The organism is Nitrospirillum pindoramense, assembly GCF_007827955.1.
Classification (GTDB): domain Bacteria; phylum Pseudomonadota; class Alphaproteobacteria; order Azospirillales; family Azospirillaceae; genus Nitrospirillum; species Nitrospirillum amazonense_B.
The window spans coordinates 401,708-459,378 of the sequence record NZ_VITR01000001.1 but is presented as its reverse complement, the minus strand read 5'-3'; the positions used below and the strand labels follow the sequence as shown (position 1 = coordinate 459,378).

Sequence of the window (57,671 nt, the reverse complement as noted above, 5' to 3'; positions counted from 1 at the left end):
TGGGACAGCGTGGTGATCGACGGGGTGGGGTCCGGCTGGGCGCTGGCGGATTTCAAACGCCAGTTCCCCAATCCCCACAACCGGCCAAAGCTGGTCTACGTCTCCCACAATCATGAGGAGTCGCTGCGGGCCCAGCTGGCGCAGAATCAGTCCAACCCGCTGAAGCACCAGGCCATGCGCTTCGACGCCGCCAAGGTGACGCATCTGGAACGCGCCATCGTGAAAGAGGCGGACCTGGTCACCGCCATCACCCCGGACGACGCGGACCTCTACCGCGAACGCTGGCCGGACAAATCCATCGCGGTGCTGACGCCCGGCTATCGCGCGACGGAGCGCGAGAAAAAGCCCATCAGCCGCGACCTGCCCCGTCGCGCCGTCATCGTCGGCAGCTTCGACTGGATCGCCAAGCGCATGAACCTCGAAGAGTTCATCAGCGTGGCCGATGCCATTTTCGCCGCCAACGGCGTGGAGCTGGAGGTGGTTGGCAGCGGCGACGCCACCTTCCTGGCCAGCATGCGCAAGCGGGTTCTGGCCACCCGCTTCACCGGCACGGTGGACGACGTGCGCCGCCACATGGACGCCGCCCGCATCGCCCTGGTGCCGGAGCGCAACGGCGGCGGCTTCAAGCTGAAGGTGCTGGACTATGTCTTCAACCGCCTGCCCATCCTGGCCCTCAAGGGCTCGGTGGCGGGCGTGCCGCTGGAGCAGGAGGAGAGCATCCTGCTGTATCCGGGGCACGAGGATCTGGCCATGGGCGTGGTGCAGTCCATCGACGACCTGGACCGCCTGAACAACCTGCAGAACGCCGCCTATCGTGCCTGCCGCGACAGCTTCCATTGGACCAGCAGGGGGCCGCAGTTGCTGACGGCCATCGGCGCGGCATGACGACCTGGACCGAATGGGCGGGATACGGCGCCATTCCCCACGACAGCGCCGCGCGGCGGCATCCGCTGGGGGTGGTGGACTGGGTGTTGCTGGTGGGCTTCCTGCTGGGCATCTACACCGGCTTCGCCATCCAGATCACCCCCACCGTCCCCTTCCCCGCCGCCATTTCCGGCATCACCGGCGTCATCCTGCTCTGGCGCCGCCGGCATGGCATCTCGGCCGCCGGCCTGGCCGCCTTCCTGGGCGTGACCCTGCTGCTGCTGGCCTCCATCCTCTACGCGCCGGGCCTGGACCTGTTGTCCAAGCGCACCACCGGCCTGTTGCAGATGGTCTATTCGCTGGCCATCTCCTACGCCCTGTTCCTGACGGTGGTGGAGGCGGGGGCAGCGGCCTTTTCCCGCCTCATGCTGGTGTTCATCCTGACCATCATCGTCGGCACCCTGCTGGAAACCTATGCCGGGCTGGCAGCCATCAGCGACGCCGTGCGGCAGAAAATCTACACCTCCGGTGTCTATGACGCCGACCTGCGGGATGAACTGCTGTATGGCAAGGTGCGGCCCAAGCTGTTCACGTCGGAACCGTCGGCCGTCACCTTCTCCTACACCCTGTTTTCCTTCTGCTGGCTGCTGACCAGCAGCTGGCGCCACAAGCGCCTGGGCTATCTCGCCATGATGACGGCCGCCATGATGGCCATGCCCGGCCCCACCCTGCTGCTGATGCTGTTGCTGCTGGGCCTGCACGAGATGGTGCCCAAGGGCGACGATGGGCCGGCCCCGCTGCTCAGCGTGCGCCTGATCAAGATCGGCGCCGTCGCCGCCCTGGCCCTGATCGCCTTCGCCATCATCGCCAGCTCGGTCTACGCGGCGCGGCTGGACAATATCGCCAACGGCGATGACGAGAGCTTCTTCTATCGCGTGATCGGCCCCTTCCTGGTGACGCTGGAGGTGGTGAAGCATCATCCCATCCTGGGCATCGGGCTGACGGGCGAGCAGATGATCGCCGACACCATCGCCACGGTGTTCCTCAAGTCCGGCTCGTTCTCCCCGCTCTGGAACATTCCCGAGCCCAACGAGGTCATGACGAATTACTTCTGGCTGCACTGGGTCTATCTCGGCCTCTGCGGCGGCGCGGTGGTGATGCTGGCCATCAGCGGCTGGCTGCGCAGCCTGGGGGTGCATGCCCTGACGCTCTGCTGGCTGGGCTGGACCATCCTGGGCCAGGCCTCCGGCGCCTATGTCAGCCCCAAGACCTGGACCGTGCTGATGTTGATCGCCGCCTGCAGCGTGCTGCATGCCGAGGCCCATAAGCGCAAGACGGCGCCCGCCCCCATCCCGGCGCCACCGCCGCTCCGGCCCTATCCGCCCGGCGCCCTGGTGGCCATCGGCGGCAACGGCCCGCCCCGATACCGGCCCTGAGAGACTTTCGGCCAAGAACCCCACAACCGGCCCCGCCACCACAGCCACCAAGCCCTGAGGCAGAGTGATGACCCTTGCGACCCAGTGGACGGCCCCTGAAATCGGCGCATGGGCGCCGCAGCCCGCTTGGTATCTGGATAGGGGGATGGGGGCGCCCGGGCGGGGCATGGCGCGGGCCGATTGGGTCCTGCTGGTGATTTTCCTGCTGGGCATCTACACCGGCTTTTCCATCCAGATCACCGCCAGCATCCCCTTTCCGGCGGCCATCGCCGGCATCTCCGGGCTCATGCTGCTCTGGCGCCGGCGGCACAGCATCTCCCCCACCGGCCTGGCTGCCTTCCTGGGCGTGACCCTGCTGCTGCTGGCCTCCATCCTCTACGCGCCGGGCCTGGACCTGCTGTCCAAGCGCACCACCGGCCTGTTGCAGATGATGTACTCGCTGGTCATTTCCTACGCGCTGTTCCTGACGGTGGTGGAGGCGGGCGCCGCAGCCTTCTCCCGCCTCATGCTGGTGTTCATCATCACCATCGTCATCGGCACCCTGCTGGAAAGCTATGCCGGCCTGAACCGCATCAGCGACGCCGTGCGCCTGGCCATCTACCACCAGGGCATCTATGAGTCCGACATCCGGGATGAGCTGCTGTACGGCAAGGTGCGGCCCAAGCTGTTCACCACCGAGCCGTCGGCCGTCACCTTCGCCTATACCCTGTTCGCCTTTTCCTGGCTGCTGACCAGCGACTGGAAGCACAAGCGCCTGGGCTACCTGGCCATGACGGGTGCCGCCATGGTGGCCATGCCCGGCCCCACCCTGCTGCTGCTGGTGCTGCTGCTGGCGTTGTATGAGTTGGGGCCCAGTGACGACCCCGGCCAGTCCGCCGCCATGCGCATCATCAAGCTGGGGGTGGTGGGCATCCTGGCCATCGCCGCCTTCGCCATCCTGGGCAGCACCGTCTACGCCAACCGCCTGCATGAGATCGCCTCGGGCAACGATGAGAGCTTCTTCTATCGCGTCATCGGCCCCTTCCTGGTGGCCGTGGACGTGGTGAAGCACCATCCCATCCTGGGCGTGGGCCTGACGGGGGAACAGCTGGTCAGCGACAACATCGCCGACGTCTTCCTGCGCTCCGGCGCGTTCAGCCCGCTGTGGAACATCCCCGAGCCCAACGAGGTGCTGATCAACTATTTCTTCCTGCACTGGGTTTATCTGGGCCTGTGCGGCGGGATCATCATGATCCTGGCCATCAGCGGCTGGCTGCGCGCGTTGGGCGTGCCCGCGGTGCCGATGTGCTGGCTGTCCTGGGCGGTGCTGGGCCAGGCGTCCGGCGCCTATGTCAGCCCCAAGACCTGGACCGTTCTGTTTCTGATCGGCGCCTGCAGCGTGCTGCACGCCCGGGCCAAGCGCGCGGGCGCGGCCACCGTCCCCGCCCCGCTGGAGCCCGCGATATTGCCGGCGGCGGCCCTGCCGCCCGCCCCGCCCGCCATCCCGCCCTTGGCGGCCATGCACTGACGCGACCGGAGGAGGCGCATCCTATGGACACTTGGCCAATCGCCCCCGTCCCCACCAGCCCGGACTTTCCGGGGGGCGCGCCCGCCGCTGGGGCGCCAACCTCCAGGACAGGTACCTCCCTGCCGCCGTTCGAGATCGCCAGCGGCATCATTGACGTGCCGCCCAGCCCATCGGAACTGCGGGCCGCGGTCGCCACGATGGCCGATGAGGTGTCCTGGATACTGCGGCGACAGGCTGGGCCAATTACGGTTGAAGATCGGCTGTGGGCCTCAGGATTGCGAGTATAGGGGGACAACACTCATGCGGCAGCAATGCACAGAATGTTTCAGCAAGAACCACCTACCGGCAATTTTCACCGAGGTGCCTCCCCCGCCGCATGCCTCCGTCGTTAGGCCGACGATTGCAACGTACTTTGCGGGCGCGTCGATGAATCTGGCACGCAGTATATGCCTGCCACCGCATGATGGAGCTTGATCGCGCTCATCTGGAACGTTGCATTCCGGGATTTCACTTAGGTTGTGTATCTTAATGTTCTTATTCTTGATAATCTGATTTATCACCTCATCCGGATCATGGCCATTTATGGAGACATAGACTTCTCCTGTGTCATACTCAAGGTATGCGTAAGCCAACGCTGAGGCCGCCTGATCAGCATCCTCCACAAAGACCCCTGTGAAATCGGCCGTTATTATATAATATAGAAATATTATTGTCAGAAAAGACAATACGCCAGTAAATATGGCCGCTATTTTAATTATTCTCCCTAGCATTTTATTCATTTCTGCATGGCCGGCATATTGGAGATCGCGAACGAGTCCGCACAGCATTCGTCGGCGGGCTTGCAGGTGCCACAGCCTTTCTGATGAAACAACTCGTGGCGAAGCACAAACTGCATGGTTCTTCTGGCATCAGTCTTTCCCAACCCCGGTATTATAGCCGGGGCCGCTGCCGACATATAAATTTCTGTCGTGTTGGTGGCCGGGTTAGTTAGTCCACCGGGAACAAATCCGTTCGTCAGGCCACCTGCTAATCGCCGAGCGACCTCCATTGACACTGCGGGCAACGGTTCTCCCATATGTTCCGCGTACGCTGCGAAGATTGGGCGGAAAATAAATCTGTGATTTCGGATGCTATCTTCTACTTCTTCTTTCGAAAGGGCTCCAGACCTCAGCATCGCCGCCAACTCTTCCTCAAATAATTTCTTGGCGGCCGATGGGCTGAGAATTCCTTTTTCATCAACGAAAAATTGACCGCATTTTTTCTGCATGCCTTGCGAACCCCTGTCTTCCGGCATGGCAGACGGTTTATTCGGCACATCGCGCCGCGCTGATGCTGGCTGTTCAGCCTTGACGGGCTCCTGCGATGTCTCGCCGTCATCCGTCCAGCGCCCATGATCATCCCGCGCCTGGTCAGGGCTGTACTTCGCCAAGTTGTCGTTGGCCCGCGCCAACCGGACGGCGGCGTCCCAATCCAATTCAGGCAGGCGTAGATGCACGGCGCGGATCATGGCTTGGGCCAGATCACCGCGGTTCAGCGCGTCAGCGATCTTGGCCAGGGCCGGCAGCGCGGCGGCAGCGGGTTCCCCACCGGCATAGGCGCGCTTGAGCAACACCGCCACCTCGGCCGCCGGGCGGGCCTGGAAGCCGCCGACGCCCTTGGCCAGCAGGGACACGCCGGCCAGGGCCAAGCCCTCGGTTGTGCAACTCAGGCCCAGGCCACCCGGGCCGTTGCTCACGCGGTATCGACGCTGCCAGCCATCCATGATCGCTCTCCCTGTTGTTGGAAGAGCAACATATGTTCTTTATTTGTTCCTGTCAACCTGCGCGCGAGTGCCAGCGACATCGTCGCCGGGAGCACCCCTCGCTTCCGGGAGCGCTACTCCTGCGCCAGCTCGGCGGCGATATTGGCCAGGGTGCCGGGGGACTCCTGCCGGGGCAGGAACAGGAAGTTGTTCACATAGTCGGCGAATTGGCTGCGGGCCAGGCCAGGGCGATAGTCCTGGATGTCCTCCGGCCGCTGCATCGTGGCCACGTCGAAATTGTCCAGGGTGCGCAGCTTGTTGTGATGCAGGAAATACCCCTGGTAATCGATGGCGTCGAAGAAGCGGGCGATACGGTCGATGGAGCCGCGGGAATGCCGCTCCTCGATCTCCACCAGGATGCGGGGATGGCACCGGGTGATGGTTTCCCGGCCACCCTCCAGCACCGCTTCCTCGTGCCCCTCCACGTCGATCTTGATGAAGGCGACGTCACCGGAATAGACGGCGTCGAGGGGGGCGGAGGTCACCTTCAATTCACGCTGCGCCGGCTGGTCGGCCAGGGCGGTGGGCGACAGGGTCGACAGCCCCGTCTCGGGCTGTCCCGCCACGACGGGAATATGCAGCTGGGCCATGCCGGACGATTGCGACAGGGCGGTGGGGTAGACCACGACGTCGTCGCCGAACTTGGCCGACAGACGCGCCGCCAGCCAGGGCACGGGCTCGAAGGCGTAGACCCGGCGGGCATGGGGCCGCATGAAATGGATGTAGCAGCCCTCGTTGGCCCCCACGTCGATGGCGTCGCGCCCAGGCTCGCACAGGTGGCGCACCAGGCGGGTTTCGGCTTCACCGAAATGCTCGAAGTACTTGTGTTCAAGCCACAGCATCATCGGCGTGGGACAGACGGTGCGAACCAGTTGCTTCGCCCCGCGCCTCAGCGCACCGGGGATCATTCAGCCACCTCCTTGGCGAAGGCCGTCGGCGCCGGCTGGGGCCGGGAGACGAGGGAGCGCAGGACGCTGGTCATGGCCTCACGGCTGGGCCGCATCAGCAGGAAGGCCAGCCCGGCGGTGAGCATCCCCACCGCCGCAGCCACCGCCAGCGCCACCAGCGGGGCCGCCAGCAGGCTTTCGGGCATCACCCCGTTGCGCAGGAGCCAGACGACGCCGGCGACCGCCAGCGACGCCCAGACGGAGGGCAGGATGCGCCGGTACAGGTCGCCCTGTGTGACCGGCCCCTGCCCGGCGGCCAGGTAGAAACAGACCGGCAGGCGCAAGACCAGGCCGACGGCGGCATAGGCCCCCGCGACCCCGACAGCGCCGAAGGGGACGCCGGCGATGAAGGACGCGACGGCCAAGGCCACGTCGATGGCGGTGGAGCGCAGCAGGTCGCGCGACCGCCCCTGGGGCAGGTAGATCAGACCGGCGGTCATCAGCGTGGGCTGAACCGCGGCCACCAGGGCGAAGCAGGTGATCAGGGGGGACATCGCCTCCCACTTCGGGCCGAACAGCAGGTTGGTCACCCAGTCGGACGCGACGGCGGCACCGGCGGCGGCCGGCATGGTGACCATCGCCACCCGCTCGATCAAGACGCCGAACGCCCGGCGGAAGCGCTGCGGCTCATCCACCAGGCGGCTCAAGGCCGGCATGGCGACGGAGTAGAGCGGCGCGTTGATGCTGTTGATGGGCACCAGCACCAGACGCGCCGCGCGCTCATAAAGGCCCAGGGTGGCGGCGCCGAACAGGCGGCCCACCAGGATCTGGTCGATGCTGCGCGCCAGGGTGGAGAGGATGCCGCACCCCGATACCGACAGGCCGAAGCCCAGCAACTCGGGAATGCCCGACGTGCGGCGCGGCAGCGATGGCCGCCATCGGCACAACGCCCAGCAGCCGGCCATGACCAGGAAGGGGGCGGCCAGGCGCTGCGCCACCAGGGCCCAATGGCCCCACCCCTGGAAGGCCAGGACCACGGCCACGACGAAGGCCAAAAGCTCGCTGCCGGTTTCCGCGATGGCGATGGCGGAAAAGCGCATCTGCCGGCGCAGCAGGGCCCAATGCTGCACCGTGGCGCCGCTCATGACGAAGCCCAAGGCCAGCCAGCGGGTGACGGGCTCCAGATCCGGTTGGCCGTAGAAGCGGGCGATGGCGGGGGCGCCCAAGGCCAGGCAGGCGGCGATGAGGCAACCGGCACCCGTGTTGATCCAGAACAGGGCGCTGACCTGTTCGTGGGTGATGTCCGTCTTTTGCATCGTGGCGGCGGACAGGCCCAGCTCCTTCACGATTTCGAACAGGGCGGTCATGGCCCCGACCATGGCGATAAGGCCGAACTCAGCCGGGGCCAGCACCCGCGCCAACACGATGACGGAGCCGAACTGGGCCACCAGCTTCACCACCTGCGCGCCCATCATCACGGTTCCGCCGCGGGTCGCCCGGCGGCCGATGTCACCGATCAGGTGGGCGGTATTCAGATCGCCGTTCCGATCACGCATTAACACCTCTCACCGGCGGCGCGGACGCGGGCGCCGCCGTTTTTGGGGCCACCGTGGTTAGGATGGAACCGCCACCGGCCGGACGAGGGCAATCGCCTGGCCGGCGGCGGTGGGGACGGCCCGGCCGCCGGGGAGAGCCGGCTGCCGGACCCGTCACCGTCAGGCGTGGACAACCGGCGCGCCCCGGACGGAGGCGATGTTTTCCACATACCAGCGATAGGTCTGGGCAAGGCCCACGTCGATCGATGTTGGGGCCCGCCAACCCAAGGCTTCCAGCCGGCTGTTGTCCATGATCTTGCGCGGCGTCCCGTCAGGCTTGCTGCGGTCGTGCACGATCTCGCCCTGGAAACCCACGACCCGGCAAATCCGTTCCGCAAGCTCGGCGATGGAGACCTCCTGGCTGCTGCCCAGGTTCAGCGGCTCCTCCCCCGAATAATGCTTCATGACGAAGACCATGCCGTCGGCGGCGTCATCCACGTACAGAAGCTCCCGCAAAGGAGTGCCGCTGCCCCAGATTTCCAGCGCCTTCGCCCCTTCCTGTTTGGCCTTGTGCGCCTTCACCATCAGGGCCGGCACGACATGGCTGGCCATCAGGTCGAAGTTGTCACCGGGGCCGTACAGGTTGGTCGGCATGACCGATGTGAAGTCGCAGCCGTACTGGCGCCGATATGCCTGGCACAGCTTGATGCCCGCGATCTTGGCGATGGCGTACCATTGGTTGGTCGGCTCCAGCGGGCCGGTCAGCAGCGCCTCCTCCGGAATGGGCTGGGGAGCCATCCGCGGATAGATGCAGGAGGAGCCGAGGAACAAAAGCTTTTCGACGCCCGAACGGTGGGCGCTGTCGATGACGTTCGCCTCGATCATCAGGTTGTCGTAAATGAACTCCGCCGGCCGGGTGTCGTTGGCGTGTATGCCACCGACATGGGCCGCCGCCAGGAAGACGGCATCCGGGCGCAGGTCCTTCATCCACCGGTCGACTTGGGCGCTGTTGCGCAGATCGCAGTGGTGGCGGCCGACGGTCAGGATCTCACACCCCTCCCGCTCCAGCCGCCGCACCAGGGCGGAGCCGACCAGGCCGCGGTGGCCCGCGACCCAGACGCGCTTATTGCGCAGCTCGTAAGGGGGCTTGTGCATCGTGCTGTCCTTCCCACTGCTTGACGGGGGTGCGATCCAGAAGGGCGCGGTCGGCATTCACCATCTCGTAGACCAGTTCCTCGAAGGCGATGCGGTGCTGCCAGCCCAGGACCGTCTTGGCCTTGGTGGGGTCGCCCAGCAGGAAGTCGACCTCGGCCGGCCGGTAATAGGCGGGGTCGACCGCGACCAGCACCTTGCCGGTGCGGCGGCAATACCCGCGCTCGTTCACGCCCTCACCCCGCCACACCAGCGGGCGGCCGATGCAATGGAAGGCCAGTTCCACGAACTCCCGCACCGAATGCGCCTCGCCGGTGGCCAGCACGTAGTCGTCGGGCTTGTCCTGCTGCAGCATCAGCCACATGCCCTCGACATAGTCGCGGGCGTGGCCCCAGTCGCGCCGGGCCTCCAGGTTGCCGAGGTAGAGGCAGTTCTGCAGGCCGCGTTCGATGGCCGCCACGGCGCGGCTGATCTTGCGGGTGACGAAGGTCTCGCCGCGCTCCGGCGATTCATGGTTGAACAGGATGCCGTTGGAGGCGTGCATGTTGTACGCCTCACGGTAGTTCACCGTGATCCAGTAGCCGTACATCTTGGCCACCGCGTAAGGGCTGCGCGGGTGGAACGGCGTGGTTTCCGACAGCGGATCGCTGCTGATGCCGCCGTACAGTTCGGAGGTGGAGGCCTGATAGAAGCGGACATCGTCCTGCATCTTCAGCGACCGCACCGCCTCCAGCAGGCGCAGCGTGCCGGTGGCGTCCACGTTGGCGGTGTACTCCGGCATCTCGAAGCTGACCGCCACATGGCTCATGGCGGCCAGGTTGTAGATTTCGGTCGGCCGCGTCTCGGCGATCAGGCGGGTCAGCGCCAGGCTGTCCGTCATGTCGCCATAGTGAAGCGAGAACTCAAAACCGCCCTCGTGGCGATCCCGGTAGATGTGATCCAGCCGGTCGGTGTTGATGGAGGAGGAACGGCGCTTCAGGCCATGGACCACATAGCCCCGGGCCAGGAGGAACGAGGCCAGGTAAGACCCGTCCTGGCCGGTGATGCCGGTGATCAACGCGGTTCTATTCGACATAGCTGCTCCGTTCATCAATGGGTTGGTCGCTGTTTCCAGCAAAGTTCTTGGGGATTGTTTCCGGATTGTTGTTTGAGGCGCTTCTTTCCATTTATTCTAGGCGCCCCTTGTCCTGGCGGTTGACGTGTTCAGGGGAAGAGCACGGCACGGGCGACGCGGTCCCAGGTGTAGGTTTCCAGGACGTGGTTCTGGCCACGGGCGCCCATGACGGCCAGGCGTTGCGGTTCCGAAACGGCCTGGACGATCAGATCCGCCAATTCCTGGGGATCGGCGCGGGCGGCCAGGAAGCCGTAGCGGCCTTCGCCGGTGATTTCCGGCAGGCCGTTGCGCCGCAATCCCAGGACGGGGGTGCGGGAGATCAGCGCCTCCAGATACACTTGGCCCCACGGGTCGTTCAGCATGGGCTGCACCAGCAGGGACGAGCGGCGGTACAGCTCCTGCAACTCCGCCCAGGGCAAGGCGGACCGGAACTCGATGGCGGGATGCTCGGGCACCCGGTCGCGGACGGACGGATCGGCCACGATGGTCAGGCTGAGATCCGGCCGGCGCAGAACCGCCTGCTGGAAGGCTTCGATCACCAGCTCGCCGCCCTTTTCCCGGAACAGGTGCTTGCAGACGAACAGCAACTTGGGCTTGGCGTAATCCTTGGGGCCGATATAGGGCTTGATGTCGCCCATGCCCGACCCGACGGCCGTGACGCGGGCCGCTGGCACACCGTAATGGCTGATGATGTGGTCGCGGACGTAGCGGCCGAAGGTGAAGATGTGGTCGACGCAGTGCAGCGACCGCCGTTCCAGGTCCTCATACGCCGCTAGGGCGCGCGGGCTGTAGCCGGCGATATCGGGGCGGTGTTCCGCCGCCAGCGCCCAGGTATGGTCGCAATAGAGGTAGTGGTGGACGCGGTGCGCGCGATCGAACATGGGGTCGGCCGTGGCCTGGGCCTCCACCGCCGGCAGGTCCAGCGCGCCGGTGTGGATGATGTGGCGCGTTCCCCGTTCCGCCGCCTTGGCGGCCAACTGGCGGGCCAGATGCTGCCGGGCGGGGGCGGCGCGGTACAACTGCTCCGACGTCATCAGCTTGCCGTAGCCGGCCATGACGTGGCGGGCGGCCAAGCCCATCTTGAAGGTCTTGGACAGATGGGGGTGGAAGCCCTCCACCGTCACGCCCAGCTTCTCCAACGCCACGCCCAGGTTGCGGGGCGCGCCCGACCAGGTCCGGGGATGGGTCGGGTCACCGAAGACGGAAGTAATGGCCACCCGGTCGAACCGGCGTTCGGCCTGCTGCCCCTCGCCCGCGGGCAAGGCCTCTTCTTCCGGAAACCCACCGAAGACCGGCGGCGGTTGCACGGGGCGCCCGGACGGATGCGATTGGGGTGAAGGAGTGCGCTCGGCCACGGCCTGGGTCTCTTCCGTCGGTTGATCCGGTGGCGGACCGCCGCCCTTGGGGCAAGCGAAGCCGCTGATGTGGTGGTTGAAATCAAACAGGACCGCCGTCGACCCGCCAGTGACCAACCTGTGACCGGCGCGGCTTTACCTGGCCCATTTCAGTCACAGGGGCTAGCACCACGAAAAAAGGCATACGCCCTTTAATGATCAGGCGGCCCTGTTTTGTCACAGCACGGAAAATCGGCGCCGGTTCATGATGAATTACTTCGCAACGGCCGCAAATGGGGACATCCGTGCTGTCAAGAATTCCCAGCGCAGCGCTCATGGACAATAGTCCAGCTGCCAGCGCCACCGTTTCATCCACCGATGTCCCCCTCTCACCGCCAGACGGCCGCGATGGGGGGGCGGAGCCTGCGGGCGACTGGCCCGTTGGCGACTGGATGGCGGAACGTATCGGCTCCCGACGGGGATCGGCGGACGCCGGCAAGGTCGGCGTGGTGTTCCTGACCCAGGACATCACCGACGTCAGCACCATCAAGCGCGTGCGGGAGTTCCTGGACAATGGCCTGCCCGTCCTGGTCCTGGGTTTCGAACGGGCGCGGTACAATAGCGGTTACCGCCCGCCCTGGCCGCATGTGCTGCTCGGTCGCACCGTGGACGGCAAGTATGCCCACCGGCTGCAAGCCTTGGCGGGCGCCTTGCGCGTCATCTTCCGCAACCGCGCGCGCCTGACCGACGCCACCGTCCTTTACGCGCGCAACATCGACCAATTGCTGCTGGCGCTGGTGATGAAGTGGTTCATCAGTCGCAAGGCCGAGCTGGTTTACGAGGTGCTGGACATCCAGCCCATGTTCGTGGCCCACGGCCTGCGCTCCCTGGCCCTGCGCCTGGTGGAACGGCTGTGCCTGACGCAGGTGAAGCTGCTGGTCCTGTCCTCACCCGGCTTCCACCGCCACTATTACGCGCCGACGCAGAAGTTCCGCGGACCGTGGCTGCTGGTGGAAAACAAGCTGCCCCGGCCGGGCTTGCCGGAGCGGCCGTCGCCCCTGCCCGCCAGCCCCGCCCCGGCATCCACCGGCACGCGGCCGCTGATGCCGCCGGACCGCCCCTGGGTCATCGGCTATTTCGGGCTGATCCGGGGGGAGCAGACGGTGGACCTGATGCGCCGCCTGGCGCAGCGCCTGCCCGACCGGCTGCAAATCCGCTTCCGGGGCGTGCTGACCACCGTAGACGAGAAGAGCTTCTTCAAGACCTTGGAGGCCTGCCCCAACATCCTGTACGGCGGGCGCTACGACCACCCCGGCGAATTGGCGGACATGTACGCAGGCGTCGATTTCGCCTGGGCGCTGGATCTGGAGAACACGGAGCACAACTCACGCTGGCTGCTGCCCAACCGGTTCTATGAGGCTGGTTATTTCGGCGTGCCCTGCCTGAGTGTCCGGGGCTTCGAGGTCGACCGACTGGTGACGCGCCATGACGTGGGCTGGGGCTTCGACCAGCCCCTGGAAGAGACCATGGTGCGCTTCTTCCAGGATCTCACGCCCGAGGATTATGAGCGCAAGCGGCAGCGCCTGCTGTCCCTGCCCGATGAGACCTTCGTCGCCGGTGAGGAGATCCGGGCTCTGTGCCGTTTTTTCGCCCGGCGGGCCGGGGCCCCGCGGGAACAGCCCCCGCTTGAAGGCGGGATGCGCCCCAGCCCCGCGTCCTGACATTCGCCATCGGCCATGTCGCCGGGGACCCACCAGAAGCCCCCCCGGAGTTGTCGGGGAGAAGACTGTGAAGGGATAAAGGCAATGAGTGACACTGTGGTGGTGACCGGCGGCGCCGGTTTCATCGGCAGCCATGCCTGCAAGGCGTTGGCCAAGGCGGGGTTGAGCCCCGTCACCTATGACAATTTGAGCCGGGGTCCGCGCGAGGCCGTGCTGTACGGCCCGCTGGAGGTTGGCGACATCGGCGACGGCGCGCGCTTGGCCGCCGTGCTGCGCGACTACCAACCCTGCGCCGTCATGCACTTCGCCGCCTACGCCCATGTGGGCGAGTCCGTCGGTGACCCGCTGCTCTATTATCGCAACAACGTCGCGGGCTCCATCGCCCTGCTGGAGGCCATGCGCGACGCCGGCGTCGCCAACCTGGTGTTTTCCAGCACCTGCGCCGTCTATGGCGTGCCCCAGCGCGTGCCCATCACCGAGGGGCACCCCCAGGCGCCCATCAACCCCTATGGCGCCAGCAAGCAGATGATGGAACGCATCATCGCCGACTGCGAGCCCGCCTGGGGCCTGCGTGCGGTCATCCTGCGCTATTTCAACGCCGCGGGGGCCGATGCCGACGGCGACCTGGGCGAGAACCATGATCCGGAGCCGCACCTGATCCCCAACGTGCTGGACGCGGCGTTGGGCCGTAAGGATGGGCTGACCGTCAACGGCGCCGACTACCCTACGCCGGACGGCACCTGCGTCCGCGACTACATCCATGTCAGCGATCTGGCCGACGCCCACGTCCTGGCGCTGAAGCACCTGCTGGACGATGGGCCGTCCATGGCCCTGAACCTGGGCAACGGCAACGGCTATTCCGTGCGCGAGGTCATGGAGGCGGCGGAACGGGTGACCGGCCTGCCCATCCCCTGGCATGTCGGGCCCCGCCGGCCCGGCGACCCGCCCGCCCTGGTGGGTGACGCGACGCAAGCGCGACGCATCCTGGGCTGGACGCCGGAGCGCGGCAGCCTGGACATCCAGATCGCCGACGCCTGGCGCCGGCGCCTGCGGGAATTGCAAGCCCCCCAGGAAGCGGCCATGGCCTCCGTCCGCAAGACGGCCTGACCGCTTCAGGGAGGGAACGCTTCCAGGGAAGTGGTAAAGGGGGCGGGAAACCGCCCCCCCGGCCCTTAGCGTACGGCGCGCACGGCGTCGATGAACTGGGGCACGGTGTCCAGCGTCAGGCCGGCTAGGTTGGCGCGGCCGGAGCCCACCATGTAGACGGCGTGTTCGCGGCGCAGCGTGGCCACCTGGTCCGGCGACAGCGGCAGCAGGGAGAACATGCCGCGATGGTGGCCAAGCGGCGCCAGCCAGGGGTCACCGGCCGCCAAGGCCTGGCGCACCCGGTTGATGCGGGAGCGCATGCCGTCCAGTTCCGCCCGCCAGTCGGCGGTCAGGGCGGCATCGTCCAGGATGACGCGCACCAGAGCAGCGCCATGATCGGGCGGCATGGACCAGTTCACCCGGGCCAGCAGCAGGATGTTGGACCGCATCAGCTCGGTACGCGCCGGCGTGCCGCCCTTGGCGTACAGGGCGCCGACGCGCTCCCGGTACAGGCCGAAGTTCTTGTCGCAGGAATAAGCCAGCAAGGCGTCCGGGGCGGCATCCAGCACCAGGCGGGCGCCGGCGGCATCCTCCTCCAAACCATCGCCCAGACCCTGATACGCCAGGTCGATGAGGGGGATCAGGCCCCGTTGGGCCACCACCTCGGCCACCGCCCGCCACTGGGAACGGTCCAGGTCGGCGCCGACGGGATTGTGGCAGCAGCCGTGCAGCAACACCACGTCGCCGGCGGCCGCGCCCTGCAGCGCGGCCATCATCTCATCAAACAGGACGGTCTGCGTCGCCTGATCATAATAGCGATATGTCGCCACCGTCAGGCCGGCGGCGGTCATGATGGGCGCGTGGTTGGGCCAGGTGGGCGTGCCCAGCCAGACCTTGGCGCCCGGCCCCTTGGCGTTTTTCCGGGCGGCGTTGATCAGCTCCGCCGCCAGGCGCAGGGCGCCGGTGCCACCGGGGGTCTGCACCCCGACGAAGGTATCGGCCGGCACGGCCCTGCCGAACACGATGGGCTGCAGCAGTTCGGCATACCGGATGTCGCCTTCCGGACCCAGATAGCTCTTGCTGCTTTGGGTTTCCAGCAAGCGGGCCTCCGCGGCCTTCACGGCGCGCATCACCGGCGTCGCCCCGCTATCGTCACGGTAGACACCAACGCCCAGATCCAGCTTGTGGGGCCGGGGATCGTCTCGGTGCAAGGCGATCAGGGACAGCAGCGTGTCGGCGGGCTGCGGCGCCAGCGCGTCGAAAAGCGTCGGGGCGGACATGAAGCGAAAACTCCCTTATGGGCGGAGCGGGACGCCCGATGGCGGCACCGCTATTGTTGCTGAATGATTTTATGCGAGATCCATGACAATGTCCTTTCATTGCCACAGGCGCTGGCACGATTATAGGAACCGTATTTCACGAGGTGGTGTGGGATGAAAGAGATTGATCAGTTTGACGATATCGATCATCGCATCCTGCGGGCCCTGCAGCGCGACGCCAGCCTGAGCCACGCCGCCCTGGCGGAGCAGGTCGGCGCGTCCCCCGCCTCGTGCTGGCGGCGCATCAAGGCGCTGGAAGCGGCCGGCATCCTGGGCCCGGCCGTGCGCCTCGTGGACGCGGCCAAGGTGGGCCGCGGCGTCAGCGTCATGTGCCAACTGCGCATGAAAAGCCATGCTACCAAGGACCGCCAGGAGTTCGAGGCCTTCATCCAGACGCGCGGCGAGATCATGGACTGCCACAGCATGTCCGGCGAATGGGACTATCTGATGCGGGTGGTGGTGGCCGACGTCGCCAGCTACGAACGCTTCCTGATGCGGGAGTTGCTGGCCCACCCGGCCGTGGCCGCCGCGGCATCGCATTTCGCCCTCAGCCAGGTGAAATACACCACCGCCCTGCCGATCTGATCAGCCTGTTTCAGGCGGAGCGGTTCAGCCGCGAAACCTTTGCAGCGGCACGCGGTTGAGGCCGCGCGATTGAAAGGTTCTCGCGAGGCGGCGGGTGTACACTGGTGCCCACCTGGGCGCCACGGCCTGAAACGCCGCCCTTATTCATTTGACAAGCGTGTCGGATGATCCGTTATATCGTTTCAAATGAAACGATCTGGTGGAGGCAATCGCCATGACCTTGGATACTGGCCCCCTGGAAACCATGAGCGGGTTCGGCAACGGCTTTGCGACGGAGGCGGTGCCCGGCGCCCTGCCGGTGGGCCGCAATTCTCCCCAGAAAGCCCCCTTTGGCCTGTACGCCGAGCAGTTGTCGGGCAGCGCCTTCACGGCCCCCCGGGCGGAGAACCGCCGGTCCTGGCTGTACCGCTTGCGCCCCACCGCCAGCCATGCGCCCTTTCAGCCATACGTGCGATCCAGCCTGCTGCGCTCCGGCCCGTTTGATGAGGTGCCGCCCACCCCGAACCGCCTGCGCTGGGATCCGTTGCCCCTGCCCGACGCCCCCACCGACTTCATCGACGGCCTGGTGACCTATGGCGGAAACGGCGACGCGGGCGCCAGCAGCGGCATCGCCATCCATCTCTACGCCGCCAATCAGCCCATGGCATCCAGGGTGTTTTATAACGCGGACGGCGAGCTGTTGATCGTGCCGCAGATGGGCCGCCTGCGCCTGGAGACGGAGTTGGGCCGCATGGAGGTGGCGCCCGGGGAGATCGCGGTGGTGCCGCGCGGCGTGCGCTTCCGCGTCCTGCTGCCGGACGGCCGCGCCCGGGGCTATGTCTGCGAGAATTACGGCGCCCCCTTCAAGCTGCCCGACCTCGGGCCCATCGGCGCCAACGGCCTGGCCAACCCGCGCGATTTCCAGACCCCCGTCGCCTGGTTCGAGGACGTGGATGAGCGGACGGAAGTGGTGCAGAAGTTCCAGGGCCGCCTATGGACCACCACCCTGGACCACAGCCCCCTGGACGTGGTGGCCTGGCACGGCAACCTGGCGCCCTACACGTACGATCTGGCGCGGTTCAACACCATCAACACCGTATCTTACGACCATCCGGACCCGTCCATCTTCACCGTGCTGACGGCGCCGTCGGAAATGGCCGGCACGGCCAATTGCGATTTCGTCATCTTCCCACCCCGCTGGATGGTGGCGGAGGACACGTTCCGCCCGCCGTGGTTCCACCGCAACGTCATGAATGAATTCATGGGCCTGATCCACGGCCAGTACGATGCCAAGGCCGGTGGCTTCGCCCCCGGCGGCGCCTCGCTGCACAACTGCATGAGCGGCCACGGCCCCGACCGCACCAGCTATGAGCGGGCGGTGGCGGCGGACCTGAAGCCCCACAAGATCGAGAACACCATGGCCTTCATGTTCGAAAGCCGCTGGGTCATCCGCCCCACCCGCTTCGCCATCGAAACGCCGCTCATGCAGCTGGACTATGATGACTGCTGGGCGGGCTTCACCAAGGCCGACCTACCGAAATGACCCCTCCCTTGATCGATGAAACGCACAACCCGGCCCTGACCAGCTGGGTCGCCAGCGCCAACGGCCATGCCGACTTTCCCATCCAGAACCTGCCCCTGGGCGTGTTCAGCACCCTGAATGAGGCGCCGCGCGGCGGCGTCGCCATCGGCGACCAGATCCTGGACTTGGCGAGGGCCGGCCGCTCCGGCCTGCTCACCGGGGCGGCGCTGGACGCCGCCATCGCCGCCAGCGGGCCGACGCTGAACCCGTTGCTGGCCTTGGGCGCGAAACCCCGCCGGGCCCTGCGCCGCCGCCTGTCGCAGCTGCTGGCCGGCGGCAGCGACGAGAGAGGCGTTGTGGAAAGCTTGCTTTACCCGGCGACGGACTGCACCCTGCACCTGCCGGCGCGCATCGGCGGGTACACCGATTTCTATGCCGGCATCCATCACGCGCTGAACGTCGGCAGGCAGTTCCGCCCCGACAACCCGCTGCTGCCCAACTACAAGCACGTGCCCATCGGCTATCACGGCCGCGCCTCCAGCGTCCGCGTGACCGGAACGGAGGTGCGTCGCCCCAACGGCCAGCGCAAGGCCCCCGACGCGGACGCGCCGACCTTCGGCCCCAGCCAGCGCCTGGACCTGGAGCTGGAGCTGGGCATCTGGATCGGGCCGGGCAATGAGCTTGGCAGCCCCATCGGCATTGGTGAAGCGGACAGCCACATCGCGGGCTTGTGCCTGCTGAACGATTGGTCGGCCCGCGACCTGCAGGCGTGGGAATACCAACCGCTGGGCCCCTTCCTGGCCAAGAACTTCCTGACCACCGTGTCGCCCTGGATCGTGACGGCGGAGGCGCTGGCGCCCTTCCGCACGCGCCAGCCGGCCCGCGCGGCGGACGATCCCCGGCCCCTGCCCTATCTATGGGATGAGGCGGATCAGGAGCACGGCGCCTATGGCATCGAGCTGTCGGTGCAGATCCGTACGCCCCGGATGCGCGAGGCGGGACTGCCCCCGCACCGCCTGGGCACCGGCCCCGCCACCAACCTGTATTGGACGGCGGCGCAGTTGGTGGCGCACCACACCTGCAACGGCTGCGACCTGAACCCCGGCGACCTGCTGGGCACGGGCACCATTTCCACCCCCGACGATAGCGGCGTAGGCAGCCTGTTGGAATTGACGCGCGGCGGTAAAGCGCCCATCACCCTGCCAACCGGGGAGACGCGGACCTTCCTGGCCGATGGCGATGAGCTTATCTTGGCCGGCCGCGCGGTGGCCGAGGGCTATGTCGCCATCGGCTTCGGCGACTGCCGAGGCCAGGTGACGCCCGCCCCAGCCCTGTAATAACGAAGGAAGGGAAGACCATCATGACCCAGCAAAAGGTCATCATCACCGGCGGCGCCGGGGTCCTGGGCGGGGCGGTGGCCAAGGCCTTCCTGGCGGCGGGCCACCGCGTCACCGTGGTCGACCATGCGCCGGCACCGGCCGCCGCGACCGACGGCGTGCTGCACCTGGGCGGCGTGGACCTGACGGACGAGGCCGCCGCCCGCACCGCCTTCCTCCAGGCCAAGGTGGCCATGGGCGGGGCCGACGTGGTGGTGAACGTGGCCGGCGGCTTCCGCTGGCAGACGGTGGCGGAGGGCGACCCCGCCACCTGGGAAAAGCTGTTCGCCCTCAACGCCCGCACCTGCCTGAACATGTGCCGGGCCGCCATCGTGCCGGAGTCTGAGGGCGGGCTGGCCAGCGGCGGCGCCATCGTCAATGTGGGGGCCGCCGCGGCGGAAAAGGCCGGCGCCGGCATGGGCGCCTATGCCGCGTCCAAGGCCGCCGTGGCCCGGCTGACCGAAAGCCTGGCCGCCGAACTGGGCGGGCGCATCCGCGTCAACGCCGTGCTGCCCCTGGTCATGGACACGCCGCAAAACCGGGCGGACATGCCAACCGTCGATCCCAAGACCTGGACCGCCACGGCGGCGGTGGCCGACGCCATCGTCTTCCTGGCCAGCCGGGCCGCCCGCGCCATCAACGGCGCGCTGATCCCCGTCACCGCCCCCACCGCCGACTGAAGAGGCCCATCATGGTCAAGCGCCTGGACCCCACCGATCTCCCCCCCCTGCCCGGCTGGACCGTGACGCCGGAGGGCGACGCCATCACCCGCCGCTGCGTGTTCACCGACTTCACCGCCGCCTTCGGCTTCATGACCCAGGTGGCCCTGCTGGCGGAGAAGGCGGACCACCACCCGGAATGGTCCAACGTCTACAACCGTGTGGACATCCGCCTGACCACGCACGACGCCGGCGGCCTGTCACAGCGCGACGTGGACCTGGCCCGCGCCATCAACCGTCTGCTGCCGGTTCTCTGAGCGGACCGACACCATCAATATCGCCGTGCCTGCGCACGGTCAGCCTCATCGCGCTTGCGCGCGGTCAGCGTCATCGCGCTTGCGCGCGGGGGCTAAGGCCGATTAGAGGTGATTGCCTCCGCCACCCCAATTCCCCCGTGTGCCGCCGGTGAAAGTCCTTATCGCCGACACCGTCCACCCCGCCGATCCCGGCCGCATCGTCGAGGCGGACCTGATGGCCGCCGGCGCCACGGACATCGTCCGTTTGGGGCCTGGGGAACTGCTGGCCGACGCCGTGGCGCGGACGGCGCCGGACCTGGTGATCGTGGACATGGCCCGTCCCGACCGCGACGGGCTGGACGACATCCGCGCCATTTCCCGCCACGATCCCCGCCCCATCGTCATGTTCGTCGACCAGGACGACCCCGCCTTCATGGAGGCGGCGATCGAGGCCGGCGTCAGTTCCTACAACGTTGTCGGCGCCTCGCTGCCCGTGCTGAAGCCAGTGGTTCAGGCGGCGGTGGCCATGTTCCGCCGCTATCGCCAGGTGGAGACCAGCCTGCACAAGGCCGAGACGTCCTTGCGTGAGCGCGAAGTGGTGGACCAGGCCAAGGCCCTGCTGATGCGCCAACGCGGCATGGCGGAGCCGGACGCCTATCGCTGGCTGCGCCGCCAAGCCATGGAGCAGAGCCGCAAGCTGGCCGCCGTGGCCGCCGACATCGTGGCCGCCGCTGAACAGAACAAGGGAGGCGGGTCATGACCCTTCCACGCTCCGTCCGCATCGGCCTGCTGCGCCTCACCGACAGCGCCCCCGTCATCCACGCCCAGGCCGCCGGCCTGTTCGCGGCCGAGGGCCTGGACGTCACCCTGTCGGTGGAGCCCAGCTGGGCCAACCTGGCGGACAAGCTGTCTTACGGCCTGCTGGATGCCGCCGTGATGCTGCCACCCCTGGTGCTGGCCATGGCGCTGGGCCTGCGGCCGGCGGCGGCCCGCCTGATCATCCCCATGAGCCTCAGCCAGCATGGCGATGCCGTGACGCTGTCCAATGAATTGGCCGGTGCGATCCTTGAAGGGGGGCGCCCCACGGCCACCGAAGCCGGCCGCCGCCTGGCCACCCTGCTGCGGGGCCGCCCCCGCGTCACCTTGGCGGTGGTCCATGCCTGGTCCGCCCATGCCCTGCTGTTCAAAAGCTGGCTGCACGCCGCCGGCATCGACCCCCAGGCCGACGTGGATTGGGCCATCGTGCCCCCGGCCGACAGCGTGGCCGCCATCGAGGCCGGGCGCATCGACGGCTTCTGCGCCGGCGCCCCTTGGGGAGCGGTGGCGGCGGCGGCCGGCGTGGGCCGCACCGTGGCCCTGTCGTCGGACATCATGCCCGGCCACCCGGAAAAGTGCCTGGCGGTGCGCGAGGCCTGGGCGGAGGAACAGCCCCAGGCCTTGCATGGCGTCCTGCGCGCCCTGCTGCGCGCCGCCACCGACTGCGCCGCCCCCGCCAACACCCCCCTCCTCGCCGCCACCCTGGCCCAGCCCGCCTTCCTGAACCTACCGCCCGAGATCATCGCCGCCTCCCTCCCCGGCGGGATGCGCGACGGTCTGGGCCAGGACACCGACGCCTGCGTCTTCGGCGCGGCCACCCGTCCCACCCTGGAGCAGGCCCGCTGGTTCCTGGACCAGATGGCCCGCTGGCGCGACCTGCCGGTCAGCGGCGCGGAGGCGGAAGCGCTGGCGGCGCGCATCTACCGGCCGGATTTGTATGAGGGGGCAGCGGGTATCGTTCGGCCATGACCAATTGCTCTGGGCGTTGATGCCCCGCGCACTTTGTCATCAACGAATAAATGTCTTCAGCGCCAACAAGAAACGGCCGCGCCCACGTGGGCGCGGCCTTGAAGTATGGGGATCGGGCGGAAGAAATTCAGGCGGCGTGGACCGGCTGTTCCACCACATGCCAGGGACCGCTCAGGTCGGTGCGGTACTCGTAGCGGATGACGCCGGAGGCGTAGTTGGGTTCCAGCACCAAGATGGCCTTGTAGTTCTGCGGGATGACCGGGCCGATGCCGCCCTGCGGCGGCCAGTGGATTTCCGGCCAGCCGTTCAGGTCGATGCGGATCTTGGAGCCTGGGCCGGTCACGGTCTCATAGATCAGGGTGCCGGTGACGTGAGAAGCCACGTGCAGCGGCGGGTTGGTCGCCTGGGTTACCAGAGAGTAGCCCGTCACCTCGCGCTTGGGCGTGTAGACCGTCAGATTAAGCGTATCCGTCGGGGCGCCAGGCGCGCCGCCCGAATGCAGCGTCAGGTGGAAAAGGCCAGCCAGTTGCTTGACGTCGGTGGTGCTCATGATTGGGTTTCCCTTAGAGTTTTCGGGTCGCTTGGTGGATCGCCGGGCTCTGGGTCGCCACAGCGATGTGCAACCATAGGTGCGAAAAACTAAGCGGATCAATCGAATGAGTTTAAACCGTATAAGTTGTGATTCTCATAAATCACCACTATCGGGTAGTGGCTCGCCCTAATCCCGCACCAGCGATAGGATCAGCAGGACCAGCAGCGCCAGGGCAGTCAGCTTCCAGAAGCGCACCGGGTCGCGGTCGTAGAGGGAGCGGCGGCGGGTGGGGCGCGGTGCAGGGTGGGCGGCGCCGGCCTCCAGCTCCAGCGCGAATTCCAGCACGTCACCGTGGCGGTCGGCCGGATTGGCGGCCACGGCCTTCATGACCGACAGGTCCAGCCAGGTGGGCAGGTCCGGCCGGCGCTGCTGCAAGGGCACAGGCGCGCCGAAGCGCGGGCGCTGGAAGGGTTCGATCTCGCCGTAGGGGTAGGCGCCGGTGAACAGGTGATAGACGGTGACGCCCAGGGCGTAGAGATCGGTGCGCTCATCCCCCGGCTCACCGGCCAGCAGTTCCGGCGCCATGTAGCTGGGCGTGCCCGGGATCTGCTCGGCCGGGAAGTCCTCCATCCCCGGCAAACGCACCACACCCAGGTCGATGAGGCGCAGACCCCCGGCGCCGTCGATGATGACGTTGTCCGGCTTGATGTCCCGGTGGATGATGCCGGCGCGATGCAGGGCCGCCACCGCCTTGGCCAGCTTCACCGCCAGGGGCACGCCCTCCGCCACGCCCACCCGTGGCGGCGCCAACAAGCGCTGAGCCAAGGTCTGGCCCGGGTAATAGGGCATGACGGTATATAGCCGCGTCTGCCGGCCGGGCGGCACCTCCACCACCTCCCCCAGCCAGGGGCTGCGCACCCGCGCCGCCACCCAGCCTTCGCGCACGAAGGCCAGGCGGTAGACGGCGTCGTCCGCCACCGTTGGCTTGGGGAACTTCAGCACCAAGGGCGCCTCCTTCCCCGCCGGTTCCGTCAGGAACAGGGCGCTGTAGCGGCCATCGGACAGCAGGCGGCCGACGCGATAACCGTCGACGACATCGCCCGGCTTGGGCAGGGGCAGGATGGGCAGCTCCGCCGTCAGGTCGGCCAGTTCATCCCGGTCGGCGGGTGGCAGGGCCACCACGTCGATGACCAGGGCGGTGGCGTTGTCATGGCTACCGGCCGACAGGGCGGCCGCCACCATCTGCTGACTGGCCGCCTCCGGCGTCGGCTCCGCCGCCGCCAGGCGGGCGAGGTCGCGGGACGACAGCACGCCGTGGACACCGTCGGTCAGCAGCACCAGGCGGTCGCCCTCGCGCAGGGGCTCGGCGGTATAGTCGGCGCGCAGCGCGTCCTCCAGCCCGATGGCTCGGCGCAGGATGTGGCGTTGGTCCGGGCCGCTGTGTACATGGTCCTCGGTCAGCAGGCTGAAACGGCCGTCGCGCAGGCGGTACAGGCGGGTGTCACCCACATGCAGGATATGGGCGCGGCGGTCGCGCAGGATGACGGCGGTCAGGGTGGTCGCCATGCCCGTGCGCTCTGGATCCGTGCGACCTTGGGCATGGATCCAGCGGTTGATGGCCTCCGCCGCGTGCGCGGCCGCCCGCCGAACGCCCAAGGTCTGGCGTTCGCCCAGATAGAAATCGATGAAGGCGCGCACCGCCAGCTCCGCCGCCACGCGGCCGCCGGGCGCCCCCGACACGCCATCGGCGATGGCGGCCACCGCCCCGTGGCGGGCGCGCTGGGTGGCGGTGCCCAGGCACACGCCCACATAGTCCTCATTGCGCGAGCGGCGGCCGGTTTCGCTGCACCACCCCGCGCGCAGGTCGATCTGCCCCGCCCCCATCTGCGTCCCACCTCCGTTTATTGCCTATAATTTGATCATATGCGCGGCCCGCTTAGCGATTGCGCACAAAATAGGCAAAGATGCCACGCACCGCCCCGCCAAAACCCCAGGTTTTCCGCGAGGGCGAAGCTGGCACGGCGGTTGCGAAGAAGATTACACGAGCAGGGGGCCAAAAGGTTCTTTTCTGCATCGGGGCGGCCCCAACGGCGGGGTGGCCCCGCCTCCGGGATGATGCAATGGCGCGCATCCCATGTGGTCTGATCGGCGGGTCAACGGCGGCCTGTCAGCGTCCGGTTCCACCGGGCCCTACCCCACCCACAGGCCAATTTCGGCCTGACCCCGATCCACCACCCCCCTTCTGGTGATAGGCGGCGCCTGACCCCATGGCAGCCCCGTCGCCAAAGGCCCGCAGCCCTGCCCGGAGGCGCACCCGATGAACAAGAGTTTCCTGAAGGCTGGACATCTGCCGACCCTGTTCGCGGCGTTTCTCTATTTCGACATGAGCTTCATGGCCTGGGTCATCCTGGGCCCGCTGGGCGTGCTGATCGCCAAGGATTTGGGCCTGTCGCCGGCGCAGAAGGGCCTGATGGTGGCGGTTCCCGTCCTGGCGGGCGCCTTCTTCCGCGTCATCAACGGCATCCTGGTGGATCACCTGGGGCCCAAGCGCACCGGCCTCCTGGCGCAGGTGGTGGTGATCGCCGGGCTGATCGCCGTCTGGTATTTCGGGGTGCACAGCTTCAACGCCACCCTGCTGACCGGCACCATCCTGGGCGTGGCCGGCGCCAGCTTCGCCGTGGCCCTGCCGCTGGCCTCGCGCTGGTATCCACCGGAGCACCAGGGCACCGCCCTGGGCCTGGCGGGTGCGGGCAACTCCGGCACCGTGTTCGCCTCCCTCTTCGCGCCGGCCCTGGCCGTCGCCTATGGCTGGAACAACGTGCTAGGTCTGCTGGCCATCCCGCTGGCGCTGACCCTGGCGCTTTACCTGGTGCTGGCCAAGGACAGCCCGGAATGCCCGCCGGCCAAGTCGCTGGCGGAATACCTGGCGGTGCTGAAGATCGGCGACGCCTGGTGGTTCATGTTCTTCTACAGCGTCACCTTCGGCGGCTTCGTCGGCCTCGCCTCCTCCCTCACCATCTACTTCAATGACCAGTATGGGCTGAGCCCCATCACCGCCGGCTACTTCACCGCGGCCTGCGTCTTCGCCGGGTCCCTGGTGCGCCCCATCGGCGGCGCCGTGGCCGACCGCATCGGCGGCGTGCGTTCGCTGACCGTCATGTACACCATCGCCGCCAGCGCCCTGGTGGTGGTCAGCTTCGCCCTGCCGCAGGCCTGGATGGCCCTGGCCGTCTTCGTCGTGGCCATGCTGGCCCTGGGCATGGGCAACGGCGCCGTGTTCCAGCTGGTGCCGCAGCGTTTCCGCCGCGAAATCGGCGTCATGACCGGCCTGGTCGGCATGATGGGCGGCGTGGGCGGCTTCTACCTGGCCTCCAGCCTTGGCTACTCCAAGCAGCTGACCGGCGGCTACCAGGCGGGCTTCCTGCTGTTCGCCCTGCTGGCCCTGGCCGCCCTGGTCGGCCTGACCGGGGTGAAGCGCCGCTGGCGCACCACCTGGGGCTCCGCCGCCCTGGGCGCGGCCCGCGTCTGACCCCCACGCACCAGACTTAGCGATTAAGGGAAGGGTTCCCCCATGGACACGCATATGCCCCCGCGCCAGAAGCTGGTGGTTGTCGGCAACGGTATGGCCGGCATGCGGACGGTGGACGAACTGCTGAAGCGCAACCCGCTGAAGTACGACATCACGGTCTTCGGTGCCGAACCGCACGTGAACTACGACCGCATCATGCTGTCGTCCGTGCTGGCCGGCGAAAAGGACCTGGAGCAGATCGTCATCAACCCCCGCTCCTGGTATGAGGAGAATGGGATCGAGCTGATCGCCGGAGACGCGGTGACGGCCATCGACACCCAGGCCCGCACCGTGACCTCCGCCAGCGGCCGGGTGGTGGCCTATGACAAGGTCTTGCTGGCCACGGGGTCCCGGCCCATCGCCCCGCCGGTGCCGGGCCTGGACCTGCCCGGCGTCTGCGCCTTCCGCGACATCGCCGACGTCAACACCATGATCGCGGCGTCGCAGACGCATAAGCGCGCCATCGTCATCGGTGGCGGCCTGCTGGGGCTGGAGGCCGCCAACGGCCTGCTGCGCCGGGGCATGCAGGTGGCCGTCGTCCACCTGATGGGCACCATCATGGAACGCCAGCTGGACAAGGCGGCGGCCGAGCTGCTGCAGCGCGAGCTGGACGAACGCGGCATGAACTTCTTCACCAACGGCCAGACCGAGGAGATCTTCGGCGAGGGCCGGGTGCAGGGCGTGCGCCTGGCCGATGGACGGGAGATCCCGGGCGACCTGGTGGTGCTGGCCATCGGCATCCGCCCCAACATCGACCTGGCGCGGGCCGCTGGCCTGGCCATCAACCGCGGCATCGAGGTGGGCGACGACATGCGCACCTCCATCCCCGACATCTTCGCCGTGGGCGAGTGCGTGGAGCATCGCGGCAAGACCTATGGCCTGGTCGCCCCGCTGTGGGACATGGCCAAGGTCTGCGCCGACCATCTGGCGCGCGAGGACGCCACCAGCGACTACGTCCCCGCCGCCATGGCCACCCGGCTGAAGGTGACGGGCATCGACGTCTTCTCCGCCGGTGACTTCATCGGCGACGAGACGACGGAGGAGGTGGTCTTCCGCGACGCCGCCCGCAACACCTACAAGCGCCTGGTGCTGCGCGACGACCGCCTTGTGGGCGCCGTGCTGTACGGCGACGCCCAGGACGGCGGCTGGTATTTCCAGCTGCTGCGCGAGGACAAGCCGCTGGGCGAGCTGCGCGACACCCTGATCTTCGGCCAGGCCTTCGCCAGCCTGGCGGCCGGCGCGCCCGCCGCCGACCCCACCGCCGCCGTGGCGGCCCTGCCCGATGAGGCCGAGATCTGCGGCTGCAACGGCGTGTGCAAGGGCAAGATCATGGGCGCCATCGCGGAGCATGGCCTGACCACGCTGGAGGGGGTGCGGGCCCGCACCAAGGCGTCCGCCTCCTGCGGCAGTTGCACACCCCAGGTGGAACAGTTGCTGGCCCTGTCGCTGGGCGACAGCTACGCCAAGCCCACGGGGGAGAAGCCGCTGTGCAAATGCACGACCCACAGCCACGACCAGGTGCGCCGCGCCATCGTGGATCAGGGGCTGCGCACCATGCCGGCGGTCATGTCCGCCCTGGGCTGGTCCACGCCCGACGGCTGCCATGTCTGCCGCCCGGCGCTAAACTTCTACCTGCTGGTGGCCTGGCCCGGTGAGTACCAGGACGACCAGCAGTCCCGCTTCGTGAACGAGCGCAACCACGCCAACATCCAGAAGGACGGCACCTATTCCGTGGTGCCGCGCATGTGGGGCGGCCTGACCACGGCGGATGAGCTGCGCGCCATCGCCGACGTGGTGGACAAGTACGCCATCCCCACCGTGAAGGTGACGGGCGGCCAGCGCATCGACCTCTTGGGCGTGACGCGCGAGCAGCTGCCCCATGTGTGGAAGGATCTGAACGACGCCGGCATGGTCTCCGGCCACGCCTACGGCAAGGCGCTGCGCACGGTGAAGACCTGCGTGGGGTCGGAATGGTGCCGCTTCGGCACGCAGGACAGCACCGGCATGGGCGTGAAGCTGGAGCGCATGACCTGGGGGTCCTGGCACGCGCACAAGGTGAAGCTGGCCGTGTCAGGCTGCCCGCGCAACTGCGCCGAGGCCACCATCAAGGACTTCGGCGTCGTGGCGGTGGACAGCGGCTGGGAACTGCATGTCGGCGGCAACGGCGGCATCCACGTCCGCGCCACCGACCTGTTGTGCAAGGTGACGACGGAGGATGAGGTGCTGGAATACTGCGGCGCCTACCTGCAGCTCTACCGCGAGGAATCCCGCTATCTGGAGCGCACGGCGCCCTGGATCGAGCGCGTGGGCCTGGCCCATGTGAAGCAGCGCATCGTGGACGACGCGGCGGGCCGCAAGGCGCTCTATGCCAAGTTCCTGTACGCCCAGAAATTCAGCCAGGACGACCCGTGGGCCGAGCGCGCGCCCGGCAAGGCGGCCGCCGCCCCCTTCCGCACCCTGGCGACGGTGGAGTGATGAGCATGGATAGCGTTGGTATCGAGGGCCGTTGGGTCGAGGTGGGTGCCATGGACGACATCCCCCGCCAGGGTGCGCGCGTGGTCGCCACCCCCCGGGGCGATGTCGCCGTCTTCCGCACCCTGGACGACGCCGTCTTCGCCGTGGACGACCGCTGCCCGCACAAGGGCGGCCCCCTGTCGCAGGGCACGGTGCACGGCCATGCCGTCACCTGCCCCCTGCACAACTGGGTGATCGACCTGGAGACGGGCGAGGCCTGCGCCCCCGACGAGGGCTGCGTCACCCGCATCCCCGTGCGGGTGCAGGACGGTCGTATCCTGCTGGCCATGGTGGCGTGATGCCGGAGGGGATGGCACGGGACGCTGAAGCCGGTGCCCTTGCCGGCACCGTCCGCTCCACCTGCCCCTATTGCGGCGTGGGCTGCGGCGTCGTGGCCCAGGCCGATGGCCGGGTGGTGGGCGACACCAGCCACCCGGCCAACCGGGGCCGCCTCTGCTCCAAGGGGTCCACCCTGGCGGAGACGCTGAAGGATGGCGAACGGCTGACCCGCCCCCTGATCGACGGCCGGGCGGCGGACTGGACCCAGGCCCTGGACCTGGTGGCTCAGAGCTTCAAGGCCACGATCGCGGAGCATGGGCCCGACAGCGTCGCCTTCTACGTCAGCGGCCAATGCCTGACAGAGGATTATTACGTCGCCAACAAGCTGATGAAGGGCTTCATCGGCAGCGGCAACATCGACACCAATTCGCGGCTGTGCATGGCCTCCTCCGTCGCCGGTCACAATCGCGCCTTTGGCGCCGACGTGGTGCCGGGAACGTATGAGGATCTGGAACTGGCGGACCTGGTGGTGCTGGTGGGCAGTAATTCCGCCTGGTGCCACCCGGTGCTGCACCAGCGCCTGCTTGCGGCCAAGGCCAAGCGCCCCCTGCGCATCGTCGCCATCGACCCGCGCCGCACCGCCACCTGCGAGGATGCCGACCTGCATCTGGCCGTGCGCCCCGGCGCCGACGTCGCCCTGTTCAACGGCTTGCTGGCCCATCTGGCCGACCAGGATGCGCTGGATCACACCTGGATGGCGGCGCATGCGGAAGGGTTCGAGCCCGCCCTCGCCGCCGCCCGCCGGACGTCCGATCAGACCGCCGCCCTCACCGGCCTGGACCCGGCGGACCTGGCCCGCTTCTACCACTGGTTCGCGTCCACCACGCGCGTCGTCACCGTCTATTCCCAGGGGGTGAACCAATCGTCCGTGGGCACCGACAAGGTCAACGCCATCATCAATTGCCATCTGGCGACGGGGCGCATCGGCAAGCCCGGCTGCGGCCCCTTCTCCATCACCGGGCAGCCCAATGCCATGGGCGGGCGCGAGGTGGGCGGCCTGGCCAACCAGCTGGCGGCCCACATGCGCTTCGACCAGCCGGAGGCCATCGACCGGGTCCGCCGCTTCTGGCGGGCGCCCAACCTGGCGACCAAGCCGGGGCTGAAGGCCGTGGAGATGTTCGACGCCGTGCTGGACGGCCGCATCAAGGCCCTGTGGATCATCGCCACCAACCCCGCCGACAGCCTGCCCCGCGCCGATAGGGTGCGGGAGGCATTGCGCGCCTGCCCCTTCGTCGTCGTGTCCGACTGCTGGCCCAACGACACCACGGCCCTGGCCGACGTGGTGTTGCCGGCAGCGGGTTGGGGGGAGCGGGACGGCACGGTCACCAACTCCGAACGGGTCATCAGCCGCCAGCGCCCGTTCCGCGCGGCCCCGGGCGAGGCGCGGGCCGACTGGCGGGTGCTGGCCGCCCTGGGCCAGCGCATGGGCTGGAAGGACGCCTTTTCCTGGACCAGCCCAGCAGCGGTGTTCCGCGAGCATGCCGCCCTGTCCGGCTTCGAGAACGCCGGCAGCCGCCCCTTCGACATCAGCGGCCTGGCCATGCTGACCGACGGACAGTACGACACGCTGGCGCCGGTGCGCTGGCCCGTGCGCTGGGCGGGGGATGAGGGCGGGCGTCTGTTCGGCCAGGGCGGCTTCGCCACGCCCAGCGGCCGGGGCCGCCTGGTGCCCACCCCCTGGCGCCCGCCCGCCAGCCGCACCGACGACGCCTATCCCCTGGTGCTGAACACCGGCCGCATCCGCGACCAGTGGCACACCATGACCCGCACCGGCCGCGTGCCCCGCCTGCTGGCCCACACGGGGGAGCCGCGCGCCGCCCTGTCCCCCAGCGACGCCGCGCGCCTGGGCGTCACCGACGGCGATCTGGTGCGCATCGAAAGCGTCCACGCCAGCACGGTGGTGCGCGCCACCGTCGACGCCGGCCAGCGGGTGGGGGAGCTGTTCCTGCCCATGCATTGGACGGATGAGTTTTGCTCCGCCGGCCCCGCCGGCCGCCTGGTGAGCGCCGCCCTCGACCCCGTCTCCGGCCAGCCGGAACTGAAGCTGACGCCGGTGCGGGCGGAAGCGGTGCAAGTGGCCTGGCGCGGCCTGCTGCTGCATCGCAACGCCGTGCGGCCCCAGGGGGTGGTCTATTGGTCGCGCGTGCCGCTCAGCAACGGCCACGCCTTTGAACTGGTGGGGTCGGACGCCCTGCCGGACGGGGCGGCCCTGACCCGCTTCGTCGAGGGCCTGCTGCACCCGCCGACGGGTGCGGAGTGGCTGCAACTGACCGATGCCGGGCGCGGCCTGCTGCGCGTCGCCATCCTGGTGGACGGCCGTTTGGAGGCCTGCTTGTTCCTGGCCGCCGGCGACGGCGCCCAATTGCCGTCCCGCGACGTGCTGGCGGCCCTGTTGGGTGACCGGGTGCCAGACGCGGCCCGGCCCAGCCTGCTGTCCGGCCGCGCCCCCGGCGGTTTGGGGGCCACGGGCGTCAAGCCCGCCGGCCGCACCGTCTGCGCCTGCTTCTCCGTCGGCCTGGTCACCATCCGGGACACCATCGTCGCCAACCGCCTGACCTCGGCGGAGGAGATCGGCGCCTGCCTGAAGGCCGGCACCAACTGCGGGTCCTGCATCCCCGAACTGAAGGAGATCCTGCGTGATGTCCATGCCTCAGCCTAACGGCACCGGCCGCGCCAGCCTGGTGGGCGCCGGCCCCGGCGATCCCGAACTGCTGACGGTCAAGGCCCTGCGCCGCATCGAAAGCGCCGACGTGCTGCTGTACGACAAGCTGGTCGACCCGCGCATCCTGGACCTGGCCCCGGCCCATGCCCGGCGCATCGACGTGGGCAAACGCTGCGGCCGGCACGAGATGAGCCAGGCGGCCATCAACCGCCTGATCATCAGCCACGCCCAGGCGGGCGCCCACGTCGTGCGCCTGAAGGGCGGCGACCCCATGGTCTTCGGCCGCGCGGGCGAGGAGCTGGAGGCCCTGGCCGCCGCCGGCGTGGTGGCGGAGGTGGTACCCGGCATCACCGTGGCCTGCGCCGCCGCCGCCAGCATGGCCATGCCCCTGACCCAGCGCGGCTACAGCCGCAGCCTGCACCTGATCACCGGGCATGGAGCAGACGAAGTGCTGCCCGCCCACGACTGGAACGCCCTGGCCGCCTGCGACGGCACCATCGCCATCTATATGGGCAGCCGCACGCTGGGCCAAGTCACCCAGCGCCTGCTGGCCGCCGGCCTGGACCCCAGCACCCCAGCCATCGCCATCGAGAACGCGACCCTGGCGACCGAGCGGCTCCTGCCCGGCACAGTGGCTGACATCGCGGGGCGGGTGGCGGCGGTGACCGGCCCCACCCTGGTGCTGGTGGGACGGGTGGTGGCATTGCGGCGGCGGGACGCGGTAGAGTCGGCGATGACCGAGGTGCGCTCCCGCGCCGCCTGACTCCATCCGAATATTGGCCTGAGCTTGCCCGCCCCATGACCGATGAACATGTCTTCGCCCAATATGTCCGCACCCTGGGGCGCGGCCCCGGCCGCTCCCGCTCCCTGACGCGGGAGGAGGCGCGCACGGCCCTGGGCATGGTGCTGAGGGGGGAGGCCGATCCCCACCAGGTGGGCGCCTTCCTCATGCTGCTGCGCTATCGGGGGGAGGACCCGGATGAGGTGGCGGGCCTGGTGGAGGCCGCCCGCGACGCCGCCGGCATCAGCGACGGCGCCTGCACCGGCGCCGCCGACCTGGACTGGCCGTCCTACGGCGCCGGCCGCACCCGGGATGAGCCCTGGTTCCTGCTGTCGGCCCTGGCGCTGGCCCAGGCGGGGCACCGCGTCATCATGCACGGCAGCAACGCCTTCACCCAGGGCCGCGACGTGCCCGACGCCCTGGGCGAGCTGGACCTGCGCCCGGCGACGAGTCGCGCGGACGCCAAGGCCCTGGTGGCCGAGACCGGCTTTGCCTATCTGCCCCTGTCGGCGCTGAGCCCGGAGTTGGACCGCCTGTTGAACCTGCGCCACCTGCTGGGCCTGCGCAGCCCCATCAACACCGTCTGCCGCCTGCTGGACCCGTTCGACACGCACGCCGCCGTCGACGGCGTCTTCCACCCGCCCTATATCGACCTGCACTTAGGAGTCGCCCAGCGCCTAAGCCGCCCCCGCCTGGTCGTGGTCAAAGGCGGCGGCGGTGAGGTGGAACGCAACCCCGCCAAGCCCACCACCGCCTATGTGCAAGTGGGCGCCGAGCGCCAGGAACTCCCCCTCCCCGCTCTGACCACGGCCAAGGCAGAGGTGCCGGGCCTGCTGCCCGTCTGGCGCGGCGAACCAGGCCGGGCGGCCGAAACCGCCACCGTCATCGCCACCATCACGCTGGGGGTGCTGGCCTTGGGGTTGGCGACCGAACCAGCCGAGGCCGACCGGGTGGCGACGGAGATTTGGGCGGGGCGTCAGGCTGTAGCAGGTTGATCCCCGCGACGGCCCAGACCTCCCATGGCGTACTACAGGGCGGGGGCGACAGCGCTCGTCACCGCACCTGTTGATCGCTCCGGGTTGACACCCACTCCCCCACGCTCAACGCGATTTGCGTGGCGGCGATCATGGCGGCGGTCGCAGCACCCAGTAGCCCACCAACATCGTTATGAAACAGCAGGGTGGCTATAAGCCCCACCGCGACAACGCCGCCGACGCGCTGAAGCCCGCGGTCGACGACCGGCAAACCCCAGCTATTAATACGTACCCACCAGGGGAGCCGCCGGGCCCGCACCCGCCGCTCTTCATTCAGGGCTGAGACAACCCCTGGGAAACCCGGCTGAAGAAGTCCGCTGAAGAATATGCCAAGCGCCAGCGCCAAGTTGACCACCCCGGCGCCGACATTGGGCCAGGCCGGCCACGACGGAAAGACCAGCGGCAGGAAAATCAGGGGTGCGCTGGCGATAGCAGCCGCCATCACCAGGGGTCGAAGCTTAAGTGCGAGTTTCGTTGCGAGGTATTCCCGGGCCATTCCCGATTATCGGGTGGAGTGCAATCTGACGGCAACAAGGATTCTCCTTCAGGACGCGGGCCGCCTTCACATCCCACGTGCGCCCCTCACCCCGCCAGCTCCCGCTGCAAATCGTCCAGCGTGCCCTGGATGTGCCGGGCGGTCAGGGCTTCCACCGCTAGGGCGTCGGCGGCCATCCAGGCGTCGAACAGGGCGCGGTGCTCATCCCGCGCCCTGTCGTCACGGCCCTGGGGTTCCAGGTGCACGCGGACATAGCGTTCCGACAGGATGTGCAGGCGTTCCATCAACTGCACGGTGATGCCGCCGGTGGGGCGGATCAGGGCCATGTGGAAGGCGCGGTTGTGGGTGACATGGCTGGTGCCGGCGGTGCCCTGCTCCCGCTCCAGCGTCAGCAGGGCGGCGCGGGCGTGATCGCGGTCGGCGGGGGTGGCGCGGCGGGCGCCATCGGCCGACGCCCCCGGTTCCAGTTTCAGGCGCAAGGCGAACACCTCCGTCGCCTCCGCCGTCGTCAGGCTGTTCACCACATAGCCCCGGTTGGGGAAGGAGGTGACGAGGCCATCCTGCTCCAGCCGGCTCAAGGCCTCACGCAGGGGGATCTTGCTGATGCCCAGTTGGCTGGCCACCGCCCCCTGCTGCACCGGCGTGCCCGGCGCCATGGTGCCCAGCAGGATGTGCTCCCGCACGATTTCATAGGCCTGGTCGGGCAGGCTGCGAACGACAATGCTCATGCGGCGGTTTCAGTCGGAAGGCAGAGATGGGGCGGAACGCCATTCCCCATCATAGCATTTCCCGAATAAAAATGTCCGGGGCGATGTTAACGCTACCACCTACGGTTTTGCCCGCAACAGCACCACGCCGTGCGCCGGCACCATGTGGGCGGCGTTCGGCGCCACGCTGCGGTGAGCCCACAGGTCGCGCACCTTGGGATGGTCGCCCAGGCCCAGGGCGGGCCAATCGGCCGTTATGGCCACCGGCGTGTCCGTGCGGTTGAACAACCCCACGGCGACCGAGCCATCGGCCAGGGGCCGGGTCCAGATCTCCATCCCATCCCGCTTGCGCACCGGCAAGCCCTGGCGGCCCAGCGGGTCCTGGTCGATGGCGATGACCTCGGCATTGCCCAGCAGGGCCAGCGTGTCCCGGGTCATGGAGCGGGCGTCGTTGCCCATCAGCAGGGGGGCGGCCATCAGGGCCCACAGGCTGATGTGGGTGCGGTACTCCTCGGTCGTCATGCCGCCGTTGCCGACCTCCAGCATGTCGGGATCGTTCCAGCCGCCGGGGCCGGTGTGGCGGGGCACGCCGTTCTTGTCGAAGCCGATGGCCGCCATGCTGGCGTAGCTGTCCTCGATATCCCCGGTGGTGCGCCACAGGTTGCCGCCGACGTCGCGGCCCCAGGCGCCGACGTCGAACCGGCCGTATTCGCACAGGCTGTAGACGATGGGGCGGCGGGTGGCGTTCAGCGCGGCCCCCATTTGCTGGTATACCGCCCGCACCGTCTCCGCCGTGTGGTAGAAGCCCTCGCCCGAGCAGAGGTCGTATTTCAGGTAATCGACGCCCCATTCCGCCCAGGTGCGGGCATCCTGCTCGACATGGCCGTAGCTGCCGGCGTAGCCGGCGCAGGTCTTGGGACCGGGGGAGCTGTAGATGCCCAGCTTCAGCCCCCGCGCGTGGACATAATCGGCCAGGGCCTTCATGTCCGGGAACTTGACGTTGGGATGCAGCACACCGTCGGGCCCCCGGTCGCCCTGCCAGCCGTCATCGATGTTGACGTAGACATAACCGGCATCGCGCAGGCCGCTGCGCACCAGGGCGTCGGCGATTTCCCGCACCGTCTTGTCGTCGATGGCCTCGGCGAACTTGTTCCAGCTGCTCCACCCCATGGGCGGGGTCCGCGCCAGGCCGTTGCTGGGCACATAGGCCGGGGCGAGCAGCGGATACGTGGGAAAGTCCAGGGCCGCCATCTCCGCCGCCGTCGCGCGATGGGCGGTGGCGTCCTGCTTCTCGTACCAGACTTGGCCGGTCAGCCGAATGCCCGACCCATCCGGCGCCAGGGTCAGGTCCAGGGGCTTCAGCTTGGGATTGCCGTTGTCGATGTGGAAGACCAACCTTTCCCCGGCCGGGCCCTCCCCCACCGCTTTCAGGTCCAGCATGGGCAGGTCGCCATACCACTCGGACGTGATGGTGCCCCGCAGGCCGTCGGTGTCGTGGCGGATGACCATCTTGGTGAAACGGGGAAAGGACGGTGCGGCCTGGAAGACCCAGTCGCCCATCAGATCGGCGCCCCACGCCTGGCCGGTGAGAAGAACACCGGCCAGGACGCCAAGAACCCACCCGAGGACACGCCCGGGGGCGTGCCCAAGGAAACGCTTGGTCATTTCAGTTCCAGAACGACCACAGACTTGGCCGGCAAGGTCACGCTGACGGTGTCGCCCGACAGCTTGGCGTCACTGAAGGCCGCCGGCACCACCGTTTGCGGATGGTCGAAGGTGTTGTCGCTGTTCATGGCCGGGGCCGTCAGGATGCGGCCGGTGACCTTGCCCGCCTTCAACCCGGCCAACGTCACCTGCACAGGGGCCGCCTTGTTGGGGTCGACATTGGTCAGGGCCAGGCGGATGACGCCGTCGGTGCCCCGGCCGGCGGAGGCGCTGACGGCGGCGACGGCGCGGCCACCCTGGCTGTAGTCCGGGCCGGTCACGGTCACGGGCAGGCTGGTGGCGCCCTGGAAGCCCTTGTACATGTCGAAGACATGGTAGGTAGGGGTCAGCACCATGCGCGGCCCGTCGGTCAGGATCATGGCCTGCAGCACGTTGACCATCTGGGCGATGTTGGCCATGCGCACGCGGTCGGCATGGGCATGGAAGATGTTCAGGCTGATGGCCGCCACCACCGCGTCGCGCAGGGTGTTCTGCTGCTGCAGGAAGCCGGGATTGCTGCCGGGGGTCGGGTCATGCCAGGTGCCCCATTCATCCACCACCAGGGCGACCCGCTTTTCCGGGTCGTACTTGTCCATGATGGCGCTGTGGTGGCTGATGTAGGTGCCGATCTGATAGGCGCCGAAGATGCTGGCGAACCATTCCGCCTCACCAAACTCGGTGGCGGAGCCCTTCTTGGCCCAGGTGCCCTTGGGCACCATGTTGAACGACGCCACGTCGTAATAATGCATGGACAGCGCGTCGATCTCCTTGCCCGCGCGGGCCATGATGGTTTCGGTCCAGGCGGTGTCGTCGTCGCTGGGGCCGACGGCGATGAACTTCGTCGGCTGGCCGGCGCCCGGCTTCAGGAACACCCGCGTCTGGCGCAGCAGGTCGGCGTAGTAATCGGCCCGCATGTTGCCGCCGCAGCCCCAGACCTCGTTGCCCACGGCGAACCAGTTCAGGGTCCAGGGCTTGTCCCGGCCGTTGGCGCGGCGTTCCTGCACCAGGGTGCCGTGGTTGTCCGCCGTCATGTAGGCGACCCAGTCGGCCATCTCGCGCACGCTGCCGCTGCCCAGGTTGCCGTTGACGTAGGTGCCGGCACCGATCAGTTCCGAGAAGTCCATGAACTCATGGGTGCCGAAGGCGTTGTTCTCTTCCACCCCGCCCCAGTTGGTGTTCACGATGACGGGGCGGCGATCCTTGGGCCCGATGCCGTCGCGCCAATGATATTCATCGGCAAAGCAGCCGCCGGGCCAGCGCACCACCGGGACATGCAGGTTCTTCAGCGCCTCCACCACGTCCTTGCGATAGCCGCGGATGTTGGGAATGGGGCTATCCGGCCCCACCCAGATGCCGCCATAAATCTGCGTGCCCAGATGCTCCGCGAACTGGCCGTAGATCGCCGGGGCGATGACCGCGCCGGGATGGTCGGCCTGAACCGCCACGGTGGCGGCGGAACCGGCGGCGATGGCGGCGGTGGCCGTGGCCAAGGCGGTGCCGGCCAGCAAGGCGGCAACGGCGAGACGTCCGGCGGGGCGCAGGATACGGGTCATTCCTCGGGGCACTCCCTGTGGTGTTTTTTAAAGTCGTATAATATTACTATCGGGCAACGGCTTGGTTGTAAACCATTCGGGTTCGCCCCGCCGCTGGAAAATAAGCCGCCGGAAAATAACAAGCCGGAACAAGGAGACGTCATCCGTGCCCCCCTTCCCCGCGCCCCACGGCGTCACCCGCCGCGCCCTGTTGACCAGCGGTGCCGGCACCGCCGTGGCGCTTGCCACCACTGCCGGTACGGCCGCCCCTAGTGCGGGCGCCGCCGCCAGCCCGGACCTGCAGCTACTGACCTCGCGCAGCGGCGTCTACACCCCCGCCAGGGGCGAGGCGGTGCTGCAGTTCAGCTTCGACTTTCCCGAGGCGTCGGTGCAGGTGGGCCCGCTGCTGATGGGCTTCAGGGTACAGACCTATGAGAACGCCTACGCCATCGACCCCACGGTGACGCGCGTGGTGCGCGACGGCAACCGCACCACGCTGACCTGCGACGGCTTCCTCTGGGCCGGCGGCCAGGAAAAGGCGCCGGGCAAGCTGGTGGCCGAGTTCGCGGTGGAGAGCGACGGCACGGTGCAATGGACCGCGCGGGCGGAGGCCCAGCACCCGGTAAAATCCATCACCACCGTGGCGCGCGGCCTGCCGCGTGGTGAAATCTCCGTCTCCGGCCAGGACTTCACCGACCTGAAGGATGATGAGAAGGTCTTCGAGTATCCCAATTTCTTCCAGGGCGTTGCCACCCCCCTGGCCGTGCTGAAGGCCGCCGACGGTCGCCACTACGCCCTGTCGGCGCGGCAGAGCGCCGTGCGCACCTGCCGCTTCTTCTTCCAGCCGGGGCCGGATGGCTATCGCGTGGAACTGATCCATGAGGGCGAGGGCTGGGCCAAGTCCAACAGCCTGGCGACGCCGCCCTGGCGGGTGGGACCGGCGGCGGACTACGCGGCGGCGGCGGCCGACCATTTCGCCCATGTGGAAAAGACCTACGGCATCCCCAAACTGGCCACGCGGGCCGATATGCCGGCGTGGATGCGGGAGGTGGACCTGGTGCTGAGCATCCACGGCGCGCATTGGACCGGCTACATCTTCAACGACTACGCCCGCATGCTGGAGATCCTGCGCTGGGCCGCCACGCAGATCGAGCCGAAGCGCGTCATGGTGTTCCTGCCGGCCTGGGACGGCCGCTATTACTGGAACTATCCGCTGTACCAGCCCGACCCGCGCATGGGCGGGGTGGACGGCTTCAAGCACCTGGTCAGCCAGGCGCAGAAGCTGGGCTTCCGCATCGTCCCCATGTTCGGCACCAACAGCGCCAACAAGGTGTGGGAGGAGTTCAAGCTGTTCGCCGACGCGACGACGGAGCGGGTGGACGGCGACGCCTTCGACCTGAACTGGGTGGACTGGGACAACGACCGCTCCGGCGAGGGGTGGATGCCCTTCATGAACCTGGGCGTCGCGTCCTGGCGCCGCTGGCTGGGGGCGCGCATCTCCGCCACCATCACGCAGTTCGGCGTCGACGGCTATTTCCTGGACATCGCCGGGGCGGCCCTCAACAACACCAAGGCCGACATGCATGAGGGCACGCGGCAACTGGTGCAAGATCTGGCCCAGCGCCATCCCGGCATCCCGCCGGTGGGGGAGATGCTGTACGACGCCCAGATGGCCTTCATCCCCATGAGCCATGTGACCCGCTACACCCTGGCCCCGGCCGCCTGCGACGACCACATCCGCAACTATCAGCACCTCAGCCGCCCAGCCCCCGGCCGGGGCAGCACCGGCGTGCACGAGGCGGGCTTCGGCACCTACAAGACCGAGATTCCCCCGCACCAGCGCGCCATTCCCACCATCACCGTGGTCGACGACACCTTCACCAAGGAGCGCGCCGCCATGGCCGACTACATCCGCCAGGCTAAAGCCTGGGGCGAGGCGCGGCGGAAGTAAGCTTCCGCATGGTCAAAAGAAAAGGGCGCCAATCCACCAGGGTTGGCGCCCTTTCCGTTTACGGGGCGGCGCCTTACGCGGCCTTGTTCAGCAGGCTGGTCCGGCGGCTGTAGGCCAGGTAGATCACCAGGCCGACCACGTGCCAAATGGCGAAGTTGCGCAACGTGGTGCCCGGCAGGGAGTACAGGAAGTAAAGGCAGCCGATGACCGCCAGCGGCGCCACCACCCACACGGCGGGGCAGCGGAACAGGCGGGGCAGGTCGGGCTTGGTCACTCGCAGCACCATGACGCAGACCGACACGGAGATGAAGGCCGCCAGGGTGCCGGCGTTCGACAGTTCCGCGATGGTGGCCAGCGGCAGGAAGCCGCCGAACAGGGCCACGAACAGGCCGACCAGCAAGGTGACCTTCACCGGCGAGCGGCGGTCGGGCCCCAGGTCGCTGAGGCCACGGGGCAGCAGGCCGTCACGCGACATGACGAAGAACACGCGGGTCTGGCCGAACATCATCACCAGGATGACGCTGGGCAGGGCAACGATGGCGGCGGCCCCGATGGCCCAGGCGGCGCCCGGGTGATTCAGGCTGCGCAGGATGAAGGCCAGCGGCTCGCCACTGGCGGCGAACTCGGCGAAGGGCCAGGCACCCACGGCGCAGGCGGCCACGATCATATAGATGATGGTGGAAATGACCATGGAGCCCAGGATGCCGATGGTCAGGTCGCGGCCGGGGTTCTTCACCTCTTCCGCCGAGGTCGACACGGCGTCGAAGCCGAAAAAGGCGAAGAAGACGATGGCCGCCGCCGCCATCACGCCGCGCACATGGCCGGTGTCGTCCATGTGGGAGACGAAGCCATAGGGCATGAAAGGCGTGAAATTCTCCGGCACCAGGCTGAACACCGTCAGGCCGACGAACACGGCCAGGGCGATGATCTTGATGGCGACCAGGGCGATGTTGACCGTGGCGCTCTCCTTGGCGCCCTTGGCCAGCAGGGCCGTGACCAGTGCGGTGATGACGACGGCCGGCAGGTTGATCCAACCGCCGGCGTAGGGTCCCGCGATGAGTTCCTTGGGCAGGTGTATGCCCATGCTTTCCAGCAGGCCGACCATGTAGCCCGACCAGCCCACCGCCACGGCGCTGCAGGTGACGGCATACTCCAGCACCAGGGACCAGCCGACGATCCAGGCCAGCCCCTCACCCAGCACCGAGTAGGTGTAGGTGTAGGCACTGCCGGCAGCCGGCATCATGGTGGCCATTTCGGCGTAGGTCAGGGCCGCGAAGGCGCAGAGGATGCCGCAGGCGGCGAAGGCCAGGATGACGGCGGGGCCGGCGCGTTCGGCGCCGATGCCGGTTAGGGTGTAGATGCCGGTGCCGATGATGCCACCGATGCCCAGGGCCACCAGGTGCGGCCAGCTCAAGGTTTTGCGCAACTGCCGGCTTTGGTCGACGTGGGCCAAAGCGTCCAACGCCTTACGGCGCGTCCAGAACGTCATAAAGCAGTCCCCATGTAGAACGTGTTTTCGCCCCCTGCCTCAATGGGCCGCCCCTTGCCCCGGGGCTGGCACACATTGACCGGAAGCTGTTTGGACACCGATCAGCGCGGGCGTCAACAGCTTAACTGCCCTAGCCGTTTCAAACGACATTTTGTGGCGCGGATGGTCCGCTTTCCAACAAAAAACCCCGCCCGGGACCATCCGGGCGGGGATATCTTCGTTCCAGGCCCAGGCCTTAGAACTCCACCGTCGCGCCGACGAAGATGACGCGGCCCAGCGGGTCGTAGATGCCAGGGTAGGTGTTGCCGTTGCCGAAGCTGCTGAGCAGGCCCGACGAGATGGCCGGCGGGTCGCGGTCGAGGATGTTGTTCACACCCGCGCGCAGCGACAGGTAGTCGGTCATCTTGTAGGTCATCGCCACGTCGAAGTAGCTGTACGACGGCAGCCGGGCGTTGATGCCGACATAGTCGGAGGTGAGGAAGGCGTTGGCCGTGTTGCTGGACAGCGTCGTCGGGCCGATGAAGCGCCAGTTGACCGACACCGTGGCCGGGACCCAGGGGCTGGACCACGTGGTGCGGAACTGGTGGCGCCACCGCGGGCTGGGCTGGCCGCAGGTGGGGCCGAACAGGCCGGTGCAGTCATAGGTGCCCAGGCCCGGCAGCTGCTCCGTCTCGCTGGTCAGCAGCACGGTGCCGTTGAGGTTGAAGTCCAGGCTGCCCCAGTTGTGGTTGACGATGTCCTCAAGCTCCAGCTTGTACGACAGGTCGACGTCGACGCCGGAGGTCTTCAGGAAACCGGTGTTCTGGTTGGTCGACTTGATGTAGCCGTCGGTGCCGAACAGCACGCCGGACTTGGGATCGCGGTGGAACAGGCCGCAGAAGTAGGAACTGCCGGTGGTGGCGCACTGGTTGATGGCCGTCTGGGCATCCACGCCGGCGATGTAGCCGTCCACGGTGATGTTGTAATAGTCCAGCGTGGCGGAGAAATTGGGCAGGAAGGTCGGCGTCAGCACCACGCCGGCGGTGAAGGTGTCGGCCGTCTCCGGCTTCAGCGCCGGGTTGCCGCCACCCTGGGCGGAGCAGAGGTCCGTCGGGCACTCGGCGATCTTGCCATACTGGGCGGCCGAGACGCCGGTCAGGGCGCACTGCGCCAGCGAGGCCGTCGGGCTGGACCCGGAGCAAGGATCCTGGGCGGAGACGTTGCCCACCGACTGCGGCGCGTACAGTTCGGAGATGCTGGCCGCGCGGACGGCGCGGTTATAACTGCCGCGGAAGCGGATGTCCGTCACCGGGGCGTATTGCAGTTCGAACTTGTAGGTGCTGACGCCGCTGTCCAGGTAATCGTACTTGGAATAGCGATAGCCGGTGTTGAACAGCAGATCCTGCACCAGGGGCTTGTCCTGGACCAGGGGGACCTGCAGTTCCATGTAGCCTTCGTTGACACTGAGGGCGCCCGAGGACGGCATGGTGCCGCCGGCCTGCGCCACCGCGTCGGCGGTGAAGTTCAGCGTCTCTTCCCGGTGCTCAAAGCCCAGGGCCAGCGCGGCGCCCTTGGCGGCCCACGGGCTCTTCACCCCATATTGCCCCAGGTCGCCGGTCAGCGACAGGCTGGCCACCTTTTCCGTTTCGGCGTCATGGGTATGGCTGGGGGAATAGAGGTAATTGTAACCGGCGCTGCTGATGCCGTTGTACTGGAAGACGTTGATGGGAACGCAGGTCGGGTCGGTGCCGTCGATGACGGACTTGCAGGTCGGCACCCCGTTGACGTTCACCACCTCCAGCGCGCGCTGGGCCTTGGTGTTGTCGACGTTGTTCAGGTACGTCTCATTAACGATGGTCTTGGAATACAGGAAGTTGGCGTCGTAGTTCCAACCGTCCCAGACCTCGCCGCGCAGGCCGAAGGTGCCGCGGTAATCGATGTGACGCAGGTCGTCGCGGCGCGGCTGGCTGCCGGGGCCGGTCAGGCGATAGCCGATGAAGCTCTGGGCGTCGGTGGGCGTGCCGGCGGCGGTGCCGCACAGCGTGGACGCCTGCGAGGCCGACATCAGCGGATTGTCGCAGTTGATGTTGAAGGTCGTGCCCTGGAACAGGGCCGATGGCGCCACCTGCGAGAAGGTGTGGTCGTTCATGTACATGAAGCTGCCATAGGCTTCGACTTCCTTGGCAAATTCATAATGGGCCTGCACGCCCGCGTTTTCGCGCTTGTCCGACCGCTGGATGTAGTTGGTGGGCGTGTAGTTGTAGGCGTAGCTGCTGTCGTACGGCACCCAGGTCTTGGTGCCGTCCTTGCTGTTGACCAGGCGGCTGTTGGCGTTCGGGCCGCTCAGCAGGTAGAACAGGCCATAGGGGTTGTTGCTGGAGCCGCCGCAGGTGAAGGTGTCAGCGGTGGCCAGGTTCAGGTCGCAGTTGGAATAGTCACGCTTATTCTGCGTCACCGGCATGGAATACTGATAGCCGGCGAACAGGGTGACGTTACCCTTGTTGTTGTCGAAGTTCTTGCCGGCGGCGACACTGATGTTCTTCTTGATGCCGTCCCAAACCTCGTCCGGCGCCGTCTGGAAGCCCTTGGCCTGGCTCAACGACCGCAGGGCGGTGTTGCCATTGTCATGCTGCGCGATGGTGTACTGCAGGTCGGCGCGGACACCGTCCAGGTTCTTGCGCAGGATGAAGTTCACGACGCCCGAAACGGCGTCCGAACCATAGACCGCCGAGGCGCCGCCCGACACCACGTCCACCCGGTCCACCATCGCGGTGGGGATGAAGTTCAGGTCGTTCATCTCGACCGGCAGCATGCGCTGGCCGTCGATCAGCACCAGGTTGCGGTTGGAACCCAGGTTGCGCAGGTTGACGCGCGCGGTACCGTCGGAGCCGTTGGAGCCGTTCTCGTTTGAATCCGCCGTCACCTGGGGCAGGCGGTTCAGGGCGTTCTCGATATTGGTCGTGCCCTGGTACTGCAGTTCCTGCTGGCCCACCGTGGTCAGGGGGCTGGCGGTCGTCAGGTTCGCCTGCTTGATGCGGGAACCGGTGACGACGATTTCCTGGAGGTCGTCCGCGGCCGACGTCTGCGCCAGCGCCTGACCACCCACCATCAAGGCCACCATGGCGGCCCCCGCCGCCAGGGCCGACGCACGGCCCGAGCGGAGCGCCGCCTCAGGGGCGGACTTCGCATGAGTCTTTCGCATTTTTATCTCCCAGACCGCGCACCCCCGTTAGTGCGCGCTGGACAAACGTCCCGCAAATGCCACGAAGCTGTCAAATATCTTATATCGTATATCGTATGATTTATTCAGCGGTGTGGCGTGGATGCATCAGCGGAAACAAAAATGCGTACATCTTCAAGGGCTTGCGCGAGCGCCGCGCGAAAACGCCAAAAGCCGCCCTCCCGGGGCGGGAGGGCGGTTGCGGTATCGTCATCCGAGATGTGGGGCCCCTCCGTCGCCGGCAGGAGCCCGGAAATTCTTACAGTCTAAAGACGCTCACAGGGGGGCCACGGTCACCGCTTCCGGCGCCTTGACCGCCAGCGGATTGCGCAAAGGCAGGCCGAAGGCGGCCGCCTCCACCTCGAACCGATCACCGGGACGGGTGGTGAAGCCATCGCTGAACGACAGGGTGGCGGTGCCAAAGTAATGCACATGGGCGTCGCCGGGACGGCGGAAGCCGGCGTACTTGAAATGATGGTGCTCCAGATTGACCAGACTGTGGCACATGTTGGCCTCGCCCGACAGGAAGGGCTTCTCCCACGCCACCTGACCGTCGCGAACGATACGGGTCGTGCCACGGATGTCGGCGGGCAGCGGCCCCACCAGCAGCTCGGGCCCGAAGGAACAGGGCCGCAGCTTGGAATGCGCCAGGTAGAGATAGTTCTGCCGCTCGGTCACATGGTCGGAGAACTCATTGCCCAGGGCGTAGCCCAGGCGGAAGGGCGTGCCGTCGGGACCGATGACGTACAGGCCCACGATTTCCGGTTCCTCCCCGCCATCCAGGGCGAAGGCGGGGGAGGCCAGCGGCGCCTCCGGCGCGGTGATGATGCCGCCGTCGCCTTTGAAGAACCATTCCGGCTGCGCCCCCACCTGCCCCGCGGCCGGCTTGCCACCCTCCAGGCCCAGGCGGAACATGCGCATCGAGTCGGTCTGCTTGGCGGGATCGGCCAGATCCTTGTGCATCTTGTCCCGCCCCTCGGCGGAACCCAGGTGCGTCAGGCCGGTGCCGCTGACCAGCAAGTGGGCGGCATCGGGGTGATCCAGCGGCGCCAGCAGGCGCCCCTCGGCCACCACCGCCGCCAGATCGACGGCGTCGCCCACGCCCGCCGCCTCGACCACCGCCGCCAGGCCGGTGCCCGCCGCGATGGCCCGCTGCGCCAGCTCATAAACGCTGGCGACGCCCGGCACCGTGTGGGCCGGCCCCTCATCCTGGCGGGCCGCGACGGCGCGCGCGCCGGTGGCATCGATAAATTGAAGCAGACGCAGGACCATGGGTGTTTCCCTGACGATTGTTTTAAGTGACTGTGATGAGCCCCTACCCGGAGCCAAGGGCCACGGGGCTGGACGTGCTCATTTAATAATACTATTTCTGTTCCGTCCAAGCCCTTTTCAGGGGAGGCGCGTCCCAGTGCGATGGGACAGCAAAGGGGCTTGAGCCGCCCCCATAAATAATATCATATGACCCATAACAACAGATCGCGCCCTTAAAAGGCCGCGCCCGCGGGTCCATTCGCACGATAAGCCCCACAGCGCCCCGGCCGGCAAGGACGAACAGGAACAGGGATGGATATGAAAACGCTGCCGAGACGCCGCACACTGTCACGCCGGATCCTGGGTATCGGGGCCGCCGTTTTCCTGGGCGGCCTGGCCGCCGGGTGCGACAGCGGCGACAAGAAGGGCCTGACCGTGGGCTTTTCCCAGATCGGGTCGGAATCCGGCTGGCGCGCCGCCGAGACCAAGCTGGCCCGCCAGGGGGCGGAACAGCGGGGTATCACCCTGAAATTCTCCGACGCGCAGCAGCGTCAGGAAAACCAGATCAAGGCCGTGCGGTCCTTCATCGCCCAGGGCGTGGACGCCATCCTGCTGGCCCCCGTGGTCTCCAGCGGCTGGGATGAGGTGCTGGGCGAGGCCAAGGCCGCCAATATCCCCGTCATCCTGCTGGACCGGCAGATCGATACGCCCAACGTCGACCTTTACCTGACGGCCGTCACCTCCGACACCATTGAGGAGGGGCGCGTGGCCGGCCGCTGGCTGGCGGGCAAGGTGCAGGGCCGCGATTGCCGCATCGTGGAAATCCAGGGCACCGTGGGCGCCAGCCTGGTGGCCAACCGCAAGAAGGGCTTCGAGGAGGCCATCGCCACCGCCCCCAACCTGCACCTGGTGCGCACCCAGTCGGGCGAGTTCACCCGCGCCAAGGGCAAGGAGGTCATGGAGGGCTTCCTGAAGGCCGAAGCGCCGGGCAGCATCTGCGCCGTCTACGCCCACAACGACGACATGATGATCGGCGCCATCCAGGCCATCAAGGAAGCGGGCCTGAAGCCCGGCACCGACATCCTGACCGTGTCCATCGACGGCGTGCCCGACATCTTCAAGGCCATGGCCGACGGCGACGCCAACGCCACGGTGGAACTGGCCCCGGACATGGCGCCGCGCGCCTATGACATCCTGCTGGCCTACCGCAAGGACCACGCCCCGCCGCCCAAGTGGGTGCAGACACCGTCCAAGCTGTATGAGCCCGACACCGCCGCCGCTGAGTACGCCCGGCGCAAGGACCTGTACTGATGGCCAGCCCTGAAACCCCAGTCACCCCACCCCCGGTGGTGCTGGCGGCCCGGGGCCTGACCCGGCAGTACCCGGGCGTGCGCGCGCTGGACGGCGTGGACCTGACCTTGCGGGCGGGCGAGATCCACGCCCTGCTGGGGGAGAATGGCGCCGGCAAGTCCACCCTGATCAACCTGCTGACCGGCGCCCAGCCGCGTAACGGCGGCACCATCACCGTGGATGGGGTGGAGATCGATCCGGACGGCCCCGGCGGCGCCGTCCGGGCCGGCATCGCCGCCGTCTATCAGGAGATCACGCTGCTGCCCAACCTGTCGGTGGCGCAGAACCTGTATCTGGGGCGGGAGCCGACGCGCTGGGGCCTGGTCCATCGCGCGCGCATGAACCGGGACGGCGCGGCCCTGCTGCGCCGCTTCGGCCTGACCATCGACGCCAGCCGGCCGCTGTCCGACTTTTCCACCGCCGTGCAGCAGCTGATCGCCATCGCCCGCGCGGTGGACCTGTCGGCCAAGGTGCTGATCCTGGATGAACCCACCGCCAGCCTGGACACGGCGGAGGTGCAGACCCTGTTCACCCTGCTGCGGACCTTGCGCGACCAGGGCCTGGCCATCGTCTTCGTCACCCATTTCCTGGACCAGGTCTACGCCCTGACCGATCGCATCACCGTGCTGCGCAACGGCCGGCTGGTAGGCGAACGGCTGACCGCCGAGCTGCCACGGCTGGAGCTGGTGGCCATGATGTTGGGCAAGGCCCCCACGGCGGAAAGCCACCTGGGCCGGCGTCCGGCGACGGCCGCGCCCAGCGGCACCCCGCTGGTGCGGGCCCAGGGCTTGGGCCGGCGCCGCCTGGTCGGGGCGTTCGATGCCGAGCTGCATGCCGGCGCCGTGCTGGGGGCGGCCGGCCTTCTCGGTTCCGGCCGCACGGAAACCGCCCTGCTGCTGTTCGGGGTGGAAACGGCGGACCAGGGCGAACTGATCGTCGACGGCAAGACCGTCACCCTGCGCAGCCCGCGCGACGCCATCCGCCTGGGCTTCGGCTTCTGCCCGGAGGACCGCAAGCTGGATGGCATCGTCGCCGGCCTCAGCATCCGGGAGAACATCGTGCTGGCGCTGCAGGCCAAGCGCGGCTGGTGGCGGCGCCTGCCCCCGGCGCGGCAGCGTGAACTGGCCGACCACTATATCAAGCTGCTGGACATCCGCACGCCAGACGCTGAGAAGCCCATCCAGCTGCTGTCGGGTGGTAATCAGCAGAAGGCCTTGCTGGCCCGCTGGCTGGCGACCGACCCCCGCCTGCTGATCCTGGATGAGCCCACGCGCGGCATCGACGTCGGCGCCCATGCCGAGATCGTGCGCCTGCTGGAGGACCTGCGGGACCGGGGCATGGCGCTCTATGTCATTTCCTCGGAGATCGAGGAGGTGGCCGCCTATTCCGACCGGGTGCTGGTCATGCGCGATCGCGCCCCCGCCGGCCTGCTGGAGGGCGACACCATCACCCCCGCCGCCATCGTCAACGCCATCGCGGCGGATCATCAGACCAAAGGTGCGGCATGAGCGCCGTGATACAACGCCTGAAGGCGGCGCGACCGCAACTGGCCCTGCTGGCGCTGGCGCTGCTGGTCAATGTCTTCGTGGCACCGGGCTTCCTGGATTTGCGGATGCAGGACGGGCGGCTGTTCGGCGGCCTGATCGATATCCTGAACCGGGGTGCCCCGGTCATGTTGCTGGCCGTGGGCATGGCCCCGGTCATCGCCACGCGCGGCATCGACTTGTCGGTGGGCGTCATCATGGCGATCGCCGGCGCCGTCGCGGCGGCCGGGGTAAACGCCGGGCTGGCCTGGCCCCTGGCCATCCTGGCGGCGCTGGCCACGGGCCTGGTCTGCGGCCTGTGGAACGGGCTGCTGGTCGCGGTGTTCCGCCTTCAGCCCATCGTCGCCACCCTGATCCTGATGGTGGCAGGGCGCGGCGTCGCCCAACTGATCACGGAAGGCCGCATCCTGACCTTCACCGAACCGCACCTGATCGCCGTGGCCGGCGGCACGCTGGCGGCCCTGCCCCTGCCGGTGGTGCTGGCGCTGCTGGCCGCCGGGCTGACCGGCCTGCTGGTGCGCGCGACGGCGCTGGGCCTGTTCGTGGAGGCGGTGGGCACCAATCCGCGCTCCAGCCGTCTGGCCGGCGTCCATACCGGCCTGGTGCTGGGGGCCGTCTATGTCTGGTCCGGGCTGATGGCGGCGCTGGCCGGCCTGATCGCCACGGCCGACATCAAGGGTGCGGACGCCAACAACGCCGGCCTGTGGCTGGAGCTGGACGCCATCCTGGCCGTGGTCATCGGCGGCACCAGCCTGTACGGAGGCCGGTTCAGCATCGGCCGGTCCGTCCTGGGCGCCTTGGTGTTGCAGGCCATGCGCACCGCCATCCTGCGGGCGGGCCTGCCGCCGGAGCTTAACCTGGTGCTGATGGCGCTGGTGGTGGCCGCCGTGCTGACCCAGCAGTCGCCCGCCTTCCAGCCCTTGGCCGCGCGCCTGATGGCCCGCCTCAAGAACAAGGAGGCCCGGGTATGATGGGCCGCTTCGTGAATACGCGCACCCTGCCCTTGCTGGCGACGGTGGTGGTCTTCGTCCTGATCTATGCCGCCTGCGCCGCGCAGTACCCCACCATGCTGGGCCTGCGGGTGATGGGCAATTTGCTGACCGACAACGCCTTCCTCGGCATCCTGGCGGTGGGCATGACCGTCGTAGTGGTGGCCGGGGGCATCGACCTGTCGGTGGGCGCCGTCATGGGCCTGACCACGGTGGCGCTGGCCCGCCTGATCGAGGGGGCCGGGATGCCGCCGGCCCTGGCGTTCGCCCTGGTGCTGGCGGGCGGCGGCCTGTTCGGCGCCGGCATCGGTGCCGCCGTGCATTACCTGAAGGCGCCGGCCTTCATCGTCACCCTGACGGCCATGTTCCTGGCCCGCGGCTGCGCCCTGCTGATCAGCACCGATTCCATCCCCATCCACAATGCCGCCTATGACACGCTGGCGGGCGCCGCGTTGGCCCTGCCCGGCGGCGGGCGGCTGACATTGGTGGCGGGCATCATGCTGGCGACCTTCCTGGCCGGCGGTGTCCTGCTGCACGGCACGCGCTTCGGCGCCCGGGTGTTCGCGCTGGGCGGCAACGCCCATTTCGCCCAGTTGATGGGCATCAACACCGGACGCACCACCATCCTGGTGCATGCCTTCTGCAGCCTGATGGCGGCGCTGGCCGGCATCGTCTTTTCCCTCTACACCCGGTCCGGCTATGCCCTGACCGGAACGGGGGTGGAACTGGACGCCATCGCCGCGGTGGTCATCGGCGGCACGCTGCTGACCGGCGGCGTGGGCGGCGTGGCCGGCTCCTTCATCGGCGTGCTGATCCAGGGCCTGATCCTGACCTGGATCACCTTCGACGGCACACTGTCCAGTTGGTGGACCAAAATCGCCATCGGCACGCTGCTCTTCGCCTTCATCGCCGTGCAACGCTTGATTTTAGTCGTCTCGGCCCGGTATGGCCGTCCGGGCGCAGGCCCCACAGCCCCCAGTCCCTCCACCCGTCCCCGCCCCTCCCCCGGCGCCGCCGCGCCGTCCGCCCCGTGAGCCCTCCCCCCATGACCCTGTCGACCTGGTCATCGCCCGAACGTCCCCTGTCGCACCATGAGCAGATCGTGCGCACCCTGGGCATGGAGATCCTCAGCGGCGTCCTGCCCGTGGGCGTGAACCTGCCCCCGGAGCCGGACCTGCTGGTCCGGTTCCAGATCTCACGCACCGTGCTGCGCGAGGTGATGAAGACCCTGGCGGCCAAGGGCTTGGTCGTGTCCAAGACGCGGGTGGGAACCAAAGTGCAGGACCCGACGCACTGGAACTTCTTCGACGCCGACCTTTTGTCCTGGCGGGTCAGCCTGGGCCTGGACGACGCCATGCGCCGCCACCTCTATGAGATGCGCAGCGCGGTGGAGCCGCGGGCCGCCGCCCTGGCCGCCAAGCGGCGCACGCCGGAGCAGTTGGCCGAGATGCGCCGTGCCGTCGCCCGCATGGCGGAGCCAGGGCACAACCGCCGCAGCTTCGCCGAGGCCGACCTGGCCTTCCACGTCGCGGTCAGCGCCGCGTCCGGCAACCCCATGATGCGCTCGCTGGCCGCGGTGATCGAGGCGGCGCTGCTGGCCTCTTTCTCCCTGTCCTCGCCGGTGGATGAGACGGCGTTGCAGCAGGACGTGGTGGACAGCCACGCCGCCATCGCCGACGCCATCGAGGCGGGCGATGCCGACCGCGCCGCCCGCGCCATGCTGGCCGTCATCGATTCCGGGTTCGACCGGCTGGACCTGCCCGACCCCGACGCCCCTTGAGTTTCCCCTTCTACCGTCTTGACCGCATTCCTGAAGAAAGCCCACCCCAATGACTGCGTCCGACTCTTCCAACGGCAAGCCCAAACTGCGGTCCCGCGCCTGGTTCGACAACCCGGACAACCCGGACATGACGGCGCTGTACCTCGAGCGCTATTTGAATTACGGCCTGACGCTGGATGAGCTGCAATCGGGCATGCCCATCATCGGCATCGCCCAGACGGGGTCGGACCTGTCGCCCTGCAACCGCCACCATCTGGTGCTGGCCCAGCGCCTGCGCGAGGGCATCCGCCAGGCCGGCGGCATCGCCATCGAGTTCCCCGTTCACCCCATCCAGGAAACCGGCAAGCGCCCCACCGCCGGCCTGGACCGCAACCTGGCCTATCTGGGTCTGGTGGAACTGCTGCACGGCTATCCCATCGACGGCGTGGTGCTGACCATCGGCTGCGACAAGACCACGCCGGCCTGCCTGATGGCCGCGGCCACGGTCAACATTCCGGCCATCGCCCTGTCCGTCGGCCCCATGCTGAACGGCTGGCACAATGGGGAGCGCACGGGCTCCGGCACCATCGTGTGGAAGGCGCGCCAGATGCTGGCGGCGGGCGAGATCGACCAGCGCAAGTTCATCGAGCTGGTGGCCAGTTCCGCCCCCTCGACCGGCTATTGCAACACCATGGGCACCGCCACGACCATGAACAGCCTGGCCGAGGTGCTGGGCATGCAACTGCCGGGCTCCGCCGCCATCCCCGCCCCCTACCGCGAGCGTCAGCAGATCGCCTACGAGACGGGCAAGCGCATCGTCGAGATGGTGAACGAGGACCTGAAGCCTTCGGACATCATGACGCGCGAGGCCTTCCTGAACGCCATCGTGGTGAATTCGGCCATCGGCGGCTCCACCAACGCCCCCATCCACCTGGCGGCCATCGCCCGGCACATCGGCGTGGATCTGGATCTGCAGGACTGGCAGACCCATGGCCACAAGGTGCCGCTGCTGGTGAACCTGCAGCCGGCCGGCGAATATCTGGGTGAGGACTATCACCACGCCGGCGGCGTGCCCGCCGTGGTGAACGAGCTGATGAAGCAGGGCCTGATCCATGAGCAGGCCCTGACCGCCAACGGCAAGACCATCGGCGACAACTGCCGCGATGCCGAGATCAAGCTGCCCGACGTCATCCGTCCCTTCGACAACCCGTTGAAGAAGGATGCCGGCTTCCTGGTGCTGCGCGGCAACCTGTTCGACAACGCCATCATGAAGACCAGCGTCATCTCGGATGAGTTCCGCGACCGCTACCTGTCCAACCCCGACGATCCCGACGCCTTCGAGGGCAAGGCCGTGGTGTTCGACGGGCCGGAGGATTACCACCACCGCATCGATGATCCCGCCCTGGGCATCGACGCCCACACCCTGCTGTTCATGCGCGGCGCCGGCCCGGTGGGTTATCCTGGTGCTGCCGAGGTGGTAAACATGCGGCCGCCGGCCTACCTGATCAAGCAGGGCATCACCGCCCTGCCCTGCATCGGCGACGGCCGGCAGTCCGGCACATCCGGCTCCCCCTCCATCCTGAACGCCTCGCCCGAGGCGGCGGCCGGCGGGGCCATCGCCTTGCTGCGGACGGGCGACCGGGTGCGCATCGACCTTAAGGCCGGCACCGCCAACATCCTGATCAGCGACGCCGAACTGGCAGCCCGCCGCCAGGCCCTGGAAGCCGCCGGCGGTTATCGGTACCCGGACAGCCAGACGCCATGGCAGGAAATCCAGCGCGGCATGGTCGGCCAGCTGGGCGACGGCGCCGTGCTGGAACCCGCGGTGAAATACCAGCGCGTGGCCCAGACCCACGGCATCCCGCGCGACAATCACTGAGCCGTGGACAGGAGCAAGGCGGCGGTGCTGGAAAGCGCCGCCGCCTTTTCTTATGGGCTCTCGGTCATCCCAAGCCGCGCCAGGAACGCCGCATGCGTGGGCAGCCGCTGGGCGGCGCTGGCTAGGCTGGTGCGGCGCAGGCGCAGGGTTTCGATGATCTCTTCGCGCCGCTGCGCGGCCATCAGGGGGTCGCGGCGCTTGGGGATCAGGCCCAGGCCGATGAACAGGGCCTGCCAGCTGGGAGCGACGAAGGTTTCCTCGTTCAGCAGCACCACATGCCCCGTCTCGCGGAAGGTTTCGATGCGATAGGCCAGGGTGTCGGGCAGCGCCATCCCGCGCCGCTCCCGCCAAAAGGCGGTGTCGTCCCGCTGCGTCAGGGCATAGTGCAGGATGATGAAGTCGCGGATGCGGTCGAATTCCAACGCCTGGACACGGTTGTATTCCGCCGCCAGCCCCGGATTGAACGACAGGTCCGGCAACAGGCTGATCAGCCGGGTGATGCCACCCTGGATCAAGGAGATGGAGGTGGACTCCAGCGGCTCGACAAAGCCGGAGGACAGGCCGATGGCGACGCAATTGCGCGCCCAGAACCGCTCCCGCCGGCCGGTTCGGAACCGTAACAACCGCGGCTCGTCCAGGGCCTGCCCGTCCAAATTGGCCAGCAGGCGAGCACGGGCCGCGTCTTCCGTGACATGGGCGGTGGAGAAGACGTAGCCGTTGCCGGTGCGGTGCTGCAAGGGGATGCGCCACTGCCATCCCGCCTCCAAAGCTGTTGCGCGGGTGTAGGGCGACGGTGGCCCCACGCTGGCGCAAGGCACCGCCCAGGCGCGGTCCACCGGCAGCCAATGGCCGTAGTCGATGAACCGCTCCCCCAGCGCCTTGTCCGCCAACAGGGCGATGAAACCGGAGCAGTCGATGAACAGGTCCGCCGACAGGTCCCGCCCGTCGTCCAGCCGGACGGAGCGGATGTGCCCGGTCTCGGGGTGCAGGTCGGTGGCGACGATGCGCCCCTCATGGCGCGTCACGCCCTCCGCCTCCGCCTTGGTCCGCAACAGGCGGGCATAGAGGCCGGCGTCGAAATGGAAGGCGTAATTGAAGTAATAATAGGGGGAGCGGGGATCGTTGTCGGGGGCGGCGAACCGCCCGGCACGGGCCATGACGGCCGCCATGTGATAGGCGTCGAAATCGCCCGCCGCCTCCCCCACCAGATCGCGCGCCACCAGCCAATGGTTCAGGGTGGAAAACGGCCCAGCGTTGACGATGTAGTCGCCAAAGCCATGGAAGAAGCGGGTTCCGGTCGCGCGCCAGTCCTGAAATTCGATGCCCAGCTTGAACGTGCCCTGGGTCGCCTTGATGAAGGTGGCCTCATCCAGGCCGATGTCCTGGTTGAACTGGCGGATGGGGGGCACCGTCGCCTCCCCCACCCCGACGGTGCCGATGGCATCCGATTCCACCAGCTCGACCCGCGTGCCGCCCGCCCGCACGGCTTGGTTCAGAGCGCAGGCCGCCATCCAGCCGGCAGTGCCGCCACCGACAATGAGGATGCGGCGCAGGGGGCCTTGGCTCGGGACGGTCATGCGCGGGCGCGGGCCATCGGCACGGCGGCGCCATCGTCCAGGAAGGCCTCATGGGGGTGGCAGCCGTCCGCCACCTGGGCGATGGTGCGGCGCATGGCGTCGAAGCCGCCGCGCACCTCCTCCAGCGGGGCGCCATCCGTCAGGGGGTCGTAGGACTGCGGCTCCAGCCCCTGGCCCAGCATGACGGCCAGCCAGTTAGGTTCCTGGAACAGGGTCTGGCTGGGGAAGATGGCGAAGCCGCGGGCGCGAAACAGCGCCATCTTCTCCACCAGGCTGTCGGGAAGGGGCATGGCCCGTGCCCGGTCCCACAGCGGTTCGCCCACGCGGTCGTTGGCGTGATAGTGGAACACCAGGAAGTCGCGCACCTGCTCCAACTCCTCCGCCATGATGCGGTTGAAGATGCCGGCGGAGACGGGGTCATCCTTGGCCAAGGGGAAGGTGGCGGCGAACTTGATCAGCGCGTGCTGGATGAAATGGATACTGGTGGATTCCAGAGGCTCCAGGAAGCCGGAGCTGAGCCCCACCGCCAGCACGTTCTTATGCCGCGACCGCCGACGGCCGGTGGTGAAGCGCAGGAAGCGCGGGTCGTCCAACGCCGGCGCGTCCAGGTTGGCCAGTAGGGTGGCCGCCGCCTCATCATCGCTGATCAGGTCGCTGACATAGACATAACCGTTGCCGGTGCGGTGACGCAGATTGATGCGCCATTGCCACCCGGCCGTCCGCGCCGTGGCGCTGGTGTAGGGCACTGGCGCCGCCACCCGTTGCGACGGCACGGCCACGGCCCGGTTGGCCGGCAGATAATGCGACCAGTCCTCATACCCCTGCCCCAGCGCCTGGCCGATGAGCAGGGCGCGGAAACCGGTGCAGTCGATGAAAAAGTCGCCCTCCACTCGGCGGCCATCGGCCAGGTCCAGGTGGCTGACGGTGCCGTCGGCGCCATCCAGGGCGACATTGGCCACCGTCGCCTCGATCCGCCGGACGCCGCGCGATTCCGCGATGCGGCGCAGGAATTGGGCATAGAGCCCGGCGTCGAAATGATAGGCGTAGGCCAGGTTGGACTTGGGCGTGCGCGGATCGCTGGAGGGGAAATCGAAGCGGTTCTTTCGGGCCAGGACCTCGCTCATCCAGAAATCGGACAGTGGATGGGGATACCCGGCCGCCCGCAGCCGCAGCCACCAGGCATGAAAGGAGGCGCCGTTGATGGCCTGGCCCGGCTGGCCAAAGGGGTGCATGTAGCGGTGGCCCGGCCGCAGCCAATCCACAAACTCGATACCCAGCTTGTAGGTGCCTTCGGTGGCGCGCAGGAACGCGGCCTCGTCGATGCCTGCCGCCTTGTTGAAGACCTGGATGGGAGGAATGGTCGCCTCCCCCACGCCGATGGTGCCGATCTCCGCCGATTCCACCACGGTCAGCGACAGCTGGCGCGCGGGGAACAGACTGGACAGGAAGGCGGCGGACATCCATCCGGCGGTGCCCCCGCCGACGATGACCAGACGCGTGACCGTTGACGCGGACATGGGATTCCCCCCGAAACCGAACTGGTGAAACCAGGCCACGGCGTACCTGCCCCGCGACCTGGTTTCCTTACTCTATCGCAATTCGGGCGGCGCCGATGATCCCACCGACGCCGCCTTCTCAATACTTACCGCACGCTTAGTAAACGGCGCGGAAGACCAGGGAGTAGCGACGGTCCGCGACCGTGTAGTTGTGCTTGTAGATCAGGCTGTCGCTCATGTTGCCCTGGGTGCCGTAGTACCAGTTGTCACGCTCGTCGATCGAGATGACGTTCTTGGTTGCCAGCAGGTTGGCCGCCTGGACACCGACCTTGAAATGCTCGTTGATCGAATAGACCAGCGAGGCATCCAACTGGCCGTAGTCTTCCATGTAGGCCGGCGCCTGGACGTTGGAGGCTGAGGCCGCCATCAGGTAGCGCGACCGCCAATTGTAGGCCAGGCGGAAGTCGAAGTCGTACTTGGTGTACAGCAGGGCCGCGTTCAGGGTGTAGGTCGACAGCTGTTCCAGGGGCAGCTTCAGCTTGCTGGCCCCGATCTGGCTGCCGTCGAACACGCTGCCGGAGGTGTTCTGCGTACCGCTGCTGTCCAGGATGGTGAAGTTGACGTCCGTGCCCAGGCCGCTGAGCACGCCCGGCAGGAAGTCGTAGAAGTAGGTGACCTGGCCTTCCAGGCCCATGATGCGGCCATGGCCGTGGTTCTGCGGCACATTGCCGACGACCGTCTGGGTGATGCCGTTGTTGGTCACCTGGACGACCGTCTGGTCGCTCTGGATGTAGTCGTAGATTTCCTTGTCGAACACGCCGAAGGACACCATGGAGCCCGGCTTCAGATACCATTCGTAGGACAGGTCGAAGGACTGGGCCCGCATGGGCTTCAGGTTCGGATTGCCCGTGTTGAAGGCGAAGGACACCCCGGTGTTGTACATGACCGGGCTACCCGTCGCCGCCGCCTTGTCCAACTCGGCCTGGGTATAGGGCTGGTTGGTGACAGTGTTGATGACCTTGTCCGCCACCGTGGCCGCCCGGTTTTGATAGGTGCCGGTCATCGTGAAGGACGGCGACAGCTGGTAGAAGTCCGGCCGCACGATGGACGTGGCGGCCGCGAAGCGGATGGCCATGTCATCCTGGGGTTTGAACCGCAGGTTCAGGCTGGGCAGGATGTCGGTGTAGTGGTTGCTGAACGAGGTGATGTTGTTGGCGCCATTGGCGAACAAGAGCGCCTGCAACGCCGCGGGCGAATACGACGAGGTGTCCCCGTTCTGGGTCAGGGACGCCACATGGCCGAAGCCGATGGAATGGCTGTCGGTCCTCACGGCGCGGACACCGATGTTGCCGTCCCAGGG

At 67.8% G+C, this 57,671-nt stretch carries 46 protein-coding genes (2 of these 46 running past the window's edge); 25 read left to right on the top strand and 21 right to left on the bottom strand.

The annotated features are described in order from the left end of the window. The 3 genes from FBZ90_RS01870 to FBZ90_RS01860 all read left to right on the top strand — a co-directional run. Positions 1 to 885: the 3' portion of a glycosyltransferase gene (locus tag FBZ90_RS01870; protein ID WP_145729323.1), read on the top strand. The gene continues 315 nt to the left of window position 1, outside the view; the window shows 885 of its 1,200 coding nt (coding positions 316–1,200); its start codon lies beyond the left edge, outside the window; the stop codon is at positions 883 to 885. After that, entirely contained in the window at positions 882 to 2,300 is a 1,419-nt protein-coding gene (locus FBZ90_RS01865) for a hypothetical protein (protein ID WP_145729322.1), read from the top strand. Before FBZ90_RS01870 ends, FBZ90_RS01865 begins: the two co-directional genes overlap by 4 nt. A 145-nt stretch (positions 2,301 to 2,445) precedes the next feature. Continuing rightward, positions 2,446 to 3,807, top strand: coding sequence for a hypothetical protein (locus FBZ90_RS01860; RefSeq protein ID WP_145729321.1), 1,362 nt, complete (start codon positions 2,446 to 2,448; stop codon positions 3,805 to 3,807). Between the two features lie 269 nt (positions 3,808 to 4,076). Here FBZ90_RS01860 and FBZ90_RS01855 read toward each other — a convergent pair whose 3' ends face one another. The 8 genes from FBZ90_RS01855 to FBZ90_RS01820 all read right to left on the bottom strand — a co-directional run bounded on the left by FBZ90_RS01855 (position 4,077) and on the right by FBZ90_RS01820 (position 11,967). Continuing rightward, positions 4,077 to 4,586 (bottom strand): hypothetical protein, encoded by a 510-nt coding sequence (locus FBZ90_RS01855; protein WP_145729320.1) that lies wholly within the window; start codon positions 4,584 to 4,586, stop codon positions 4,077 to 4,079. Then, positions 4,583 to 5,569, bottom strand: a complete 987-nt coding sequence (locus FBZ90_RS01850) for a hypothetical protein (protein WP_145729319.1) — start codon at positions 5,567 to 5,569, stop codon at positions 4,583 to 4,585. Before FBZ90_RS01850 ends, FBZ90_RS01855 begins: the two co-directional genes overlap by 4 nt. Before the next feature lie 113 nt (positions 5,570 to 5,682). Beyond that, entirely contained in the window at positions 5,683 to 6,516 is an 834-nt protein-coding gene (locus FBZ90_RS01845; RefSeq protein ID WP_145729318.1) for an FkbM family methyltransferase, read from the bottom strand. Further along, on the bottom strand, positions 6,513 to 8,051 hold the full coding sequence (locus FBZ90_RS01840; RefSeq protein ID WP_145729317.1) for a lipopolysaccharide biosynthesis protein: 1,539 nt from the start codon (positions 8,049 to 8,051) through the stop codon (positions 6,513 to 6,515). The genes FBZ90_RS01845 and FBZ90_RS01840 overlap by 4 nt, the downstream gene beginning before the upstream one ends. A gap of 159 nt (positions 8,052 to 8,210) precedes the next feature. Beyond that, positions 8,211 to 9,185, bottom strand: a complete 975-nt coding sequence (gene fcl / locus FBZ90_RS01835) for a GDP-L-fucose synthase (RefSeq protein ID WP_145729316.1) — start codon at positions 9,183 to 9,185, stop codon at positions 8,211 to 8,213. After that, a complete protein-coding gene (gene gmd / locus FBZ90_RS01830) occupies positions 9,154 to 10,257 on the bottom strand; it encodes a GDP-mannose 4,6-dehydratase (protein WP_145729315.1) in 1,104 nt (367 codons plus the stop codon). Before gmd ends, fcl begins: the two co-directional genes overlap by 32 nt. A gap of 128 nt (positions 10,258 to 10,385) precedes the next feature. Next, the gene (locus tag FBZ90_RS01825) at positions 10,386 to 11,558 is read right to left on the bottom strand and encodes a glycosyltransferase family 4 protein (RefSeq protein ID WP_145729314.1); all 1,173 of its coding nucleotides are present in this window, start codon (positions 11,556 to 11,558) and stop codon (positions 10,386 to 10,388) included. A 175-nt stretch (positions 11,559 to 11,733) separates the two neighbouring features. Continuing rightward, positions 11,734 to 11,967, bottom strand: coding sequence for a hypothetical protein (locus FBZ90_RS01820; RefSeq protein ID WP_145729313.1), 234 nt, complete (start codon positions 11,965 to 11,967; stop codon positions 11,734 to 11,736). A 115-nt stretch (positions 11,968 to 12,082) separates the two neighbouring features. On the opposite strand from FBZ90_RS01820, the gene FBZ90_RS01815 reads away from it, so the two are divergent. Together FBZ90_RS01815 and galE are read left to right on the top strand one after the other, a co-directional pair. After that, the gene (locus FBZ90_RS01815; RefSeq protein WP_145729312.1) at positions 12,083 to 13,351 is read left to right on the top strand and encodes a glycosyltransferase family protein; all 1,269 of its coding nucleotides are present in this window, start codon (positions 12,083 to 12,085) and stop codon (positions 13,349 to 13,351) included. Between the two features lie 84 nt (positions 13,352 to 13,435). Then, entirely contained in the window at positions 13,436 to 14,458 is a 1,023-nt protein-coding gene (galE, locus tag FBZ90_RS01810; protein WP_145729311.1) for a UDP-glucose 4-epimerase GalE, read from the top strand. A gap of 65 nt (positions 14,459 to 14,523) precedes the next feature. Here galE and FBZ90_RS01805 read toward each other — a convergent pair whose 3' ends face one another. Next, on the bottom strand, positions 14,524 to 15,717 hold the full coding sequence (locus FBZ90_RS01805) for an amino acid aminotransferase (protein ID WP_145729310.1): 1,194 nt from the start codon (positions 15,715 to 15,717) through the stop codon (positions 14,524 to 14,526). 153 nt (positions 15,718 to 15,870) lie between these two features. On the opposite strand from FBZ90_RS01805, the gene FBZ90_RS01800 reads away from it, so the two are divergent. The 7 genes from FBZ90_RS01800 to FBZ90_RS01770 all read left to right on the top strand — a co-directional run bounded on the left by FBZ90_RS01800 (position 15,871) and on the right by FBZ90_RS01770 (position 21,958). Beyond that, positions 15,871 to 16,341: an Lrp/AsnC family transcriptional regulator gene (locus FBZ90_RS01800; RefSeq protein WP_145729309.1), complete on the top strand. Its 471-nt coding sequence runs from the start codon at positions 15,871 to 15,873 to the stop codon at positions 16,339 to 16,341. Between the two features lie 214 nt (positions 16,342 to 16,555). Next, on the top strand, positions 16,556 to 17,863 hold the full coding sequence (hmgA, locus tag FBZ90_RS01795) for a homogentisate 1,2-dioxygenase (RefSeq protein WP_211101879.1): 1,308 nt from the start codon (positions 16,556 to 16,558) through the stop codon (positions 17,861 to 17,863). Positions 17,864 to 17,871: 8 nt separating this feature from the next. Then, positions 17,872 to 19,179 carry a fumarylacetoacetase gene (gene fahA, locus FBZ90_RS01790; protein WP_246130094.1) on the top strand — a complete coding sequence of 436 codons (1,308 nt, stop codon included), beginning with the start codon at positions 17,872 to 17,874 and terminating at the stop codon, positions 19,177 to 19,179. A gap of 23 nt (positions 19,180 to 19,202) precedes the next feature. Beyond that, positions 19,203 to 19,898, top strand: a complete 696-nt coding sequence (locus FBZ90_RS01785) for an SDR family NAD(P)-dependent oxidoreductase (protein WP_145729307.1) — start codon at positions 19,203 to 19,205, stop codon at positions 19,896 to 19,898. A gap of 11 nt (positions 19,899 to 19,909) precedes the next feature. Beyond that, positions 19,910 to 20,194 carry a 4a-hydroxytetrahydrobiopterin dehydratase gene (locus FBZ90_RS01780; protein ID WP_145729306.1) on the top strand — a complete coding sequence of 95 codons (285 nt, stop codon included), beginning with the start codon at positions 19,910 to 19,912 and terminating at the stop codon, positions 20,192 to 20,194. 148 nt (positions 20,195 to 20,342) lie between these two features. After that, a complete protein-coding gene (locus FBZ90_RS01775; protein WP_211101878.1) occupies positions 20,343 to 20,933 on the top strand; it encodes an ANTAR domain-containing response regulator in 591 nt (196 codons plus the stop codon). Continuing rightward, positions 20,930 to 21,958, top strand: coding sequence for a CmpA/NrtA family ABC transporter substrate-binding protein (locus tag FBZ90_RS01770; protein WP_145729305.1), 1,029 nt, complete (start codon positions 20,930 to 20,932; stop codon positions 21,956 to 21,958). Before FBZ90_RS01775 ends, FBZ90_RS01770 begins: the two co-directional genes overlap by 4 nt. A gap of 127 nt (positions 21,959 to 22,085) precedes the next feature. On the opposite strand, the gene FBZ90_RS01765 is transcribed toward FBZ90_RS01770, so the two are convergent. Both FBZ90_RS01765 and FBZ90_RS01760 read right to left on the bottom strand, forming a co-directional pair. Beyond that, a complete protein-coding gene (locus tag FBZ90_RS01765; RefSeq protein ID WP_145729304.1) occupies positions 22,086 to 22,508 on the bottom strand; it encodes a DUF1842 domain-containing protein in 423 nt (140 codons plus the stop codon). A gap of 168 nt (positions 22,509 to 22,676) precedes the next feature. Next, positions 22,677 to 24,374 (bottom strand): bifunctional protein-serine/threonine kinase/phosphatase, encoded by a 1,698-nt coding sequence (locus tag FBZ90_RS01760; protein ID WP_145729303.1) that lies wholly within the window; start codon positions 24,372 to 24,374, stop codon positions 22,677 to 22,679. A 433-nt stretch (positions 24,375 to 24,807) separates the two neighbouring features. Here FBZ90_RS01760 and FBZ90_RS01755 point away from each other — a divergent pair, with 433 nt between their 5' ends. The 6 genes from FBZ90_RS01755 to FBZ90_RS01730 are packed head-to-tail and all read left to right on the top strand — an operon-like array spanning position 24,808 to position 33,349. After that, the gene (locus FBZ90_RS01755; protein ID WP_145729302.1) at positions 24,808 to 26,019 is read left to right on the top strand and encodes a nitrate/nitrite transporter; all 1,212 of its coding nucleotides are present in this window, start codon (positions 24,808 to 24,810) and stop codon (positions 26,017 to 26,019) included. A 42-nt stretch (positions 26,020 to 26,061) separates the two neighbouring features. Next, positions 26,062 to 28,533 (top strand): nitrite reductase large subunit NirB, encoded by a 2,472-nt coding sequence (nirB, locus tag FBZ90_RS01750; protein WP_186455551.1) that lies wholly within the window; start codon positions 26,062 to 26,064, stop codon positions 28,531 to 28,533. After that, on the top strand, positions 28,533 to 28,871 hold the full coding sequence (nirD, locus tag FBZ90_RS01745; protein ID WP_145729301.1) for a nitrite reductase small subunit NirD: 339 nt from the start codon (positions 28,533 to 28,535) through the stop codon (positions 28,869 to 28,871). Before nirB ends, nirD begins: the two co-directional genes overlap by 1 nt. An 11-nt stretch (positions 28,872 to 28,882) precedes the next feature. Further along, positions 28,883 to 31,570, top strand: a complete 2,688-nt coding sequence (locus tag FBZ90_RS01740; RefSeq protein ID WP_145729300.1) for a nitrate reductase — start codon at positions 28,883 to 28,885, stop codon at positions 31,568 to 31,570. Continuing rightward, the gene (gene cobA / locus FBZ90_RS01735; protein WP_145729299.1) at positions 31,551 to 32,336 is read left to right on the top strand and encodes a uroporphyrinogen-III C-methyltransferase; all 786 of its coding nucleotides are present in this window, start codon (positions 31,551 to 31,553) and stop codon (positions 32,334 to 32,336) included. The genes FBZ90_RS01740 and cobA overlap by 20 nt, the downstream gene beginning before the upstream one ends. A gap of 35 nt (positions 32,337 to 32,371) precedes the next feature. Further along, a complete protein-coding gene (locus FBZ90_RS01730; RefSeq protein ID WP_145729298.1) occupies positions 32,372 to 33,349 on the top strand; it encodes a glycosyl transferase family protein in 978 nt (325 codons plus the stop codon). Positions 33,350 to 33,407: 58 nt separating this feature from the next. Here FBZ90_RS01730 and FBZ90_RS01725 read toward each other — a convergent pair whose 3' ends face one another. The 4 genes from FBZ90_RS01725 to FBZ90_RS01710 all read right to left on the bottom strand — a co-directional run bounded on the left by FBZ90_RS01725 (position 33,408) and on the right by FBZ90_RS01710 (position 37,848). Continuing rightward, positions 33,408 to 33,884 (bottom strand): hypothetical protein, encoded by a 477-nt coding sequence (locus FBZ90_RS01725; RefSeq protein ID WP_145729297.1) that lies wholly within the window; start codon positions 33,882 to 33,884, stop codon positions 33,408 to 33,410. Between the two features lie 86 nt (positions 33,885 to 33,970). Next, positions 33,971 to 34,612: a GntR family transcriptional regulator gene (locus tag FBZ90_RS01720; RefSeq protein WP_145729296.1), complete on the bottom strand. Its 642-nt coding sequence runs from the start codon at positions 34,610 to 34,612 to the stop codon at positions 33,971 to 33,973. 99 nt (positions 34,613 to 34,711) lie between these two features. Then, positions 34,712 to 36,256, bottom strand: a complete 1,545-nt coding sequence (locus FBZ90_RS01715; protein ID WP_246130093.1) for a glycoside hydrolase family 27 protein — start codon at positions 36,254 to 36,256, stop codon at positions 34,712 to 34,714. Continuing rightward, the gene (locus tag FBZ90_RS01710; RefSeq protein ID WP_145729295.1) at positions 36,253 to 37,848 is read right to left on the bottom strand and encodes an alpha-N-arabinofuranosidase; all 1,596 of its coding nucleotides are present in this window, start codon (positions 37,846 to 37,848) and stop codon (positions 36,253 to 36,255) included. Before FBZ90_RS01710 ends, FBZ90_RS01715 begins: the two co-directional genes overlap by 4 nt. Positions 37,849 to 37,993: 145 nt before the next feature. On the opposite strand from FBZ90_RS01710, the gene FBZ90_RS01705 reads away from it, so the two are divergent. Continuing rightward, complete coding sequence (locus FBZ90_RS01705; RefSeq protein WP_246130092.1) at positions 37,994 to 39,778, top strand: alpha-amylase family protein; 1,785 nt, start codon at positions 37,994 to 37,996, stop codon at positions 39,776 to 39,778. Positions 39,779 to 39,851: 73 nt separating this feature from the next. Here FBZ90_RS01705 and FBZ90_RS01700 read toward each other — a convergent pair whose 3' ends face one another. From FBZ90_RS01700 to araD1, 3 genes are all read right to left on the bottom strand, one after another. Continuing rightward, positions 39,852 to 41,267 carry an amino acid permease gene (locus tag FBZ90_RS01700; RefSeq protein WP_145729294.1) on the bottom strand — a complete coding sequence of 472 codons (1,416 nt, stop codon included), beginning with the start codon at positions 41,265 to 41,267 and terminating at the stop codon, positions 39,852 to 39,854. A gap of 235 nt (positions 41,268 to 41,502) precedes the next feature. After that, positions 41,503 to 44,448, bottom strand: coding sequence for a TonB-dependent receptor plug domain-containing protein (locus FBZ90_RS01695; protein WP_186455550.1), 2,946 nt, complete (start codon positions 44,446 to 44,448; stop codon positions 41,503 to 41,505). Between the two features lie 294 nt (positions 44,449 to 44,742). Continuing rightward, positions 44,743 to 45,738, bottom strand: coding sequence for an AraD1 family protein (gene araD1 / locus FBZ90_RS01690; protein ID WP_145729292.1), 996 nt, complete (start codon positions 45,736 to 45,738; stop codon positions 44,743 to 44,745). Positions 45,739 to 46,029: 291 nt separating this feature from the next. Between araD1 and ytfQ the strand changes: the two genes are divergently transcribed. From ytfQ to FBZ90_RS01660, 6 genes are read left to right on the top strand one after another with little or no spacing between them, the layout of a single operon-like run. Continuing rightward, positions 46,030 to 47,028 carry a galactofuranose ABC transporter, galactofuranose-binding protein YtfQ gene (ytfQ, locus tag FBZ90_RS01685; protein ID WP_276509080.1) on the top strand — a complete coding sequence of 333 codons (999 nt, stop codon included), beginning with the start codon at positions 46,030 to 46,032 and terminating at the stop codon, positions 47,026 to 47,028. Then, on the top strand, positions 47,028 to 48,575 hold the full coding sequence (locus FBZ90_RS01680) for a sugar ABC transporter ATP-binding protein (protein ID WP_145729291.1): 1,548 nt from the start codon (positions 47,028 to 47,030) through the stop codon (positions 48,573 to 48,575). Before ytfQ ends, FBZ90_RS01680 begins: the two co-directional genes overlap by 1 nt. Then, positions 48,572 to 49,582, top strand: a complete 1,011-nt coding sequence (locus FBZ90_RS01675) for an ABC transporter permease (protein ID WP_145729290.1) — start codon at positions 48,572 to 48,574, stop codon at positions 49,580 to 49,582. The genes FBZ90_RS01680 and FBZ90_RS01675 overlap by 4 nt, the downstream gene beginning before the upstream one ends. After that, a complete protein-coding gene (yjfF, locus tag FBZ90_RS01670) occupies positions 49,579 to 50,634 on the top strand; it encodes a galactofuranose ABC transporter, permease protein YjfF (RefSeq protein ID WP_211101877.1) in 1,056 nt (351 codons plus the stop codon). The genes FBZ90_RS01675 and yjfF overlap by 4 nt, the downstream gene beginning before the upstream one ends. 11 nt (positions 50,635 to 50,645) lie before the next feature. Further along, complete coding sequence (locus FBZ90_RS01665) at positions 50,646 to 51,380, top strand: FadR/GntR family transcriptional regulator (protein WP_145729289.1); 735 nt, start codon at positions 50,646 to 50,648, stop codon at positions 51,378 to 51,380. A 49-nt stretch (positions 51,381 to 51,429) separates the two neighbouring features. Beyond that, entirely contained in the window at positions 51,430 to 53,238 is a 1,809-nt protein-coding gene (locus tag FBZ90_RS01660; RefSeq protein ID WP_145729288.1) for an IlvD/Edd family dehydratase, read from the top strand. A 50-nt stretch (positions 53,239 to 53,288) separates the two neighbouring features. On the opposite strand, the gene FBZ90_RS01655 is transcribed toward FBZ90_RS01660, so the two are convergent. The 3 genes from FBZ90_RS01655 to FBZ90_RS01645 all read right to left on the bottom strand — a co-directional run. Continuing rightward, entirely contained in the window at positions 53,289 to 54,815 is a 1,527-nt protein-coding gene (locus FBZ90_RS01655; protein ID WP_145729287.1) for a tryptophan halogenase family protein, read from the bottom strand. After that, a complete protein-coding gene (locus FBZ90_RS01650) occupies positions 54,812 to 56,332 on the bottom strand; it encodes a tryptophan halogenase family protein (RefSeq protein ID WP_145729286.1) in 1,521 nt (506 codons plus the stop codon). Before FBZ90_RS01650 ends, FBZ90_RS01655 begins: the two co-directional genes overlap by 4 nt. A 136-nt stretch (positions 56,333 to 56,468) precedes the next feature. After that, a protein-coding gene (locus tag FBZ90_RS01645) for a TonB-dependent receptor (protein ID WP_145729285.1) crosses the window boundary here: on the bottom strand, positions 56,469 to 57,671 show its 3' portion. It continues 2,100 nt past the right edge of the window; 1,203 of the gene's 3,303 nt are visible here — the last part of the coding sequence; its start codon lies off the right edge, out of view; its stop codon occupies positions 56,469 to 56,471.

Coding starts and splice junctions, on each gene's coding strand:
- FBZ90_RS01700 (WP_145729294.1), bottom strand. CDS start 41,267: ATGACGTTCTGGACGCGCCGTAAGGCGTTGGACGCTTTGGCCCACGTC.
- fcl (WP_145729316.1), bottom strand. CDS start 9,185: ATGCACAAGCCCCCTTACGAGCTGCGCAATAAGCGCGTCTGGGTCGCG.
- FBZ90_RS01850 (WP_145729319.1), bottom strand. CDS start 5,569: ATGGATGGCTGGCAGCGTCGATACCGCGTGAGCAACGGCCCGGGTGGC.
- FBZ90_RS01780 (WP_145729306.1), top strand. CDS start 19,910: ATGGTCAAGCGCCTGGACCCCACCGATCTCCCCCCCCTGCCCGGCTGG.
- yjfF (WP_211101877.1), top strand. CDS start 49,579: ATGATGGGCCGCTTCGTGAATACGCGCACCCTGCCCTTGCTGGCGACG.
- FBZ90_RS01765 (WP_145729304.1), bottom strand. CDS start 22,508: ATGAGCACCACCGACGTCAAGCAACTGGCTGGCCTTTTCCACCTGACG.
- nirD (WP_145729301.1), top strand. CDS start 28,533: ATGAGCATGGATAGCGTTGGTATCGAGGGCCGTTGGGTCGAGGTGGGT.
- hmgA (WP_211101879.1), top strand. CDS start 16,556: ATGACCTTGGATACTGGCCCCCTGGAAACCATGAGCGGGTTCGGCAAC.
- FBZ90_RS01730 (WP_145729298.1), top strand. CDS start 32,372: ATGACCGATGAACATGTCTTCGCCCAATATGTCCGCACCCTGGGGCGC.
- FBZ90_RS01785 (WP_145729307.1), top strand. CDS start 19,203: ATGACCCAGCAAAAGGTCATCATCACCGGCGGCGCCGGGGTCCTGGGC.
- FBZ90_RS01800 (WP_145729309.1), top strand. CDS start 15,871: ATGAAAGAGATTGATCAGTTTGACGATATCGATCATCGCATCCTGCGG.
- FBZ90_RS01680 (WP_145729291.1), top strand. CDS start 47,028: ATGGCCAGCCCTGAAACCCCAGTCACCCCACCCCCGGTGGTGCTGGCG.
- FBZ90_RS01865 (WP_145729322.1), top strand. CDS start 882: ATGACGACCTGGACCGAATGGGCGGGATACGGCGCCATTCCCCACGAC.
- FBZ90_RS01845 (WP_145729318.1), bottom strand. CDS start 6,516: ATGATCCCCGGTGCGCTGAGGCGCGGGGCGAAGCAACTGGTTCGCACC.
- FBZ90_RS01820 (WP_145729313.1), bottom strand. CDS start 11,967: ATGAGCGCTGCGCTGGGAATTCTTGACAGCACGGATGTCCCCATTTGC.
- cobA (WP_145729299.1), top strand. CDS start 31,551: ATGTCCATGCCTCAGCCTAACGGCACCGGCCGCGCCAGCCTGGTGGGC.
- FBZ90_RS01860 (WP_145729321.1), top strand. CDS start 2,446: ATGGGGGCGCCCGGGCGGGGCATGGCGCGGGCCGATTGGGTCCTGCTG.
- FBZ90_RS01695 (WP_186455550.1), bottom strand. CDS start 44,448: ATGCGAAAGACTCATGCGAAGTCCGCCCCTGAGGCGGCGCTCCGCTCG.
- FBZ90_RS01760 (WP_145729303.1), bottom strand. CDS start 24,374: ATGGGGGCGGGGCAGATCGACCTGCGCGCGGGGTGGTGCAGCGAAACC.
- FBZ90_RS01755 (WP_145729302.1), top strand. CDS start 24,808: ATGAACAAGAGTTTCCTGAAGGCTGGACATCTGCCGACCCTGTTCGCG.
- FBZ90_RS01655 (WP_145729287.1), bottom strand. CDS start 54,815: ATGACCGTCCCGAGCCAAGGCCCCCTGCGCCGCATCCTCATTGTCGGT.
- FBZ90_RS01715 (WP_246130093.1), bottom strand. CDS start 36,256: ATGACCAAGCGTTTCCTTGGGCACGCCCCCGGGCGTGTCCTCGGGTGG.
- FBZ90_RS01740 (WP_145729300.1), top strand. CDS start 28,883: ATGGCACGGGACGCTGAAGCCGGTGCCCTTGCCGGCACCGTCCGCTCC.
- FBZ90_RS01675 (WP_145729290.1), top strand. CDS start 48,572: ATGAGCGCCGTGATACAACGCCTGAAGGCGGCGCGACCGCAACTGGCC.
- FBZ90_RS01725 (WP_145729297.1), bottom strand. CDS start 33,884: ATGGCCCGGGAATACCTCGCAACGAAACTCGCACTTAAGCTTCGACCC.
- FBZ90_RS01805 (WP_145729310.1), bottom strand. CDS start 15,717: ATGTCCGCCCCGACGCTTTTCGACGCGCTGGCGCCGCAGCCCGCCGAC.
- FBZ90_RS01720 (WP_145729296.1), bottom strand. CDS start 34,612: ATGAGCATTGTCGTTCGCAGCCTGCCCGACCAGGCCTATGAAATCGTG.
- FBZ90_RS01855 (WP_145729320.1), bottom strand. CDS start 4,586: ATGAATAAAATGCTAGGGAGAATAATTAAAATAGCGGCCATATTTACT.
- FBZ90_RS01815 (WP_145729312.1), top strand. CDS start 12,083: ATGGCGGAACGTATCGGCTCCCGACGGGGATCGGCGGACGCCGGCAAG.
- nirB (WP_186455551.1), top strand. CDS start 26,062: ATGGACACGCATATGCCCCCGCGCCAGAAGCTGGTGGTTGTCGGCAAC.
- FBZ90_RS01710 (WP_145729295.1), bottom strand. CDS start 37,848: ATGACCCGTATCCTGCGCCCCGCCGGACGTCTCGCCGTTGCCGCCTTG.
- FBZ90_RS01650 (WP_145729286.1), bottom strand. CDS start 56,332: ATGTCCGCGTCAACGGTCACGCGTCTGGTCATCGTCGGCGGGGGCACC.
- FBZ90_RS01770 (WP_145729305.1), top strand. CDS start 20,930: ATGACCCTTCCACGCTCCGTCCGCATCGGCCTGCTGCGCCTCACCGAC.
- FBZ90_RS01840 (WP_145729317.1), bottom strand. CDS start 8,051: ATGCGTGATCGGAACGGCGATCTGAATACCGCCCACCTGATCGGTGAC.
- gmd (WP_145729315.1), bottom strand. CDS start 10,257: ATGTCGAATAGAACCGCGTTGATCACCGGCATCACCGGCCAGGACGGG.
- ytfQ (WP_276509080.1), top strand. CDS start 46,030: ATGGATATGAAAACGCTGCCGAGACGCCGCACACTGTCACGCCGGATC.
- FBZ90_RS01660 (WP_145729288.1), top strand. CDS start 51,430: ATGACTGCGTCCGACTCTTCCAACGGCAAGCCCAAACTGCGGTCCCGC.
- galE (WP_145729311.1), top strand. CDS start 13,436: ATGAGTGACACTGTGGTGGTGACCGGCGGCGCCGGTTTCATCGGCAGC.
- FBZ90_RS01665 (WP_145729289.1), top strand. CDS start 50,646: ATGACCCTGTCGACCTGGTCATCGCCCGAACGTCCCCTGTCGCACCAT.
- araD1 (WP_145729292.1), bottom strand. CDS start 45,738: ATGGTCCTGCGTCTGCTTCAATTTATCGATGCCACCGGCGCGCGCGCC.